Genomic DNA, 45645 nt, shown 5'->3' on the forward strand with positions numbered 1-45645 from the left:
ACTCCCCCGCAGTCCCGCTGCCGCCTCGGCGCCGAGGTACTGGTCCAGGGGCCACCTCGTCACCTCGCCGACGAGGTCGGTGCCCGCGGCCAGGTGCGTCCACAGCTCGTCCAGATTCCGCGAGCCTGCGAACCGCCCGCTCAGCCCCACGATCGCCATCGGCTCCATGTCGTCCGACGCGGAGCCGGACCCGGAGCCCGACGGGGTGGCGGTCGCGACGGCGGCCGGTCGCGTATGGCTGCGGACAGGAGCTGCGGCCGGGGCTTCCACCGCTTCGACCCGCGGCACCGTCACACCCGACGACGCCACGTGGGCGGCGAGTTGGCGCAGCGTGCCGTGCTCGAAGAGCACCGTCGTCGCCAGGTCGGTACCCAGCACCGCATTGACCCGCTGCACGAACTGGATACCGAGGATCGAGTCGAGCCCGTAGTCCCGGAAGGCCATGTCCGCGTCGATGTCTGCCACCGGCATCTTGAGCGCGTCCGCGAGTTCTGCGCGCAGCCGGTCGTGGACGGTGTGCTCCACGTCCCCGGCCTCGTCCGTATCCCTTCGAGTCGGCGGCGCGACGGGACGGCCCCCTTTCTCGGCCGGGGCAGCCGCCCGCGACCCGCCCGCGAAGACGCCGTCGCTTTCGGCCACCACGACCTGGCCGCCGAGGTGGTGGGACTCCTGGACGGGGAAGAACACCGACCGGAAGCCCGCCTTCTCCAGGACGCCCTGCCAGACCTCGGACTCCAGCGCCGGGCTCCCGGCGATCCGCAGCTCCGGATCCTCGTGCAGCCACCAGCCCTCCAGCAGGCCGAACGCGGCATGCGTCAGGAGGTTGATGCCGGCCATCTCGTTGAGCACCAGGAGGGCGTCCGGGCGCATGAGCGTCTTGACGTTGTCGACCGTGACGCCGATCCTGCGGGTCGCATGCAGCACGTTGGCGGCGAGCACCAGGTCGTACGAGCCGAGGTCGAAGTCCTGCTCGCCCGGGCTGCGTTCGATGTCGAGCAGCCGGTAGGACAGGTAGGGGTTGTCGGGGCCGTAGGTGGCCTCGGCGTGCTGCAGGAAGGCGCGGGACAGGTCGGTGTAGCAGTACTCGGCGACGGCGTGCCGGTAGGGCTTGAGCTTGCGGAAGACCTCGGCGCTGGTCGATCCGGTGCCGGCGCCGACCTCCAGGAGGCGCAGCCGTACGTCCGGATCGGCGGCCAGGCGCTCTTCGACGTAGGCGACGACGACGTCGGTCGTCCAGGCATTGAAGAAGTCGGCGAGCGGATTGCCCTGGTAGACGGCGCGGACCTGGTCCATGGACCCGCCGGGGAAGATGAGGTCGGTGGGGAGCTTCTCGCCCCGCAGGACCTCGGGGAGGGAGCGGAGCATGGCCTCGGCGATGACCAGCCGCGGGCGCACGCTGGCGTCTGCGAACCACGTCCCCTTGGTGCGCTCCCACTCCGCCCACAGGGCGTCCGCGTCCTCGACCCGGCCGGTGCACCTGCCGCCGGTGTAGCGGACGACGCCCAGTTCGTCGAGCATCGCCAGGCTGGCCTCCAGCCAGCGCGCCACGTGCCGCGCCGGACGGACGCGGGCGGTCACGGAGGAGAAGTCGCCGACCCCGCCTTCGAACCAGCCGACCGCCACCAACTGACGCCACAACAGCCTGCCGAGAAGCTCGTCCATAACCGGTTCGGTCCCCCATCGAAGCCGCGGAGTGCCGCCGGCCCGGCAGGTGAGCGCAGGGACGTGTGACGACATCCTGGTAAGCGGTCGCTTTCGCGCGCGGATGTCGCTTCGTCGCAGACCCGCACGTTTCCGAATCGCCGCTGGTGCGTCGGATCGACGCTATCGCGGTGTACAGACGGGGGAATCAGGGCGCGTTCAGAAACACGGAGGAACCGAACAGATGCGACACATGGCTGGTCACACCCGCTTCGGTTTGAGAAACGCAAAACAAGCCCCCGTGTTAGGTCCCCCGTCAGGAGCCGGCGGGTTATCAACACCGGCTCCTAGACCTGATGTTCGCATCATAGGCAGACGTGCGCCGGGGATGCGAGCACCATCTGTGAAGATCGTGCGGTGTTCATGGCCTGAGCGGTGCGGTTGACGCGCGGAGAACCCGCACCGCCAGGGGCTTCTTCACCTCTCAAACACCGGCATTTGGCCTGTTTTTCATCAGCTGTCAGCCACGTCCGAATCGCGTGTCGCCTGCAGGGGCCATCGGTTACGCTGACGCAGCACCGACCATCGACAGCGCGGCCGGCCCGACGGATCCACCCGGTCGTCCACCGAACCAGACGGGAGACAGCGGCCATCGCCACCATCGTTCAGGACACCGCGATCGAAGCCAGTGCCGAGGACGTGTGGGACGCGGTCCGGGACGTGGAGGCCGTGCACAAGCGCCTCATCCCCGGCTACGTCCTGGACGCGCGCATGGACGGGGACACCCGGTATCTCACGGTGCCGGGCGACGCGGTCATCCGCGAGCTGATCGTCAGCATCGACGACGACCTGCGCCGGCTGGCGTACTCGGCGGTCGAGGGCTTCAAGATCCCCCTGACCCACCACCACGCCTCCTTCCAGGTCGTCCCCGACGGCCCCACCCGCTGCCACCTGGTGTGGACCACCGACGTCCTCCCCCACGACATGGCGGAACAGGTCCGGCTGCGCGTCGTGCGCGGCTCCCAGGTCATGAAGGAGACCCTGGAGCAGCAGTCCTCCCATTGACCGCGACCGCTGCGATGTCCGCTGCGGCGCCGGCGTCGACGGGCGGTTGCGGGGCGCCGTAGTGGGCCACGTAGTGCCAGACCTTCTTCAGCGCCTGGGGGTCGTGCCGGTTCGTCCGGGCGGCCCGGCCGATCAGCCAGGGGTCCAGGTGGCCGTCGAGCGCGATCTCCGCGCCCAGCTCGACGTATTCGGGGCCGCGGAAGTCGGGGTACCTGCGCATTCCGTCCACGCCGAGCCGGAAGCCCGGGTGCCACTCGACCGGGCAGGGCAGGCGGCGGGCCGCCTGCTCCACGTCGGTGCCGCGGTAGCTGGGGTCCAGGACCAGCGCCTCGACGTCCTGGTCGAAGCGCACGGGGCCTGAGTGGGCATCAACGAGGTCCGGTTCGACTGCCGTCCGCGTCGCGAGGACGACGGCGACGGCGGGGAAGAGGACGGTGTGCTCGTCGTCGTGCCCGTCGTCGACGGGGTGCCGCTGACCGCGCTGGTCGACGGGTTCGAGACCGCGGCCGGCATGCGTCCCGCGGGGGACGCCTACGGGGGCCTGGTCCCGGAGGCCCAAGGGGCCGGGGGGATGGCGGACCACTACCTGGGGCGGACCGCCGGCACGGGCCGGCCGCGGACCGCCGTACTCGGGTGCGTCTGCGGTGACGTGGGATGCTGGCCGCTCATGGCCCGCATCTCGGTGACCACCGGCCTTGTCGTGTGGGACTTCTTCGAGCAGCCCCACCGCCCGGGTCGCGACTACACCGGCTTCGGCCCCTTCCGCTTCGAACGCGGCCGGTACGAGGACGCCCTGCGGACGCTGGCCGCCCAGGGGGCCGCCCAGGTCGACTCCTGTGGCGGCGGCACGCCGGTCTGAGGGCGCTCGGCCACGGCGATCGCGGTGCGGCCGAAAATCGGTGGAGGCGCAGGCCGTCGCGGCGTTAGCTTGCTGGTGACCGTAGGACGCCGCTCAAGGAAGGGCACGCCGTTGCACTGCATGTGAGAAACCCCCGTTCGCTGATTCCGTCGCGCGTCGCCGTCGAGGTGCCGCGCTCCTTTTCGCTGCGGTCCTCTCACTGGAAACGGTGTCTGTCTGTGTCCAAGACCTGGGTCCTTGTGCCCACTTGCCTTCCCGTCCTCCCCCATCGCTGCTGCCGCGCCGTCGGTTCCGGCAACCCGGTCGTACGGCGCCACGCCCCGGTCGTGCGGGGGCGGTTCGAGCGGCCGGCGTGGCAGTCGCCGTACGGGCCGCCGCCGCGGCGGTCGCACCGCGGGCGGTGGGTTCCGGTGCCGGGGCGTACCACGTCGTGGTCGGCGCTGTGGCGTGCCGCGGACCAGGGGCGGGTACGCGCCGAAGGGTGACGGCGGGAGGGCCTACGGCTTGAAGTAGTCCGCCATCAACTCGCTCACCCACTGCGGCTGTTCGACGCCCACGGCCTGGAACTCGACCATCACCGGCTTCACGTCGATGACCGGTGTGCCCGACACGGCGTCGAGGCCCACCACCGTCAGTTCCCGGCCGCGGACGGACTCCACGGCGCAGCACGTCACCCCGATGCGGTTCGGGCGGCGGGGGCCGCGGTCGGCGAAGACGCCGACGGGCGGGAGGTCGGCGCGGCCGCGGTACGGGCGGGGTTCGCGGTAGTCGTCGCGCTCGGGGAGCTGGTCGAAGACGAAGAGGACCTCGACGTGGGAGAAGCCCTCCAGGCCCTGGAGGGCCGCGTCGCCGAACCGCTCGTCGACGGTGATCGTGCTGCGCACCGCACCCCAGTTGTCGGTGTGCTGGACGTCCGTCCTGTCGTTGTGGACCGTGCCGATGGGGGTGACCTCGAAAGTTGCCATGCCCACGGTTCTACCGCCTGGGCCGGTGTCCTGTCCTGCGGTGGTCGATCTCCGGGGCCGCCCGCGGGGGGCGGGGCCTAGGATCGCGGGCAATGACCGCCCGCGCTGTCGTCTTCGACTTCTTCGGGACCCTCACTCCCGGCACGCCCTCGCACGTCTGGGACGAGCACGCCGCCCGCAGTGCGGCGCCGCTCGGCATCCCGGTCCGCACCTGGCGCGCCGCCCTGGACGCCTCGTTCCCCGAGCGGGCGACCGGGGTGCTGGGCGACCTCGCCGCGACCTACCGCACCCTGGCGCTGCGTTGCGGTGTGGAGCCGGACGACGAGGCGCTCGCGGCGGCCTGCGCGGCACGGTCGGCGTCGCAGGGCGAGCTGTTCGTCCTGCGCGACGGCGCAGCCGCGGTGCTGGCCGAACTGCGCGCCCGGGGGCTGCGGTTGGGCGTGCTCAGCGACTGCACCCGGGAACTGGCCGACAGCTGGCCGCGGTTGCCGGTCGCGGGACTGGTCGACGCCCGCGTGCTCTCCTGCGAGGAGGGGCTCCGCAAGCCCGATCCGGAGCTCTTCCTGCGGATCGCCCGGCAGCTCGGCGTCCCGCCGCGGTCCTGCGTCTACGTCGGTGACGGCGGCGGGAGCGAGCTGACCGGCGCGTCCGGATGCGGCATGCGGGCGTACATGCTGAGGGCCGCGGACTGGGACGAGAACGATGCGTGGGCGCGCGAGGACGGCTGGCCAGGGCCTTTCCTGTCCTCGCTGGCCGATGTGCCGGCGCTCTTCGACCCGCCGCTCTCCGGCCCGGCGCCGGAGCGGCCGGCACCTGCGTGACCGCGGGCTACCGGGTGTGGGCGTCGTAGGGGCGGGTCATGATCTCCATGTAGTGGCCGACCGGGTCGGCGAAGTACAGTCCCCGGCCGCCGTGGTGGCGGTTGATCTCGCCCGCCTGGCTCATGTACGGGTCGGCGTAGTACGTGACGCCCGCCGCCTCGATCCGCGCGAAGGCCGCGTCGAACTCCTCGTCGGAGATCAGGAAGGCGTAGTGCTGCCGGGTGATCGACCCCGCCGGGTAGGAGGCGAAGTCGAGGGTGACGCCGTTGGCGGTGGCGACCGGGATGAAGGGACCCCACTGCGGGCCGACGTCCAGACCCAGGATGCCGGCCAGGAATTCGGCGGACTCGCGGTTGTCGCGCGCGTGGACGATGGTGTGGTTCAGCTCGACTGCCATGGTCGGAATGCCTCCGTGAGGTGCACTCGGGGTCAAGGGCGGCCGGCGGGCCGGGCCGGCCAGGCGAGCAGGGCGGCCTCTGCGATGTGGCGCAGGTCGGTGCGGGTGGCGCCGTCGCGGGCCTGGGCGGACATGCCCTGGAGCACGGCGGCGTAGAAGGCGGCGAGTGCCCCGGCGTCGGTGTCGGCGGGCAGGGAGCCGGCCCGTACGGCCGAGCCGATCCGGTCCTCCAGGGCGGTTCTGGCCTGCCGGCGGATGTCCCGCAGCCGCTCTGCGACGTCGGCGGACTGCGGTGAGCAGTTGGTGGCGGCGGTGATCAGCAGGCAGCCGGGCGGGCGGTCGGGGCGGGTGTAGGCCTCGGCGGCGTCGCGGAGCAGCCGTTCGACGGCGGCGCGGGCGTCGCTCTCCTCGGCGAGCGCGCGGACGGTGAAGGCGCCGTAGGTGGCGTTGTAGCGGTCCAGGGCCTCGTAGAAGAGCGTCTTCTTGTCGCCGAAGGCCGCGTAGAGGCTGGGGGCGCCGATGCCGAGGGCGGCGGTCAGCAGCGAGACCGACGTGGCGTCGTAGCCGTGCCGCCAGAACACGGCGACGGCGCTCTCCAGCGCCTCGTCGCGGTCGAAGGAGCGCGGCCTGCCGGTTCTCATGGCTCCCATTCTAGACCGATCGCTAGAGATGTAGAGATGTCTGGTAGCGTATTTATCGAACGATCACTACAGAAATAGAAGTGAGGGATCCCCATGGTCACGCTCGGCATCCTCATCCGCTTCGAGGCCAAGCCCGACAAGGTCGCGGCGGTCGAGAGCATGCTCCGGTCGGCACTGCAGCAGGTGCGGGGCGACGCGTCGACGGTCGCCTGGCACGCGCTGCGCCTCGGCCCCACGTCCTTCGCCGTCTTCGACGCCTTCGAGGACGAGGCCGGCCGCCAGGCCCACTGGGACGCCTACAGCAGGCCCCTGGAGGACGCGGCCCCCGACCTCTTCACCGCCCCGCCCACCGTCGACTTCGTCGACATCCTCGGCGCCAAACTCCCCGGCGCGTGACGTCAGGCCCCGCCAGGGCGCGGACCCAGGCCCGTGCGGGCCAGGACCGCCGCGGCCAGGGCCTCGGCCGGAAGCCGGCCGTCGAGGACGACGGTGTCCGGGGGGAGGGTCGCGCGGGCCGCCAGGCAGGCGGGGAGCCTGGCCTTGCACCAGGCACGGCCGTCGGCGCTCCGCACGGGGTCGCCGGAGAAGAGGGAGCGGGCGTCGATGCGGTCGACCAGGACGTCGTGCGGGACGTCGAGGAAGAAGTGGGCGAACTGGATGCCCGCGGCGTCCAGGGAGCCGAAGATCTCCTGGAGATAGGCCGGCTCGACCAGCGTCATCGGGACCAGCAGCGGGCGCGCGTACTCCTGGACCAGGCCGGTCGCGAGGGCGGCGACCTGGCGGCGCCACTGGCGCAGGTCCTGGAAGTCACCGGTCGGCACGTCCACGATGGACGACAGCAGGGTGCCGACCGCCTCGGGGTCGAAGAGCAGCGCCTCGGGCAGCCGGGAGCGCAGCTCCCCCGCCAGGGTCGTCTTGCCGCTGCCGAAAGCACCGTAGATCCAGATGAGCACGAGAACCCCTCCGCCGCAGGTCGGGTGACCGTACGTCAGGGGGCGGCGCGTCAGGCCGCGGAGGCGGTGACCTTGACCAGGAAGGCGTCCAGGTTGCGGCGGGTGCGGGCGATGTGCTCGTCCAGGGTCAGGGTCTCTTCCATGCGGCGGACCAGCGGGGTGGTCTTCTTGCCGCGGATGTAGAGGGAGCAGGCCAGGTCCGCGCACATGTAGAGCGCGACCGTGTTGCCCTGGCGGCCGGCCTGGCCGGCCAGCGGGGCGGCGAGCAGGTCGACGCCGCCACCGCCGTGACCGGTCAGGCACAGGCCGCACAGGCTGCTGCGCATCAGGTTGCGCCGGGCGCCGGGCGCGACCCGCATGGCCAGGCCGACCGGGTCGCCGCCGGTGACGGGGCTGACCAGGTAGGCGCGGTCCGGCGCACCGGGGTCGCGCCAGCCGACGAAGTCCAGGTCGCCCCAGGGCAGCTCGGACAGGTCGCGGGGCAGGCTGATGCGCTTGGCCTCGCCCTTCGAGCAGTTCACGAAGCTGGCACGGATCTCGGCGTCGGTCAGGGCGTCCATGGCCAGAAGCTACCTCTCCCCCGCCCGCACCCTCGACTGGTTTTCCCCGCCGCCGGCCCGGCAGCGTCCGCACAACCCCACCCGGCAGCCATAGCCGCGCACCTTACGCGGCCGCCTCCGCGGCCGGCCGCAGCACGTCCTGGCACCACTGCCGGAAGGTGGTCGGCGACGCGGACCGGGACGCGTACTCCCCGGTGCCGTAGATACCGGCCTCCACCGCGTCCCCCATCGCGACGAGGCCCTGCGCCCAGGCCGGGCTCACGCCGCGCCCGACGAGGTCGGCGCGCAGCCCTTCCGCGGGGACGCGCCGGTAGGCGACGGGCCGGCCCAGGACCTCGGCCATCACGGCGGCCATGTCGTCGGGGGAAAGGTCCTCGGGGCCGGGCAGCGGGACCTCCTCCTGGCCGGTCCAGGTGTCGTCCAGGAGCAGGCGGGCCGCCGTTGCGGCGATGTCGCGGGTGGCGCAGGCGGGGCCTTTGCGGTCGCCGGCGACCTGGCCGTAGAACACGCCCTGGCGGGTGATGGGTTCGAGCTGCCGGAGCACGTTCTCCATGAAGCCGGGCATGGCCAGCGAGCGGTAGTGCACCCCGGTGCTCTCGATCAGGTGGTCCATCGCGAAGACCGCGGATATCTGCCCGGCGTTCCTGGCGGTGCCGCGGCCGAGGCTGGAGACGCCGACGACGCGCTGCACACCATGGGCGGCGATCGCGTCGCACAGCGGGCGGGTGAAGTCGATGACGTGCCCGTGGAGGCTGGCGGCGCGCGGGTCGGGCGGCAGCACCCACAGCACGGCGTCCGCGCCCACGCAGGCCTCGGACACGGCGCCGGGGTCGTCGGACGACCCCTTGACGACCTCGGCGCGCTCGCGGACCTCCGGGGCCAGCCGGGAGGGGTCGCGGGCGATCACCCGGACCGGGGCGCCGGCATCGATGACGCGCGCGAGGGTCTGGTGGCCGATACTGCCGGTGGGCGTGGTGACGACGATCATGGTCTTCTCCTGACCGGAGCAGGCCGGACCGGACGGACCCGGCGGGCTCCACGAACACGACGTGCGCAACGTGCGCAACGTGCGCAACGTGCGCAACAAGCTCTACAGCCGAACAGAAGTAAACTCTACCGTACCGTTTACTTCGCTGCACAGGGAGGTCGACGAATGGCGAGACGCGGCGAGGAACTGCGCGAGCACATCCTCTTCACCGCCAAGGACGTCTTCCTGGAGACGGGGTTCGAGCGCGCCTCGATGGATACGCTGGCCGCGCGCGCGGCGACCTCGAAGCGGACCCTCTACGCGCACTTCGAGAGCAAGGACAAGCTCTTCCTCGCCGTGGTCGACCTGGTGCGCGAGCTGTATCTCGACCGGCTGCGCACGCCTGCCGAGTACGCGGATGACGCCGGGGACGACGCCGAGGCCGTCGCGCTCTACTGCGGCCGCTTCCTGCAGATGCTGCTGTGGGAGCCGACCGTGCGGATGTGCCGGCTTGGCATCGCCGAGGCGGAGCGGCTGCCGCAGGCCGCCGCCCGCTACCACGAGGCGATCTTCGACTCAGCGCACCGGCGGCTCGCCGACCACCTGGCCTCGCGGTACGGGCTGCCGCCGGCCGACGCGGACACGGTCGCGCACGAGCTGATCGGGCGCACCCTGCACCCGCGCTTCCTGCGGGCGCTGTTCGGCACCGAACAACTGCTCACCGAGCGGCCGGAGAAGGAGACGATCGCGGCCGACGTGGACCTCGCGCCCATCCGTGCGGCGGTCGCCGCCGCGCTTCCCGCGGCGGGCTGAGCGGTCAGCGCAGCGGTGTGCCGGTCTCCTCGGCCAGCACCGCGAGCAGCTCGTCCTGGAACGCGGTGTCGTGAACGGACGGGTGCGGGTCGGCCTGCCTGCGGTGGTACCAGTAGCCGCCTTCGGCCTGCGCCTCGGGGTCGTCGGAGACGGCGAGCCACTCCTGCGTGCGGTGGCCGAGTTCGAGGTCGTCGGTCGCGTACGGGCCGCCCATTTTCGTCGGCACCCAGCCCGGGTCGACCGCGTTGCTCAGCACCCCGGGGCGCAGCCGGCCCATGGCGGCGGCTAGCGCGGTGACGTAGAGCTTGCTGTCGGCGTACGAACCGGCCCCGCGGCCCTGCCAGTCGACCCCGGCCAGCGAGGGCCGCCCGTCGTAGTGCGAGCCGCTGGTGACGTACACCAGGCGGCGCGGGGCCGGCAGCAGCGCGGTGAGCAGGTAGGGCGCGACGATGTTGACGGGCATGACGTCCCGGCCGCGCCACACGCCGGCATTGTGGATGACGGCGTCCAGCGGTTTGGCGGCGTTCAGTTCCGCGGCGACGGCGCGTACGTCGTCGCGCTCGGTGAAGTCGCCCACGACGAGGTCCGCACCGCGGTCGACCAGCGGGCGCAGGCTCGCCGAACGCCGCCGGCTGCGGGCGTGCACCACGACGTCGTGCCCCGCCGACAGCAGCGTCTCGGCCGCCGCGCGGCCCAGCCCGTCGGCGGATCCGGTCACCAGGATCCGGCTCATGCGGTCACCGCCCCGGGAGCGGGCGCGGCGGCGTTGCCGCTGTCGACAGCGTCCACGAGTGCTTGCGGCATGGAGGCGCCCCCCTTTGCTCATGGCCACGACGGCCCGTCCACGGAAAGGCTACCGAGGCCCTTCCCGGTCCATCGGACTTCGGCCCGCCGGTGAGGTGACTGTGTGAAGTCCGCCGATCCGCACCGTGCGTACGGCTGGGCGACGGGCAGTCGTCACGACGTGTGGACGGTGGGCGCGGAGCCGGCGGCCCGCAGCTCTCGCACCAGAGCGCGCACGGCGGCGGAGCCGGCGAGCTCCGGGGTGGTCACATAGCCGATACGGCGCGTCGGGCGCCACGGACCGAGATCGGCGATCTCGACCGAGTCAGGTGCCCCGAGCAGGGAGAGTGCGGGCACGATCGCCATTCCGTGCCCCCGCTCACGAGCGACAGCACTGCTCCGCCGTCCTCGGCCTCGATCGTGGCCCTCGCGATCCAGTCCTGCGCGCCCCACCAGGCGCGGGTGTACGAGCCGCAGTTCTCGCCCCAGTCGACCAGCGGCAGCGAACGCGGAGCCGGATGTCCGGCCGGATGGACCAGGAAGTAGCTCTCCTCGAAGAGTCCGCGCGCCACCAGCCCCGCCGGCAGCCGCGCTCCGTCCAGCGTGGCGATGGCGAGGACGAGCTGTGCGAGTTCGCGGTTCCCCACCTGCAGAGCGGCCGGCTGGCGCTGGACGAGACGGTGGTGGACGGGTTCGAGCACATCGTGGACGCGTTCCTGGGCATGCTGCACGGCGGGAACACCGGAAAGATGATCGTGCGGGACCGTGCGGAGGCCTGGTCCGGCCGTGGTAAGCATTCCCGGGGCTCAGCCCGGGGAGCGGAAGTCAGGGCTTGATCGCGACGCCCACCCACAGACTCACGTCCGCGTCCGACACCCTCGGGAGTTCGGCGCGGGTGGTCTCCTCGGGGTGCCAGCGGTGGCCGACCTCGATGCCGGGCTCGATCAGCTCGTAACCCTCGAAGAAGCGCTCGACCTCAGCGCGGGTGCGGACCTGGGCGGGGGTGCCCGACTTGCGGTAGACGCCGACGACCTCCGCCCACGACTCGGGGTCGAAGTCCGGGGTGCAGTGGCTTATCGCCAGTGCGGAGCCCGACGGCAGGGCCGACATCAGGCGGTCCACGATGCCGTACGGGTCGCGGTCGTCGGGGATGAAGTGCAGCAGCGCGTTGAGGCTCAGCGCGACCGGGCGGGACAGGTCGAGGGTGTCGGCGAGCGTCTGGTTGGCCAGGATCGAGCCCGGGTCGGTCGCGTCGGCCTGTACGTACGCGGTGCGGCCCGTCGGGGTGCTGCGCAGCAGGGCGCGGGCGTAGTTGAGCACGATGGGGTCGTAGTCGACGTAGACCACGCGGGCGTCGGCGGCGACGGACTGGGCCACCTCGTGCAGGTTCGGGGAGGTGGGGATGCCGGTGCCGATGTCCAGCCACTGGCGGATGCCGTGGTTGCGGGCCAGGACGCGGGTGGCGCGGTGCATGAAGTCGCGGTTCTCGAGCGCGGTGTGGAAGACGCTCGGGAAGACCGTGGCGACCTCGTCCGCGGCCTCGCGGTCCGGGCGGTAGTTGGTGCGGCCGCCGAGGTAGTAGTCGTACATCCGCGCGCTGTGCGGGATGTCGGTGCGGATACCGGCCTGCACCTCGGCCGCCGACTCCAGCTCGGCGTCCCAGTCCGACTCCGAGCCCGTCTCCGCGCCGCCGAGCGCTGTCTCGTCTGCCATGTCCACAACCCGTCGCTTCAGACCCGGGGCCGTCCCCCGGCAACCGTCGTTACCTCACGCCACATCATAGGGCCGCGATCGTGAAGCCTTGCACGTCGGGGCGCCCAACACCCGTATTTTCAGGCGCGGTTGACGCCGGAAAATCCAACTGTGCGACGCCCGGTCAGCCGAGCAGGGCCAGCAGCCGCACGGCCTGCCGCTCGGCGGTGCCCGGCGGGTTCCTGCCCGGCCCCGCGGCGTCGAAGGCGAGCAGGAGAGCCAGATCCTGCGCATCGGCGGCGTACACCGCCGCGCGCCGGGAGCGCCGAGCGCGGGGAAGAGGAAGCCGTGGATGGCCGCGCGGATGACGTCGCGGGTCACCGTCCGCTCCCAGCGGTGGCCGTTACGGACCACCAGACGGCGTCAGCTCTGTGTCGGCCGACTTCGCAGCGGGCCGGAGCCGGTGTATCGCGACGCGGGCAGCGGCAGCACCCTGTGCCGCACCGGCGACCGGTGGGTCTGCGACGGCACCCTGCGCGCATCGCTGGCGGGCGCCCTGCGCGGGGCGTGCTCGTGCGGTCGGCGGGGCACGGCCTGCCACCCCCTCGACCGGGACGACGCCGACCCGGACGCACCCCACCTGCACGACACCGGCGGGCCGCGCGGCGACTGGGCGCGGCACATCGCGGAAACCGACGCGAGGTCGGTGCTGACTGCTGCTGTCACCGCACTGCTGGAGCCTGCGGGAGGAGCTGGCGGACCTGGCGGCGGACGAGCCGCCGGCGGCGCTGAAGGCCGCCGCCGTCCTGGGGCGCACCACCGGCGAGGTCGCCCGGCAGGCCGCCCTCACCGTGGCGGAGGACGCCGAGGCCGAGGGTGCTGCCCCGGCCTGCGGTGGCGGCGGCTCTCGGCGTCACCGAGCAGGACGCCAGGCCAGGGTCGCCCGCTAGGGCCTGCACCCGGCGGGCGGCCACCGCCTCTGACGTCACATCACCGAGCCGGCGCGCGAAGGGCGTTGGGTGGCAGCCGCGCCACCCGGGCCTCTCCCCAGTCACCCCCGAGAGGAGCATCACTTAGGTTAGGCTAACCTAAGCCACATGATGACCGGTGACAGAACCGGCAGCCGGTCGCGCCTGCGCGGCCACGGGCTGTCGGCCGCAGGAATGACGGTGGCCTACGAGCGCACCGACGTCGTGCACGACGCGGCGATCGCGATCAGGCCCGCCGAGGTGACCGCCCTGGTGGGTCCGAACGGCAGCGGGAAGTCGACGCTGCTGCGCACCCTCGCCCGCCTGCAGCATGCCCGCAGCGGCACCCTGACGCTGGAGGGGGAACAGGACGGCGGCACCGACGGCTTCGCCCTGGACTCCCGGCAGTTCGCCCGGCGGGTCGCCCTGCTGACGCAGGGGCGGCCCACGCCGAGCGGGCTGAACGTGCGCGACGTGGTCGAGTTCGGCCGCCACCCGCACCGGGGGCGCTGGGGACGGCCCGACCCCGGCGGTGCCGCGGTGGTCGACCGGGCGCTCGGGCTGACCGGTGTGGCGCACCTGGCCGCACGCGGTGTCGAGCAGCTGTCCGGCGGCCAGCTCCAGCGGGTGTGGCTCGCCAGTTGCCTCGCCCAGGAGACCGGTGTGCTGCTGCTCGACGAGCCGACCACGTATCTGGACCTGCGCTACCAGGTCGAACTCCTCGACCTGATCCGCGACCTCGCCGACGACCACGCCATTGCGGTCGGCGTCGTCCTGCACGACCTGGACCAGGCGGCGGCCGTCGCCGACCGGGTCGCGCTGCTCGCGCAGGGCCGGATCGCCGCCGACGGCACGCCCGAGGACGTGCTGGCCCCCGACCTGCTGTCCGAGGTCTACGGCATCCGCATCGACGTCGAGACCGACCCCTCGACCGGCCGGCTGCGCACCCGCGCGGTCGGCCGCCACCACACCCGCAGTGAAAGGCCCCACCCCTCCCGATGAGATCCCTCACCGCCCTGTCCGCCGGCCGCTTCGCCGAAGCCGGAGCCGGAGTCAAATCCGCGGCCGCAGCCCTCACCGCCGCCGCCGCACTCTGCCTGAGCGCGTGCGGGACGACCCACACCGCCGCCGACGACACGCCACCGTCCACAGCGGGCTCCGCCCCGGCGACGGCCGCCGCAGGCCCGATCACCCTCACCGACGCCTCCGGGGCGCAGGTGCACCTGGACTCGCCGGCGACCAGGGTCGTCGGCACCGAGTGGAATGTCGTCGAGGACCTGGTCACGCTCGGCGTCCAGCCGGTGGGCGTCGCCGACGTGAAGGGCTACCAGGCGTGGGACTCCGCGGTCCCGCTGACCAACTCCCCCAAGGACATCGGCACCCGCGGCGAGCCCAGCACCGACACCGTCGCGGCCCTCGACCCCGACCTGATCGTCGCGACCACCGACCTGACGTCGGCCGCCGTGGCGCAGCTGCGGAAGATCGCCCCGGTCCTGGAGGTGCGGTCGGCCGACAGCGCCGACCAGATAGGCCTGGTCACCAGGAACCTCGACCTGATCGCCCAGGCGACCGGGACGACGAAGAAGGCCGCCGCCGCGCAGCAGGCCTTCGACGCGAAGATCGCGGCGAGCCGAGCGGCGCTCAAGGCCGCGGGGCTCGAAGGGGCGCGCTACGCCTTCGCCGACGGCTGGGAGCAGTCCAACCAGGTCTCGGTCCGCCCCTTCACCGGCGGCTCGCTGATCGGCGCGGTCAACGAGCGGCTGGGCCTGAAGAACGCCTGGAGCCTCAAGGGCGACAGGGACTACGGCCTGGCGACCACCGACGTCGAGGGCCTGACGGGCCTGGGGGACGTGCACTTCGCCTACATCGTCAACGCCGTCGACGGCGACCCCTTCGCCGAAGGCCTGGCCGAGAACGCGGTGTGGAAGTCGCTGCCGTTCGTGAAGGCCGGCCACGTCGACCGGCTGCCGGACGGCGTGTGGATGTTCGGCGGCTTCGGGTCGATGGGGGCGTACGCCGACGCCGTCGTCGACGCCCTGGTGAAGTAGCGCCGTGGCCGTCACCGCAACCCCGGGGGCGCCCGCGCAGGCGCCCCCGGCGAAGGCCGCTTTCCCCGCGGGTGCCGCCGCGGTGGCGGCACTGGTCCTGCTGGTCGCAGCGCTCGCCGTCGTCGACATCACCCAGGGCACGGCCGCGGTGGGCGCGGGCGAGGTGTGGCGGGCCGTCACCGGGCGGGCGGACGCCGGGGACGCCTCCGTCGTCGTCGCCTCCCGGCTGCCCAGGGCCGCGGCCGCGGTGCTGGTCGGCGTCGCCCTCGGCGCGGCGGGCGCCGCCCTGCAGGCGGTGAGCCGCAACGTGCTGGCCGCGCCCGACACCCTCGCGGTCAACGCCGGCTCCTACCTGGCGCTCGGCGTGCTCACCGTGACCGGCGCGTCCTTCCCGCTGCTGGCATCCTCCGGTGTCGCCTTCGCGGGCGGCCTGGCGGCGGCAGCGGTGGTGCTCGGGCTGTCCGGGCTGGGCGCGGGGACCGTACGGCTGGTGCTGGCCGGCAGCGCGCTCGCGCTCGGCCTCGGATCGGTCACCGACGCGCTGCTGCTGCTCTTCCCCGAGCAGACCGACGGGCTCTACCAGTGGAGCCAGGGCAGCGTCGGCCAGAACGGCTTCGGCGGGGTCGTCCAGATGGCGCCGGTGGTGCTGTTCGGCCTGGCCGGGCTGCTGCTGGTCGCCCGCAGGGTGGACGTCCTCGCCCTCGGCGACGACGCGGCCCGGGGCCTGGGGGTGCCGGTGCTCGGCACCCGGGTCACCGCCGTGGTGCTCGCCTCGCTGCTGTCGGCCGCCGCGGTCACCCTGGCCGGGCCGATCGGCTTCGTGGGGCTGTGCGCGCCCGCGCTGGTACGGCCGCTGGCCCGCCGCCTGCGCGGGCTGGCCCGTGCGCGGGCGGCCGTGCCGGTCGCGGGACTGGCCGGCGCGGCGCTGGTGCTGGGCTCCGACGTGCTGCTGCGGGCGTCGGTGAGCGCCGAGTCCGCGGTCGCGGTGCCGACGGGGGTGGTCACCAGCGGGGTCGGCGCGGTCTTCCTGGTCGTCATGGCGCTGCGCACCGGCGACGGTGGCGGCGCCGCGGCACCGGACCGGCTGCGTATCCCGAGCCGGGCCGCCTTCGCCGCGACCGTCGCGGGGCTGGTGGCGCTGCTGGCGGCTGTGGTCGTGGCGGCCGTACTGCTGGGCGACACCCCGCTGCTGCTGGGCGACGTGCTCAACTGGGCGCAGGGCCGCGGCGACCGGGTGGTGACCTTCGTGCTGGACACCCGGGTGCCCCGGGTGCTCGCGGCGCTGCTGGCGGGGGCGGCGCTGGCGCTGTCGGGGACGCTGGTGCAGGCCGTCACGCGCAATCCGCTGGCCGACCCCGGTGTGCTCGGGGTGTCCGGCGGGGCGGGGCTCGGCGCCGTCCTGCTGGTCACCACGGTGCCGGCGGCGGGCACATGGAGCGTGGCCGGTGCGGCCTTCGCCGGGGCCGCGGCGACCGCGGCGCTGGTCTTCGGGCTCGCCGCGCGCGGCGGCTTCCGGCAGAACCGGCTGGTGCTCGTCGGGGTGGGCGCCTCTGCGGGGACGACGGCGCTGATCAGCCTGCTGATCGTGCTGACCGACCCCTTCAACGCGACCAAGGCCCTGACGTGGCTGTCGGGTTCGACCTACGGGCGCACGCTGCCCGACGTTCTGCCGGTCGCCGTCGTGCTCGCCTTCGGCGCCGCCGTCGCGGTGCTGCGCCGCCGGCAGCTCGACCTGGTCTCGCTCGACGACGACACCCCGCGGCTGCTGGGGCTGCGGCTGGCACCGGCCCGGCTCGGGCTGCTCGCGACGAGCGTCCTGCTGAGCGCCACCGCGGTCGCCGCGGCGGGCACGATCGGCTTCGTGGGCCTGGTCGCCCCGCACGCGGCCCGGGCGCTGGCCGGGCGGCGGCATGTGCGGGTCGTGCCGACCGCGATGCTGCTCGGGGCACTCCTGGTCTGCTCCGCGGACCTGCTGGGCCGCACCGTCATCGCCCCGGCCCAGCTGGGTGCGGGCCTGATGACGGCGGTCGTCGGGGCGCCGTACTTCCTCTACCTGCTGGTCCGCACCCGCAGGTAGCCGGCCCCGGCGGCGGGTGGCCGCCGCCGGGCGGGCGGTTCATGCGGCTGAGCGCTGCGGGAGGGGGCGGCGCAGGGCGGCGCCCGAAGGGGTCTGCAGCGTGTAGCCCATGTCGAGGGCGCCGATGTCGACGCCGGGGGGCGCGATCTCGTCGATCGCGTCCAGGACGTCGTCGGACAGCGTGGTCCCGGCGCCCGCCAGCAGGTCGTCCAGCTGGTCCATGGTGCGCGGGCCCAGGATCGCGGAGGTGACGCCGGGGTGGGAGATGGCGAAGGCCATGGCCATGTGCGTCAGCGGCATCCCGGCCTCCTTCGCAACGGGGATCAGCTCCTCGACGGCCTCCAGGCGGCGGTCGTCGCTGAGGTAGCGGAAGCCGAAGCCGGCCCGGTGGGTGTCGGGCTCCTGGCCCTTGCGGTAGCGGCCGGTGAGCAGCCCGCCGGCCAGCGGGCTCCAGACCAGGGTGCCCATGCCGTGGCGCTGGGCGACCGGCAGCACCTCGCGTTCGATGCCGCGGTCCAGGATGGAGTAGGGCGGCTGCTCGGTGCGGAAGCGCTGCAGGCCGCGCCGCTCGGCGACCCACTGGGCCTCGACGATGTCGGAGGCCAGGAAGGTCGAGGAGCCGAAGGACCTGATCTTGCCCGCCCTGACCAGGTCGGTGAGGGCGGCGAGGGTCTCCTCGATGTCGGTGTCGGGGTCGGGGCGGTGGACCTGGAAGAGGTCGACGTGGTCGGTCTGCAGCCGGCGCAGCGAGTCCTCCAGCGCGCGCACCAGCCAGCGCCGGGAGTTGCCGCGGTGGTTGGGGTCGTCGCCCATCGGCAGGTGGGCCTTGGTGGCCAGGACGACGTCGTCGCGGCGGCCCTTGAGCGCCTTGCCGACGATCTCCTCGGAGCCGCCGTGGCTGTAGGCGTCGGCGGTGTCGACGAAGTTGATGCCGGCGTCCAGCGCCCGGTGGACCATGCGGACGCATTCGTCCTCGTCGGGGTTGCCCATGGCGCCGAACATCATCGCGCCCAGGCAGTAGGGGGTGACCTTGATTCCGGTGCGGCCCAGCGTGCGGTACTTCACGGTGCTCCTCGTGGTCCCTCGTGGTCGGGATGTCGCCGCCGCGCGATACCCTCGGGTAAAGCGGAACAGCGTTCCGCCACGCACGATACGGAACATTGTTCCGCTTAGCAAGGAGGGGTGTCCGTGGACGACGGACCGAGCACGGCGGGCCAGCAGCGCCCGCCGCTGCGCGCCGACGCGCAGCGCAGTGTGGACGCGCTGCTGGCCGCTGCCGCCGAGGTCTTCGCCGAGTCGGGGGTGGACGCCCCGGTACGCAAGATCACCGCGAAGGCGGGCGTCGGCGCGGGCACCTTCTACCGGCACTTCCCGCAGCGCTCCGACCTCATCTCCGCGGTCTTCCGCCGCGAGGTCGACGCCTGCGCCGCCGCGGCCCCCGCGCTGACCGCGCAGTACCCGCCGCTCGACGCGCTCACCCGGTGGCTGGAGCGCTTCGCGGGCTTCATCGCCACCAAGCGCGGGCTCAGCGCCGCCCTGCACTCGGGCGACCCGGTCTACGACAGCCTGCCCTGCTACTTCCAGCAGAACTTCGAACCGGTCCTGGCCGACCTGCTGGAGCGCGCGGCACAGGCCGGCGCCATCCGCTCCGACGCCGACCCGTGGGACCTGCTGCGCGCGATAGGCAATCTCGCCGTGCCCCTGGAGGACGGTGACGACCACACGCAGCGCATGATCTCGCTGCTGGTGGACGGGCTGCGCTACGGCGCGGGTGCCGGGGCGCAGCCGTCCTGACCGAGGCGCCGGCGGGGACGTGAACGCCCCCCGCCGGCGGCCCGTCATCCGCTCACTTCAGGGCGTACGCCCGCAGCACCGTCTGGCTGACGGTGTTGCCCGCGTCGTCCTTCGCCGTCGCGCGCAGCGACGCATACCCCGCCGAGCGGGGCGCCGTGACCGCCGCGGTCCAGGTCGCGCCGTGCCGGGCCAGGTGCAGCGCACTCCAGGTGGCGCCGTCGTCGTAGGACACCTGGAGGGTGGCTCCGTCGATCGTGCCGGCGCCGGTGACGCCGGGCAGGTGGGAGGCGGTCAGCGACAGGGCGCAACGGCGCTCGGCGCGGCCCGACAGGTCGGTGGGGACGCCGTAGTCCAGCTGGATCAGCGGCAGGTCCACGTAGCCGCTGCCGGAGGTGAAGCCCCATTCGGTGCGGGTGCGGGGCGAACTGGGCAGGACGCCGTCCTGGCTGGTCTCGGCGACCAGCCGGTAGGGCAGCGGATCACTGCTGGGGGCTTCGGCGCCGAGCTGCTGGTAGAGCGTGGAACCGAGGTCGGTGTCGCCCTGGTAGAGGGTGACGGTCTCGTGCAGGGTGTCCTCCTCACCCCACAGGTTGACGTCGAAGCCGTCGTGTCCCTGGCCGGAGTCGCCCCAGCCGGGGACGTTCAGGACGAAGTAGTCGCCCTGCCGGTTGGGCATCGACTGGCTGTCGTTGAGCCGCGGGTGGTAGACCGGCAGGAACCAGTCGCCGGCGGTGGCCGAGCCCCTGGCCGGGTGGGTGATCAGCGAGCGCTCCTCCACCACGGGGTTCGAGGACTCCTCGTACCAGCCGAACTTCGTCCCGCCGGGGGTGACCCAGTCGGTGCGGGTGGTGCCCAGCGTCTGGACGGTCTGGTAGCCGACGCCGAAGCGGTCGAAGTCCTGCATGTCGTACCGCCCGTTGTCCCCCGCCTCTGCGGCCTTGCCCGCGAAGCGGGAGTCGATCCTGGCCAGGTCGCGCGCCGTGGGCGCGTAGGTCAGGTCGGCGGCGGGCACGGCGCCGTCGTGCCGTTCGACCAGGTCGTAGACGAAGGGCGAGGCCGGTGTCGAGGTCACGTCCAGGGTCAGGCCGGGGCGTGCGGCGGCGGCGATCAGCGCGGCGCCCTGCGCCGACTGCAGCGAGGCCACCTCGATGGGCGAGGACGACTCGTAGTCGGCCGAGCCGTACCAGGCCGACAGCCGGCCGGGCGTGTCGCCCGCGACGAGCAGAAGCCTGGCCCCGGCGGCGACGGCGGCCGCAGCCTGCGCGGTGTCGGTCGCCGCCTGCGTGACGGGGTCGGCCTGCCGGTCGTAGCGGACCACGACGGCCTTGCCCCTGGCGTCCAGCCCCCGGTAGTCGGCCGCGGTGCCCGCGCCGGCGTACACGACGGGGAGCTTGCTGCGCCCGGCCGGCAGCATGGTGGAGCCGGCCTGCACCAGCAGGCCCGACACCTGGGGTGCCTTGCCGTGCGACGCCTTGGCGGTGGCGGTCAGCAGCGGGGCCGTCTTGCGCCAGCGGGTGTCGAAGGCGAAGCTGCCGCCGGTCACCTCGGCCGTGGACTGCGCCCACACACTGGTGTAGGCGACGGGCAGCAGGAAGTTCTCGTTGAAGGCGGCATCGCCCGCGACCCGGTTCCACTCCACCCGGGTCAGCTGGTCCTCGCTGCGCTGCGGGGTGAGCGCCGCGACGCGGTGCGCCTTGCGGGCGTCGAGGGCCACCGTGCGGTCGCCGTCCAGCTGCAGCTGGGGCACCGACAGCACGCCGAGCCCGAGGTCGTCGGGGCCTGCCGCGCCGGGCAGGTCGGCGTACATCAGCACCGAGTACTCGCCCTTGGGCAGCCGCATCGTCAGCCGGCCGCTGTCGGGGATCTCCACCTGGTAGGGCGCCTCGTCGCCGGTGCGGTAGACCACCGCGAGGCCGGGGACGGCCGCGCCGGTGCGGTCGGCGGTGGTGATGGTCAGGTTGTAGCGCTCCTCCTCGCGGTCCAGGCCGATCAGGGTGTGCGCGACGAGTGTGCCGTCGGCCGCGGTCGCCGTCAGCTGCCCGTCGCTCACGCCGTAGGGCGCCTTGTCCGGGTCGGCGGTCACGGTGACCTGTGCGGTGCCGCCCGCGGGCACGGTGACCTGCGGTGCGGACAGGGTGAAGGCGGCGGACGCGTCGGCCCCGGCGGCGTCGGTGGCCGCGGCCGCCAGGTCCAAGGTGGCGTCCTTCGCACCGTCGTTGGTGTAGGTGACGGTCCTGGTCGCGGGTGCGTCGGCGGTGTGCGGCCACGGGTAGAAGCCGGCCCACGCGGTCGCCGAGGCGTGCACCGTGCCCAGCACCGCGGCCTGCACGTCGAGCCGGCCGCTGCCGCCCTGCGTGACGGGAATGCCGGGGGTTGCGTGCGCGGTGCTGACCAGGGCGTCCTTGATCTGCTGCCCGGTCCACCCCGGGTGCGCCTGTGCCACCAGGGCGGCGGCGCCGGCGACATGCGGGGTCGCCATCGACGTACCGCTCATCGTGATGTACGGGCCCTCGCCCTCGGCGGAGTCCTTCGAGCGGGCGGCCAGGATGTCCACGCCGGGCGCGGTGATCTCGGGCTTGAGCCCGCCGTCGCCCGAACGCGGCCCCCAGCTGGAGAAGTACGCGAGCTGGTCGGCGGAGTCGACGGCGCCGACGGTCAGGGCGGAGGTGGCCGCGCCGGGTGAACCGATGCCGCCCGGCCCGGTGTTGCCGGCGGCGATGACGAACAGGGCGCCGGTGGAGGCGCTGAGGTCGTCGACGGCCTGGCTCATCGGGTCGGTGCCGTCGCTGACCTCGGTGGAGCCCAGGCTCATGCTGACGACCCTGGCGTGCTGGGTCTGGGCCGCCCACTGCATGCCGGCGATGATCCACGACTCGTCGCCGAAGCCGTCGTCGCCCAGCACCTTGCCGACCAGCAGCCGCGAACCGGGCGCGACGCCCTTCTCCTTGCCGTCCGAGGCGGCGCCGGTGCCGGCGATGGTGGAGGCGGTGTGGGTGCCGTGCCCGAGGCGGTCGGTGGTGTCCTCGCCGGGCACGAAGCTCTGCGAGGAGGCGATCTGCCCTGCCAGGTCCGGGTGTTGCGCGTCGATGCCGCTGTCGAGGATCGCGACGTCCACGCCCTTGCCGTCGGTGCCCGACTGCCACACCGCGGGGGCGCCGATCTGGGCGGTGCTGTCGGCGAGGGTCGCCTTGACCTTGCCGTCGAGCCAGATGTGGCTGATGCCCGCGCCGAAGACGGCGCTGCCGGCCGCGGTACGCGGCTGCGCCTTGCTCCCGGGCACGCCCTGCTGCCCGGCCGCCGCGGCCTTGGCGCGCGTCAGCGCGGCCGGCGGGGTGACCTGCTGCCAGAACCCTGCCGCCCCCGCACGCTGCTCGGTGACCGCCTTGCCGTGCACGGCGGGCAGGTCGAGCCGGGGGGACAGGCCGCGCGGGACGGCGGGTGCGCTGCGGGCGCCGGTGTCGGCGTACTGCACGATCAGCGGCAGCGCTGCGCTGTGCGCGTCGTCGTAGCCGTCGGCGATCAGCGCGGTGACGTCGAAGAGCCGCTGGTCCAGGACGCCTGCGGCCACGTAGGGCAGCGCCTCTGACGGGTAGACGTACAGGTCCTTGCCGACGGTCCTGGTCTGCACCCCGCCGGTGAGGTTCGCGGGGCGTTCGACGGTGGCCGCGGCCCGCCCGTCGGCGAGCGCGGTGACGGTGACCCGGTCGCCGGTCACCAGCGTGACCGTCCCGGCGACGGCGCCCGCCGGCGCTCCTTGCGTCCTCGGGGCGGGGGTGGCCGGGGTGCCGGCCGGCGGTGTCGTGGCCTGCGCGATCGACGGGGTCGCCGCTATCGCCGCAAGGACGGTGCCCATGGCGGTCAGCAGCCGCCGGCGCCGGGTCGGAGATCTCACGTGATGCCCTCCATACGGTGCGTGGAACGCGGAACGCAGCACATTCTTCGGGCACGAGCATGCCAACTGAACGCTTCCGGCTGACGGTTCACCGCCATGACGGAAGCCTGCCGGGGCCGGGCGGCAGGCGGTCGGGGGCGGCAGGGTCTCGATCCCGCTGCGCCGGGAGGCGGAGGCGGATTACCGTCGGGGCATGAGCGCGCGGGGGGACATGCCGATCCACTTGAGGGTGTTCCTGTCCTCGCCCGGTGACGTTGCCGGGGAGCGGGCGGTCGTCCGGTCGGTGGTCGAGCAGGTGCAGTACGACCCGTTCGTGCGCGGGCGGGTGACCTTCGAGGTGGTGGCGTGGGACCAGCCGGGCGGCGGGGCGCCGATGATGGCCACCGAGACGCCGCAGGCGTCGGTCAACCGGGGGCTGCCGCGGCCGTCGGAGTGCGACATCGTGGTGGTGGTGCTGTGGTCGCGGATGGGGACCCCGCTGCCCTTCCCCGAGTACACCAGGCCGGACGGCGGACCCTACCGGTCGGGGACGGAGTGGGAGTACGAGGACGCCGTGCGCGGCGCCCGGGCCGGCGGCCGGCCGAAGGTGCTGGTCTACCGCCGCACCTCCAAGGTGCTGCTCGACTCCGACGCCGGTGACGTGGACCAACTGCTGGCCCAGAAGCGGCTGGTGGACGACTTCTTCGCGCGGATGCGCGACAAGCGGACCGGTGCGGCCCTGGGCGGCCACAAGAAGTACGCCTCGCCCGAGGGACTGCGGGTCGAGTTCGAGCACGACCTCAAGTCGCTCGTGCACGACCTCGTCACCGCGGCGCCGCCCGCCACCGCCCTGCTGCCGCGCGCGGACATGGCCCCGGCCTGGGAGGGCTCGCCCTTCCCCGGGCTACGCGCCTTCACGCCGGTGGACGCGCCGATCTTCTTCGGCCGGGGCAGGGAGACCGACGAACTCGTCGCGCGGGTGGCCGCCAGCGGCTTTGTCGCGGTGGTCGGCGCGAGCGGGTCTGGGAAGTCCTCGCTGGTCGGTGCCGGGCTGATCGCCCGGCTGCGGGAGAGCGGATCGGGGTGGGCGCTGCCGGCGTACGACGGGGACGGCAGGCGCTGGTCGGGCCTGCGGTTCACCCCCGGCGAGGTCGGCGACGACCCCTTCCTCGCCGTCGCGGCCCGCCTCGCGCCGCTGACGGGAGCCAACGCGGCGGCGGTGGCACAGCGCCTTGCCGCCGAGCCCGGCGCGGTCGTGGAGTACCTGCCGGCCGGCACCTCGCTGATGTTCGTGGACCAGTTCGAGGAGCTGTTCACCACGGTCGAACCCGCGAGGGTGCGGCTGTGGGTGCAGCTGGTCGAGGCGGCGGCGCTGTCCGGCCGCTGCCATGTCGTGGTCACCTTGCGGGCGGACTTCTACCACCGCTGCCTCGAAGTGCCGCAGCTGGCCAGGCTGCTGGAGGCCGGCCAACTGCCGCTCGGCGCACCGACCGACACCCTGTACGACATGATCGCGCGGCCCGCCGAGCGGGCCGACCTGCGCTTCGAGGAGGGCCTGGCCGGCCGGATCGTCCGCGACACCGGCGCCGACCCGGACGCGCTGCCACTGCTGGCGTACACCCTCGACGAGCTCTACCGGGCCGGCGTCCACCGGGACGGGCGGCGCGACGGTCTGCTGGACCTGACGGCGTACGAGCGGCTGGGCGGTGTGCAGGGCGCGATCGGCACCCGCGCCGAGAACGTCTTCACCGGCCTGCTGGACGACCGGGCACGCGCGGCCTTCTCCCGGGTCTTCCGCGAACTGGTCCGGGTCGACGAGAACGGCCGCTCCACCCGCAGGAGGCCCCGGCTCGCACAGATCACCGGCGGCCGGCCCGCGCGCCGGCTCATCGAGGTCTTCACCCAGGCCCGGCTGCTCGTGCAGAGCAAGGACGAGGCCGACCAGCCCGTCGTCTACGTCGCCCACGAGGCGCTTTTCGGCAGCTGGCGGCGGCTGGCCGACTGGGTCCAGGCGGTCAGGGACGACCTGCTGCTCGAACACAAGGTCACCGCCGCGGCGGCGGAGTGGGCCGAGCACGGCAGGGACGAGGCCTTCCGCTGGCCGCACGAGCGGCTGGAGCCGGTGTACGCGATGGTGCAGCGCCTCGGTGCGGAACTCGACGCCGCCACCGCGGCGTTCGTCGAGCCCGAGCACGAACGGCTCTTCCCCGTGCTGCGCGACGCGGCCGTCGAGGGATACCGGCGGCAGAACGCGATGGACCGGCTGGTCACCATCGGCCCGGCGACCGTGCCGGGCCTGCTGGAGATGGTGGAGGACCCCTCGCCCGTGGTGCGGGACGCCGCCGCCACCGTACTGGGCAGGCTCGGCGAACCGGCGGTCGACGGCCTCGTCGCGGTGCTGGGCCGGGGCGGTCCTGACGCCCGGCTCGCGGCGGTCGGCGCGCTGCGCCGGATCAACGTGCCCAGGGCCGTGCGGGAGTTGGCCCCGGCCCTGCGCGACGAGGACGCCAGGGTGCGGTCGGCGGCCGTCGGCGCGCTGGGCGCACTCGGCGGTGCGGACGCGCGGGACCTGCTCGGCTCCGCGGTGACCGACGAGGCGGCCGACGTCCGCTGGCTGGCGGCCGGCGCCCTCGGCGCCTTCGGACCGGACGCGGTGCCGCACCTGCTGGCGGCGAGCCGCACCGACAGCGAGGCCACGGAGTCGGCCAGGCGCGCCCTGCTGGCCATCGGCGAGCGCGCCGTCGAGCCGCTGCTCGACGGCCTGACCGGCCCGGACACCGACAAGCGCGTCAACGCGGCCGCCGCACTCGCGGCACTCGGCACCACCGCCGTACCCCGGCTGGTCCCACTGCTCGCCGACGACGACGCCGATGTGCGCTGGCGCGTGTGCGACATCCTCGCCGCGATCGGCGACGGCAGCGCTGCGGGGCCGCTGCTCGCCGCGCTGGAGGACACCGAGCCCGCGGTGCGCGCGGGAGCCGCGTACGCCCTCGCGAAGGTGGGCGCCGTGCCGGCCGTACCGGCGATGCTCGGCGCACTGGCCGACCCCGACCACGACGTGCGGTGGGCGGTCGCCGACGCGATCGCCGAACTCAGCGCCTCCTCGACGCAGCCGCTGCTCGACGCCCTTTCGGCGCGGGCACCGGGTACGCCGATGGTGTCCGCCGCGCTGGGCAGGTGCACCGACCCCGCGCTGGTGTCCTGGCTGCGCTCGGACCACGAGGCGGTGCGCGACCGCGTGCGGGACGTACTGGTCACCTGGGGCGAGCCCGCGGTGCCCGGGCTGCTGGAGCTGCTGCCCGACCCCGACCGGCCGGCGCGGGAGGCCGCCGCCCGCACGCTGGCGGGGATCGGCTCGGCGGCGGTGCCAGGCCTGATCGAACGGCTCGACAGCCCCGCCCCGCTCGCCCGCTCCGCGGCGGCCCGGACGCTGGGCTGGATCGGAGCCGAGGAGCGGCAGACCTCCTGGCCGCTCGGCGCACCCCACCCGCACCGGGCGCTGCCCGCACTCGAACGCCTGCTGGGCGACCCGGAACCGGCCTGCCGGGACGCCGCCGCCGACGCGCTGGCCCGCTTCGGCGAGCACGCGCTGCCCGTGGTGTGGCGGGCTCTGGCGGCTCCCGCGACGCCGACCCGCCAGGCGGCGGTACGGGCCGCCGTCCGGATCGGCGCCGCCGCGGCGCCCGGCCTGCTGAGCATCGCCGCCGACGCCGCAACTCCGGCGCAGGCCCCGGCCGTCGAGGCCCTGCGGGCGATCGCGACACCGGCGGCACTCTTCGGCCTCACCGAACTGGGCGTCACACCGGCCCGGACCTGACGGCTTCCCGGTCCGCGCAGCCGGCGTGCTCTGCCGCTAGGCCGTGTTTTGGAAGTAGCGCCGTCCGCCCACAGGGCGGGCCCCGCGGCGCCTGGTGCGTGCGATCGCAAGGCGGAGGGTCGTCCTCGTAGTGGGCCTATTCGGACGACTCCGACAACGCAGCGAGCGTGCGTGCCAGGCGTCGCGGGGCAGGCGGGACTTCCAAAACACGGCCTAGTCCAGCACCGCGCGGAAGGCCCGCTCGCCGATGCCGCGCATCAGCGGGTTGTCCGCCGAGTGCGTGAGGAACACCAGCGACAGGACAAGTGCCCACCCGCGGGCCCGCCCCCAGGTCGCGTCGTCGGCACTGGCGTACGCCCGCCGAAAGGCCGCACGCTGCCCGGTCGTGAACAGCATCCAGGCGACGGACAGATCCGCCGCGGGATCGCCGGACGTGATGTCACCGAAGTCGATCACGGCGCTGATCCGCCCCCGGTCGACGAGGATGTTGGCCGGGTGCAGGTCCCCGTGCAGCCACACCGGCGGCCCTTCCCAGGCCGGCGCAGCGGCAGCCGCCCGCCACACCCGCGCAGCGGTGGCGCGGTCGGCCGCATCGACCTGCGCCAGCCCGCTCAGGACGCCTTCGGTGCGTCCGGCCAGCGGGATCCCGCGGAATGCGTTGACGGGCGCCTGCGGGGGTGCCGGGACATGCAGCGCGTGCAGGAAACCGCCGAGCGCCGCCGCGGCCGACCAGTGGTCGTAGGGCTCCGCGCGCGCCGCGATCCGGCCCGGGAGGAAGGGCACGACGCTCCAGGACCACGGGTACTGTGCCGTCGGCCGCCCGATACGCACCGGCGCCGGCACAGGCAGCGGCAGGCGTCCCGCCAGCTCCGGCAGCCACCGCTGCTCGTGCGCGAGCAGTTCGGCGGCCACGGCACGCCGCGGCAACCGGACGAGGAGTTCCCCGCCGAGCCGGCACACAAGGTTGTCCCAGCCGTTGGCCAGCACCTCGATCGGCAGGTCCGCGAGGTCGGGGTGCTGCTCGCCGAGCAGATTCCGCACCAACTCCGCGGAGACCGGGAACTCCGCTGCCGGCATTCGCTGACCTGTCACGCCGAAACCCTACGGCCGCGCCGTGCAGGCGCGTCGCGCACACCTGCTCAGCTGTCGCAGAAGTAGGCCAGCCGGAAGTCGAGGGGGAGGTCGCGTTCCACGGTGACGTTGCAGTTGAAATACAGCAGACCTGCGTCGGTGTACTCCGGGTTGTCGTCGAAGGCCACCCAGAAGGCCTCCTCCGGCGTCTCTCCCCTGAGCGCGCCGGCCCGCCACAGCACGTACAGGAAGTTCCTGATGTGGTGGGCGATGCGTCGCGGCAGAGCCGGGTCGTCCTTGCGCTCGAAGATCGCCCACTGCGTCCCCACGCGGATGTTGCGCAGCACGAAGGTGACCAGGCGCCGCCGGTAGATGTACCGCCACGCCGGGTCGCTGCTCAGGGTGCGGCTCCCCCACAGCACGACCCCGCGGGCGGCCGACGGGATGATCGAGTTGATCCCGATCGGGTTCAGGATGTCCTGCTCTCCCGAGGTGAGCACCGTCTCGACGTCGACGGCGCCCAGAACGGTCTGGTTGGCCGGTGTGTGGTGGAAGCCGCGCATCAGGTCCACCTGGGCGTACACCCCCGCGATGTGCCCGCTGGGAGGCAGGTGGCGGAAGCGTCCCGTGCTGGGCTCGTAGACCCTGATCCACGGGTAGTACAGCACCGCGTAGGAGCTGTCGTAGCCGGTTTCGTCCGTCCGCCAGGTCCTTACCCCCTGCGCGTCGAGCCCGGGTGGGCAGTCCACGATCGCGATCCGGTCGCCGCGCATCTCGCAGTGCGCGATCAGCGCGAGCTGGATGTTCCTGGCCTGGTCCATGTCCAGCAGCCCCTGCTGGTAGGCGAGCATCACATCCGGTGCGCAGACGAGCGACACGTCGTCGAGCGTGTCGAGCCCCGCGATCCCGGTACGGCTCGCGTAGTCCCCGACGAAGGCCTCCACCACGCGCTCCGCATCGGACGGCACCCGCACCACGACGCAGGACTGCCCGCCGTTGGAGAAGAATCCGTACACGGACAGGGCCAGCGCCCCCTCGCCGAAGGAGTCGAAGGTCGCCCGGAACTGGGACCAGCTGTGGATCCAGGTCGGCGTGTCGAACGGTCCGGAAGGCGTGAAACCCACGAAGGCGGTATGCGTGTGCTCCGGCACCCACCGCGCCGCCGGCTGCCCGCCCGCGTCCTCGTCGAGCGAGGGCGCCCGCTGCCGCACCGCGGGCGCAGGCCCCGCCGTGGAGGCGTCCTCCTCCAGGTACACCCCGGGGCGCAGATAGGTGGGCACATGCTCTCCCGGAAGAAGTCGTCGGCCGGACGGCCCCACCCTGGTTTTCCCCGCGTGCCGCTGTCAACCGGGCCTGCGCCAGGCCCTGCTGGGCCGCGGCCGCGACCGGTGGGCAGGCGGCAGGTGACGCCGGGGGCGGCGGCGGGGGAGAATCCGCCGCATGCGCACGATCGACTACACCGCCCACCTGGAGCGGGAGGGCGGACTGCTCGCGGACGCCGCCGCGAAGGCGGGCGAGCAGTCCCCCGTCCCGACCTGCCCCGGCTGGACGACCGGCGAACTGGTCCGGCACACCGCTACCGTCCACCGCTGGGCCGCCCGCATCGTGGGTGAGCGGCTGCCCGGTCCCGTACCGGAGGATCCGGTGCCCGAGCGGCCGACCGGTCCGGCGCTGCTGCCCTGGTTCCTGGACGGGCACGGCGACCTCGTCCGTACGCTGCGGGCGGCCGGCCCCGACACGGACTGCTGGGCCTTCCTGCCCGCGGCGTCCCCGGTGGCGTTCTGGACGCGGCGCCAGGCGCACGAGACCGCGGTCCACCGGGTGGACGCCGAGTCGGCGCGGGGCGGCGACCTCTCCCCCATCGACCCGGACTTCGCGGCCGACGGCATCGACGAGCTGCTGACCGGCTTCCACGCCCGCTCCCGCAGCAGGGTGCGCGCCGAGCAGCCGCGCACCCTGCGCGTCCGGCCGAGCGACGCGGACGCCGCCTGGACGGTACGGATCTGCGCCGACGCGCCCCCGTCCACCGAGCGCTCCGCGGACGGCCCGGCCGACTGCGAACTGACCGGCCCGGCCCAGACCCTCTACCTCGTCCTGTGGAACCGCCTCCCCCTCGACGCGGCGACACTCACCGGCGACACCGCCCTCGCCACGCTGTGGCGGGAGACCTCGGCCGTCATCTGACGCCCGGACGCCATGCCCGAACGAGGGGATGACATGTCAGCGGTCAGCCGGAGCAGCCTGCGTATTGCCCGCGCCCACGAGGGCGCGGCCGGGCCGGTGCTCGTGGCCTGCGATCCACGGGGCGAGATCCTGCTGCTCTCGACCGGCGACGGCCCGCACGGCGTGTGCCGCTGGGACACCGACACCGGCGCGCTGCTGTGGCGTGCGCAGGGCGGCGGCACCGCACTGGCCGCGGTGCGACTGGCTGCGGGGCGGTGGGTGGCCGCGCTGTCGGCGCTCACCCGCGCCTTCATCGGCAAGCGGGCCGGCTCGACGACGTGCTCGACGTGCCCTTGCGGGAACGCAACACCCTGCTGCTCAAGGCCGGGTTCGCGCCCGAATACCCGGCATCCGAGCTGGACGCGCCGTCGCTCGCCGCCGTCCGCGGCGCGCTCGAGACCATCCTGCGGCAGCAGGAGCCCTTCCCGGCCCTGGTGATGGACCGGAGCTGGGACATCCTGCACACCAACGCCGCCGCTCGCGGCTTCTTCGCTCTCCTCCAGGACGGGCAGGCCAGGACGGTTCCCGGGCCGGCGAACGTCCTGCGCCGGATGTTCCACCCCGACGGCGTGCGCCGGCACGTCGCGAACTGGCCGGAGGTCGCCGAAGCGCTCGTCCGGCGCGTGCGCCGGGAGGCGGTCGGCGGCCTCACCGACGAGCGCGCCCACCGGATCCTCGACGAGGTGCTGGACTATCCCGGGGTCCCGGCCGCCTTGCGGTCGCTCGACGCTGCCAGGCCGACGCTGCCGATCGTGCCGATCCGGTACGTGCACGGTGACCGCCGGTTCGGCTTCTTCTCCACGGTGACGACGCTCGGGACACCGCAGGACGTCACGCTGCAGGAGCTGCGCATCGAGTGCTTCTTCCCGATGGACGACGAGACCCGGCAGCAGGCACGTTTGCTGCGCGCACGCCGATGAGCCGTCCGTGCCGGTCTGGAACCCGTGCGGGTCAGGCGGCGCTCAGGCGGGCGATCTGGTCGCCGGTCAGGGTGAGTTCGGCCGCTTTCGCTGAGTCCTCGATGCTCTGCGGGCGGCTGGCGCCGGGGATCGGGACGACGACCGGGGACAGCGCGAGCATCCAGGCCAGGCACACCTGGTGCGGGCTGACACCGTGCTCGGCTGCCACCTCGACGAAGGGCGCGAACCGCGAGCCGAGGTCCCCGGCCCTGGTGATGCCGCCGAAGGGGCTCCAGGGCAGGAACGCGATGCCGAGTTCGTCGCACAGCGCGAGCTCGGGGTCGCTGCTGCGGAAGGCGGGCGAGAACTGGTTCTGCACCGACACCAGCCGGCCGCCGAGGATCTCGCCGGCCTGGCGGATCTGGGCGGGGTCGGCGTTGGAGATGCCCGCCATGCGGATCTTGCCCTCGTCGAGGAGTTCCGCCAGGGCGCCGACCGACTCGGCAAAGGGGACCCGCGGGTCGGGACGGTGGAACTGGTAGAGCCCGATGGCCTCCACCCCCAGCCGCTTCAGCGACGCCTCGCACGCCTGCTTGACGTACTCGGGCCGGCCGTCCTGGGTCCAGCTCCCGTCGCCGGGTCGCAGATGCCCGCCCTTGGTGGCGACCAGCACGTCGCCGCCGGCCGGGTGGGAGGCGAGGGCCTTGGCGATCAGGGTCTCGTTGTGGCCCACCTCGTCGGCGTGCAGGTGGTACGCGTCGGCGGTGTCGATGAACGTGACACCCGCGTCGAGAGCTGCGTGGATGGTGGCGACGGAGCGCGCTTCGTCGGGTCGGCCCTCGATCGACATGGGCATACCGCCCAGGCCGATGGCACTGACGTGGGCGGTTCCGATACGGCGGGTCTGCATGGGGTTCACGGCTCTTCTCGTCTCCTGTGCTGCTGTCCGGCAGCCCGGTGCACTGCCGGCTGCCGTGGACCAGCATCCCGCCGGGCTCCGCGAGCCGTCCAACAGAAGAAACCGAACGGATTCAGAAGCTGCACCGCATAGTCGCCCCCCGGTGGTCGGCGTGCAGGCGGGCGAGGCCGCACCTAGCATGAGCGGGAGGGCGTGAACGGACCAGCCGGGTGCTCAAGGACGGCACGAGGCAGGCGACCGCCCAGGGGGCCGATGGGTTCGCCGGCCCGGACCCCGCCCGTGAGGAAGGTGGCGTGGTGGCCACACTGACAGCGGTGAACGTCGGGATGCCCAAGGACGTCCCCTGGCACGGCAGGACCGTGCACACCGGGGTGTACAAGCAGACCGTGACCGGGCCGCGGATGGTGCGGAGGCTGAACATCGACGGCGACGGCCAGGGCGACCTGGGCGGGCACGGCGGTGAGCAGCGGGCGGTGCTGGTCTACCAGCTCGGCTCCTACCGCCACTGGGCGCAGGAACTGGGCCGCGACGATCTCGCACCGGGCCACTTCGGGGAGAACTTCACCGTCGACGGCCTGCCCGACGACGAGGTCTGCATCGGTGACCGCTACCGCATCGGCGGCGCGCTCTTCGAGGTCACGCAGCCGCGGGTGACCTGCTACCGGGTGGGCCTGCGGATGGGCGAGCCGCAGATGGCGGCGCTGCTGGTCGCGCACCACCGCCCAGGCTTCTACCTGCGGGTGATCGAGGAAGGGGAGGTCGAGGCGGGCCAGGAGATCGTCAAGACGGCCGGCGGGCCCGAGGCGATGACGGTCGAGGAGATCGACCGGGTGCTCTACCTGCCCGGGCACACCCGCGAGCAGGTCGAGCGCGCCCTGCGGATCCCCGCGCTCAGCCCCGGCTGGCAGGTCTCCATGCGCACCCTGCTGGACCAGGGCGACGGCGAGGCCGCCGGGGCCTCGGGCAGCGCCGGGCTCAACACGGCGGCCACCGCCCCGCCGCCCGGCTGGCGGGGCTTCCGCCCGCTGACCGTCACCGGTATCCAGGCCGAGAGCCGCAGCGTTTTCTCGCTGCACCTGGCGGCCGATGACGGCGCCGACCTGCCGCCCGCGCTGCCGGGCCAGTTCCTCACCGTGAAGGTCCAGCCGGCGGGGGACGCTCCCCCGCTGATCCGCAGCTACTCGCTGTCCGGCGAGCCGGGCGCCGGCACGTACCGCATCAGCGTGAAGGTCGAACCCCACGGCGCCGCCAGCAACGAACTGCACGCGCACATCCGTGTCGGCGACCGTCTGGAGGCCGCCGCGCCGCGCGGCACCTTCTGCCTGGCCGACGGCGACAACCCGGTGGTCCTGCTGTCGGCCGGCATCGGGGTCACCCCTGTCCTGGCCATGCTGCACGCCCTCACCCGCGACCGCTCCACCCGTCAGGTGTGGTGGCTGCACGGCGCCCGCAACAGCACCGAGCACCCCTTCGCGCGGGAAAGCCGCGATCTGGTCGCGGCACTCCCCCACGGGCGCTCGACCGTCTTCTACAGCAGCCCGGCGCCCACCGACCGTCTCGGCGTCGACTACGAGCAGGCAAGCCGCCTGTCGGCCGACCGTATCGCCGCCCTCGGGCTGCCGACCGACGCCGACGCCTACCTGTGCGGACCCACGGGATTCATGGACAGCGTCACCGCCGCGCTCGTCGACTCGGGCCTGGACGCGGCACGCGTCCACACCGAGATGTTCGGCGCGGGAGCCTCCCTCACCCCCGGGATCAAGGGCGACAAGGCCGCGCCCGCGCCCCACCAGCCCGCGGGCCCGGCCGGCACCGGCCCGATGGTGTCCTTCGCCCGCAGCGGCCTCGACGTCCCCTGGAACGACGCCCAGGACTCCCTGCTCGAACTCGCCGAGGCCTGCGACGTCCCCGTCCAGTGGTCCTGCCGCACCGGTGTCTGCCACACCTGCGAACTCGCCCTCATGTCCGGTTCGGTGGACTACTCGCCCGACCCGGTCGAGCCCCCCGCCGACGGCAACATCCTCATCTGCTGCTCGAAACCCGCCGACGGGATCGTCCTGGACCTGTAGCAGGCCCAGGACGAGGCGACCGGCGGCACCTGCCTCGGGCGCACCGGCGCCGCCGCTACTACTGCGCCGGGGTCACCGACAGCGATGTCAGGGAGGCCTGTCCGCGGTCCCAGCCCGAGACGGCCAGCGCGACGTATCGCGCGGTGGCGGTGGTGTCGAGGCTGCCGCTGAGGCCGCGCGCCCGCAGGGACCCGGCCGGTGTGTAGGTCAGGCCGTCGGTGCTGAACTCGACCGTCGCCGCGGGGACCCGGCCGCCGGTCCACTCGGCGCGGACCTCCCGCAAGGCGGTGGCGGCACCGAGGTCCACCACCATGCGGGCGTGGTCCGCACCCGGCCGCCACGCGGTCGACGGATCGCCGTCGACGGCCGCCGCCGGATCGGACATCCCGTCGGGCAGGGGGCCGGTGGGGAAGGTCGCACAGCCCAGTGCCGCGTCCGCCAGCGGATACGGCGTCGCACCGCGCACCGTCACCTCGGTGGTCCGGCCGGGGCGGACGGGGACGACCGCGCGCCCGCCGTCCGGCGCGGTCACGAGCAGCTGCGAGCGCGGGCCGCGCACCCTCAGCGTCGCCGCGTCGACCACTTCGGCGGTGGTGCCCACCGGCACCCCGCCGGAGCCTTTCGCCCGCAGGGTGAAGCGGGCGGGTGCGACCCGCGCGGTGGCAGCCGGCAACTGGGCCGCGTAGTCGGTGCCGGCCGCGGTGACCGTCTGCTTCCCGGCGTAGAGCGTCACGGCCGCGCGGTCCTGCGGCACCGACACGGTGGCGGAGACGGCGGCGCCCGAGAGGTTGAACAGGCTCAGGTGGCCGCCCGCCGTGCTGGCGCGGACCACCGCGGACCCGGTCGTCGGGGCGGGCAGCGCCGCCGCGGCCCTGACCGCGGCGGGTGCGCCCGTGGGCAGCCCCTCCACCAGGAGCGGTGCGGCCGGGCCGTCGGAGAGGATCACCAGGTCGCCGTAGACGGACAGGGGGTGGGCGCCGCCGCGCACCACAAGACCGGCGCGGCCGTCGACCGACAGCCACCCTCCGCTGCTGGTCAGGTCCGCCTCGGGGAAGCGCGCCAGGTCGGTCCAGGCCAGGCCGTCGGCTGATCCTTGCACCCGGTAGGCCTGACCGGCCGCGACCTCCCAGCTCAGGACGACCCGGTCGAAGGACACGGCTTGGCCGAGGTCGACCGCTATCCAGCTGTCCTTGCGGCCGCGGTCGCCCTTCGCGACCGCCCAGCGGGTCGTGGCGTCGCCGTCCACGGCCAGCGCGGCGCCCTTGCCGGTGTCGGCGGACGAGGCGGTGGCGGTCGCGCCCAGGGCCAGGTCGGGGCCGTCGGCGCCGTCGTGGACCTCGAAGGCGTAGAGCGAGTAGCCGTAGGTCGGATGACCGCTGATCCCGAGCATCCGGACGTACCGGTAGGAGGCGCCGGGAACGTCGACCCGGTCGACGCGCGGGCCTGGCCCCGCGGTGGTCCCGGCCTTCCCGCTGTCCTGCGAGGCGACCGTGGCCGTCGCGTCGGCGGCGGTGTACGTACGGCTGCCGTCGAGCCCGCTCAGCCCGGGCATCGTCAGGTTCTGCACCTGCAGCTGTCCTTCGCCGTCGGCGGTGCCGCTGGTCGCGTAGACCACGGCGCCGGACGGCAGGGTGGTGAAGCCGGCGAAGCCGGAGCCGAGCGTCAGCAGCGTCGCGCTCGCGTCGATCCCGTCCCGCACCTGGTGGTAGGTGGTGACCGCCCGGCCCGTCACCTTGGCCGCGGTGGACGGCAGGAACATCGCCGTGCCGCCGCTGAGCGCGAACAGCCAGTCGTCGTGGGCCGGTTGCCAGGCGAACTTCACGAAGCCGGGCTTGCTGACCGCCGCAGCCCACGCGGCCGGTGTCTGGTGGGCGACCAGTCCGGGTCCGGTGCCGAAGTCCTTGACGCCGCTGGCCCGGTCGAACAGTTCCGTGGCGGACAGGGGCGTGACCACGCCGCCGTGGGCGGCACGCCACTCGTGCAGCAGGTAGCTGATCGCCACTTCCGCACGGGCCTCGGGTTCGTACTTGGGCTCGCCGGAGAACTTCGCCAGCCGGTAGAGGGGCGGGTAGGCCTGGTACGGCGCGAGCCGGGCGGCCATCGCGGCCTCCGCCCACGCGGCGGCGCGGTCACCGGTGACCTGGGCGAGGAAGGCCAGCGGGATGACGTCGCGGCCGTAGAGGTGCTCGCGGTCGTTGACCATCGGCATGAGCGGCTCGCCCGCGTCGCTCATCACCATCAGCAGGGTGCGCCACAGCGGTCCGGCGTTGGGCTGCGCGGTGAGCACCTGCGGCAGCGGGCGGCCCGCGGTGATGAAGTGGATGGCGTTGCGGCCGGAGGTACGCCACAACTCCTCCTGGTAGTGCGGCCCGAAGGAGAGGTGGTTCTCCACGATGAAGGTGTCGTACAGGTTCTGGGCGGTGTTGGCGCTGACCGGTACCCCGTCGACGAGCGTCGGGTTGGCAAGGTCGGCGGCGGGCAGCCCGGTCTCGTTGCGGCTCCACATCCCGAAGTCGGCGTTCCAGTCGGCGTGGCGCGGATCGTCGGCGGCCCAGGCCAGCGCGGGGGCCAGCGACTGCGCGTAGACGCCCATCTCCTCCAGCTTGGTGTCGCCGACGAAGCCGCCCTTGAGCCCGTTGGTGGTCCAGCTGCCGGAGGCGGGGTCGGCCGCGGTGCCCAAGGCGTGCGTGTAGGCGGCCTGTTCGCGCACGAGCGTGTCGACGTTCTGCCGGGTGGCAGCGTCCAGGTGGTCCCACAGCAGCCGTGCGGCGAGCACGAAGTACAGCTGGAAGGTGGTGTCGAAGAACAGGGTCCTCCCCCACTCCGTCCCGCCGGTGAGGCGGTTGGAGGCGGCGAAGTGCGTGATGCTGTCGAGGGTGTGGGACAGCAGCGTGTCCCGGTCCACCCCGGCCAGGTCCGCGTCGTAGGTGCCGCGGGTCAGCAGCACGGCGTTGCCGAGGACCACCGCGAAGCCGAAGTCCGAGGCGGTGTAGTGCCCCTTCGCGCTGTCCCACTGGGTCTCCGCCCAGCGGGTGTGCGTCAGCAGGGCCTGGTAGTAGGCGTCGGCCACCGGGTCCGGGGCTGCCGCACCGCCGCCTGCCGGGTGGTGCGCCGGGTCGGCGTGGGCCTTCGCGGCGCCGAGCGCGATGGGTGCGCCCGCCAGCAGGACCGTCACACCGGCGAGTTGGGTGAAACGGCGCCTGCTGAGATCGGCGGAGTCGTACGACACGGGTGTTCCTCCAGGACTCTGCATCCGACAACGTTGTCAAACCGCGGAGCCGATTCTTCGCCCTGCATCCGCCCACGTCAATGGCCGGACCGCATCCGGCGCGACGGGGAGCCGCCGCGGGCCGCGGGCGGCACTGGGTCCTGGGGCGGACCGGCAGGCTCTCCGTGCTCGCCCATGGAGGGTGGCCGCTCAGTCCGCTCCCGGGAGCGTCCGGGGCAGGCCGAAGCGCGGCAGCACACTCGCGCCGAAACCGGTGACCGAGGCGATGCGGTCGTCCGCGACGGTGACGACGAGCAGTCCGTAGGCGCGGAAGGCACCTGTATGGGGATCGGCCACGTAGGTGGCGAGGGCCGGGTGGCCGTTGGCGCGGGTCGGGACCACCCGGTAGGACCGACCGGGGCGGAGGGTGACGGCTGCGAAGAACTGCTGGGCCGCGTCGATGCCCCGGTACTCCAGCATCGCGGGCGGCATGGAGAGCCGTACGTCCTCGGAGAGCAGCCCCACCAGGGCCGGGAGGTCGGCGCGTTCGAGGGCGTCGGTCAGCTGGGACACCAGGTGGCGTTCGGCCGTGGTGTCCGGCCGGCGCACGGGCCTTTCGCTGCCGGAGTCCGCCAGGTGGCTGTCGATCGTGGCCCGTGCCCGCTTGAGGGCGCTGTGAACCGACTCCCGGGTGGCGTCCAGCATCGCGGCCACCTCGCCCGCGCGGTAGCCGAGCACGTCGCGCAGTACGAGGACGGCGCGCTGCCGCGGCGGCAGCAGCTGCAGGGCGGTGACGAACGCGAGCGAGATCGCCTCGGTCGTCTCGTAGCGGGTCTCAGGACCGGGCGCCTGGTCGACGAGGTGGTCCAGCAGCACGTCGGGATAGGGGTCGAGCCACGGCGGTGCGTCGCTGACGCCGGTCGGCTCGGGCAGGGTCAGGTCGGGGAGCGGGGTCGCGCTGCGCGGCCGCCGGCGGTCCGCGCGGAGCATGCTCAGGCAGCGGTTGGTCGCGATCTGGTACAACCAGGTGCGCAACGAGGAGCGTTGGCCGAACGTGCCCAGGTTGCGCCAGGCGGACACCAGGGCCTCCTGGAGCGCGTCCTCGGCGTCCTGCAGCGATCCGAGGATGCGGTAGCAGTGCACCTGCAGTTCGTGGGAGTGCACTTCGACCAGTTCACGGAACGCGTGGTGGTCGCCGGCACTGGCTCTGGCGATCAGGTCCGATGTCTCCATGCATCCTCGCTCTGCTGGTCTCCGCCGGGAGCTGTCAGCTCGCCGCCTGCCCGGACGTCTCGTCCCGAAAGCCCTGTCCGCACGTACTGACGCCGCCGCACCGGCGAATTGGGCGGTTCCCGCACGCCCAATGCGCCGGTCCCCCGCCGTCTACCCGAACGGAGGCGGTCCCGGCCCGGGGCGCGCCCCGGACACGGAACAGGACCACAGATCATGGCCAACTACGTCTTCTCCTTCCGCGTGCCCTCCGACTACCGGCCCGACGCCGGGACGCCGGCCCAGTGGCGGGCATGGTTCGGCGAGCTGGGCTCGGCCCTGGTGGACGTCGGCAACGCGGTGACCGGCTACGCCTCGCTCGGCGAGGTCGGCGGCAGCGGCTCGCGAATGGTCGGCTACTCCGTGGTGTCGGCGGACGACATGGACTCCGCACTGGCGCTGGCCAAGGACTGCCCGGCGCTGCGGGTCGGCGGCGGGGTCGAGGTCGGTCCCGCCATGGAAGTCGCCGGATCGTGAACGGCGCCATGACCGTTTTGAGCGGCGGCGAGGCGCTTCCCGGCACCGATACTGCGCCACCCGGTGCGGACGGCCATCTCCGAGAACGATAACGTCCGGCTCTTGGCCGGGGCCGGGTCCAGGTGCTCGCGCCACCACTCCCGGCCCCCGGTCGCCGGAGCCCCGTACGCGAAGCCCACGGCCTTCAGCCCACCTGAACGGGTGTCTCTGAACTCCCAACCCGGCACGGCCGCGTAGTTCACGCATGCGGACGGGGCCACGCGACCGGCCACCCCGAGGACATCGACTGCGACCGACGGCACATGCACAGCAACCCAGATGTCCGACTTCGGCGGTCGGCCGACGGGGCACCGCACCCGTAGCCGGTCCGCGCCGCCGAACGGCCGGGGTACGACATGGGATCTCCACCGGGGCGAAACGACTACGCGACAGCCTCGACTGATTCCACGCCATATGAGAACTAGCCCTTGATGTGCCGCACACCACTGTGGCACCTTCACCCTCGCGGGAAGGATGGTGCGCTATACATCCCATCACTTGACCACACGACAGCCGCGCAATCCTTCCTGTTAGCGCTCACACAGATTGTCCTCGCCATCTTCTTCGGGAGGTTCAGCATGCGGATGTCAAGGTCGGCGCGCAGAGAGACCGACGCCGGCAGCGGGGCTGCGGGGCCGCGGTCCTGGAGGCTTCGGGCGGCCGTGGCCGCGGTGACGGCGGTCGCGGCGGCGGTCGCAGCGTTGTCCGTAGGGTCGCCTGCCTCAGCCAGGCCGGCGCCGGAAGCAGCCGCGCCGCAGGCCGCACAGGGCAACCCCTACCAGCGGGGCCCTGATCCCACCGTGGCCGCCATCGAGGCGTCACGCGGCCCGTTCGCCACTGCGCAGATGAGCGTGGCGCCGGGCAACGGGTTCAACGGTGGGGTCGTCTACTACCCGACGGACACCAGCCTGGGTACGTGGGGGGCGTTGGCGATCGTGCCGGGCTACACGGCACTGTGCGCCGACGAGGAGGCCTGGATGGGCCCGTGGCTCTCCTCCTTCGGCTTCGCGGTGATCTGCGTCGAGACCAACACCCGCACCGACGACGCCGGCACCCGGGCGTCCGAACTGCTGGCGGGGCTGGACTGGTTGACCACGCAGAGCCCGGTCAGGGCGGAGATCGACCCGAACCGACTGTCCGTGCTGGGGCACTCCGCGGGCGGGGCCGGCGCGATCATCGCGGCGGAACGCCGGCCGGCGCTGAAGGCGATGATCGGCCTCGCCCCGGGTTTTCCCGGCAACGGACTGAGCATGGCCACCGACACGGTGCCGACCCTGGTCGTCGGCGGCCAGAACGACACGGTCGTCACCCCGTCGTATCTCAGCGGCCTGTACGCCACGCTGCCGGCCGGCACGCAGAGCGGTTTCGCGCAGATCGCCGGAGCCGACCACGTGTACTACACCCGTCCCAACAACGTGGAGATGAAGCTGCTCATCCCGTGGCTGAAGGTGTTCGTGGACAGCGACACCCGCTACACACAGTTCCTCTGCCCGGCTCTGCCGGATCCCTCCGGCATCTCTGCCTACCAGCCGAAGTGCCCCTACGTGCCCACCGGCGGGACGACACCGCCACCCGGAGGCCAGTCGGTCCACGCCGTGGGCGCGGGCAAGTGCCTGACCGTGCCGGGCGCCGACCCGGCAGCAGGCACGCAGACGGACATCTCCACCTGCGACGGCGGCACGGGCCAGGTGTGGACGCGTACCTCCTCCGGCCAGCTGACGGTGTCCACCGGTGGTACGACCATGTGCCTGGACGCCGCCGGAGCGGGCGTCAGCCCGGGTACGCGGGTGCAGGTCTGGCCGTGCAACGGCGGGTCGAACCAGCAGTGGAGGGTGAACGCGAACGGCACGATCACCGGGGCGCAGTCCGGGCTGTGCCTGGACGTGACCGGCGCGTCCACCGCGAACGGAGCCCTGGTCGAACTGTGGACCTGCAACGGCGGGTCCAACCAGCAATGGGCTCTGCAGTAGCGACGACATAAGCGCCGCCGAACGCGTCGGAGGACCCCGGCCCCGGACCGGCCGGGGCTCCTCCCGCCGTTGGCGCGGTGGCGTCCGCGCTCCGTGAACGACCTGCCCAACGAACACTCAGCTCCCCGCACCCTGCGCCGCCGCACTCCCGGGCCGGGACGCAAAGGCTCCGAACCCGCACCGCAGTGACCCTCACACCCGGAAATGCCGAGTGGACGGCGCCGCCCGGCGCGATCGCCACCGCGCACTTTCGCACATACGTTCCGCTCAAGGAACTGGGCAGGTTCCGCGCCGCCGAGACGATGCTGCTGTACTGCCAGGAGGTGTACGAGGCCGCGGAGAACACCGCCGGCCAGGCTCGGACGGCGTGCGCGGCACCGGCCCCGCAGCAGGCTTGGGCCTTACCGCCCGGCTCGCCCGCGAAACGGTGGTCGAACGTGCGGTCAACCGGCAGGTGCCCCACGTATACGGATCGGGGACCGGCACCGTCGAGGCCGCCTGGGCACTGCGCGCCACGGAGCAGCACGAACTGGCCGGCGACGTCCTCGGCCTGGAGGCGATCGTGCAGCACCCGGCCGGCACCCGGCTGACCGGCCGCTTCACGATCGCCACCGAGATAGCCGTCCGCACCGGCCCGGACCGCTGGCTCACCCGCTTCTTACGTGCCCGGCGCCTGGACGGGTCCCTGAACCAGGATTGCCCCTTGTTCGTCTAGACCGTGTTTTGGAAGTAGCGCCGTCCGCCCACAGGGCGGGCCCGCAACGCAGCGAGCGTGCGTGCCAGGCGTCGCGGGGCAGGCGGGACTTCCAAAACACGGCCTAGCCGCGCCGGCTCGGATCACGTCCCGAACCCGGGTCACTGATGATGCGCCGGCCGAGGTCCAGAACCTCGTCGTCCGCGTGCGTGCCGAACTCGGCGACGCGCACCTCGGCTGTCTGCTCATACCGGCTGATCCGGTCGGTCCACTCCGCGTCGACGCCGAACGCCACCCGTGCGAAGCCCACCCGGCTGATGGCCTCGGCCAAGCCCGGATCGCCGGGGGCCAGCAGCCGCACCGGCGCGTCGAGCGCCACGGTGTGCGGCGGCACGAAGTACTCGTCCGGCAGGACGGTGCTCGCGTGGACGAGCGCGCCGACGGCGACAACCGAGCCGGCCCCCAGCCGTGCGCGCTGCAGAACCGTCGCCGCGGTCGCCACATAGACGCACCTGCCGACCTCGCAGCCCAGCAGCGTGGCGTGCGGCCCCACGAAGACGTGGTCGCCGACGAGCACCGGCTGGTCGCCGGCGACCGCGGACCCGCGCAGCACCGCGTTCTCGCAGATCACCGCCTTCTCCCCCACCTCGATCCGCGACCCCTCGGCGTCGAGCACCGCACCGTACATCACCCGCGCCCCCGGCCCCACGCGGACATCACTGACCAGCGTGGCAGTCGGGGCGACATAGGCGGTGGGGTGGACCTGCGGTTCATGCCCGCGATGCCGGATGCGGATTCCCTGTGTCTCAGCGGTCATGAGCGCATCCTCGCCCGACCGGCCACGAAGGTGCTGGCGGTTTTCCGACGTCGCGTCCGCCGGGACCTGTGCCGGACCGCGCCCTCACACATCCAGCACCTCCGCCAGGCGCGTGATCTCCGCTTCGCTCGCCCCCAGCGGCGGGGACACCCGGAGCACGGGGGTGGACATGTCGTCGGGCGCGCGACGTGTGGGAATGGCGCCGAGCGTAAGGCCCCACGACTTCGCGGTGCGCACCGCCTGTTCGACGGCGTCGGCAGGGTCCTGGCCGGGCGGGGGGCGGAGGGTGACGATCGCGGTGGGCTCGTCCGCGGGCTCCACGCATGTCCATCCGCCGAGGCCGTGCAGGGTGTGCCGGATCCTCCGGCCCATCGCGGCCAGGCGCCGGCTCGCCAGGGCCGGTTGCGCGCCGAGGTGTTCCAGGACCGCGCAGGCCAGGCCGACCCGGGAGGCGACGGACGCCTCGGAGGTCTCGAAGCGGGCGGCCCCCGCCACTGGGGAGCCCGCCGGGCGACCCCAGGTGTGCGACTGGATCGAAGGTGCCGCCACGTCCGTTCCCTCGCCGGCGGCCAGGCCCGGCGAGATGACGAACCCCACGCCTCTCGGACCGGCCAGCCATTTGCGTGATGTCCCCACGTACACGGACGCGCCCACGCCTGTGACGTCCACGTGCCCCAGCGACTGGCACACGTCGAGCACGAGGGGAACTCCGGCGTCGCGGCACAGCAGGCCCGCGCCCATGCCGGAGAGCCGTGCTGCGTCCATGGCTACGCCTGCCTGAAGCTGGACGTCCAGCTCGCCGTCGTGGAAGCCCACCGGGGTGCTACGCGCCGGGTCTGTCATCGTTTTTCCTTCCACGGGCGGTCGGGGGTGTCGCCGACCGGCGGGCGAGGGGGCCGCCAGCCTGGCCCCGGTCGGGGGGTGGGGCCAGGCCGGCGGGGCGGGTGCGGGTCAGACCGCGGAGCGCGGCGTGACCACGGGCCAGTCGTTGTCGACCTTGGCGAGGATGTAGAAGTGGTTCGTCAGTTTCAGGGCCAGGCGACGGCCTCGCCGATCTCGGCGTCCGAGGCGCCCGCGTCGCGCGCGGCCTTCAGGGCGCGGTCGTCGACACGGACGCGTCCGCACGCGCTCAGCCCGCCCGTTCGGCGCGGAAGAGGGGGACGGCGAGGCCGGCGGCGAGCAATGCGGTGGCGCCGAAGGCAGTGAGCGCGACGGTGAACCCGGCCGTGAGCAGGGACTGGAAGGCGAGGCTTCCCAGGCCAAAGCCGGTGAAGAGGGCGAAGACGTTCAGGCCCATGGCCTGGCCGCGGGGGCCGGGCAGGTCGGTGACAATGCCGCCCAGGGGCGGCTGGGTCATGTCGTAGCCGAGCGACAGCGCGGTGATGATCACCACGACGGCGGGGAGGGGCGAGTCGGTGGCCAGCAGCAGCGCGCATGCGGCGGCCAGGGCCACGCCGGCGGGGATGATGCGGGCGCGGCCGTAGCGGTCGGCCAGGTGGCCGATGACTGGGCCGAGCAGAAGGCCGGGGATGCCGTAACCGAGCAGCGCGAGCCCGACGCCGACCGGGCCGAGCGCGAACCGCTGGATCAGATACAGCCCGAGCCAGGTGTAGATGCCGGAGTGCAGCATCGCGTTGAGAAGCACGTAGGGGTAGGTGCGCCGGCCGCGAGCGGTGTGCAGCAGGCGCCGGTAGCCGACGGCGACCGCGGCCAGCGGCGGGAACGTGGCGGGTCGAGGCGTGCTGGGCAGGACGCGGGCGGCCAAGGCCACGGCCAGCAGGAGGGCGCCGCCGGCGGCGGCCAGGAACAGGCCGGGCCAGCCGATGGCGGGCTCGGCCAGGGCGCCGGCGCTGGAGCCGACCGCGGTGCCGCCGGCCATGCCGCCGAACAGCCAGCCCAGCGCCTTCCCGCGCCGGGCGTAGGGAAAGACGTCCCCGATCAGGGCCAGGGAGATGGGCACCACGCCGCTGGCGCCGAGCGCGGTGGCCAGCCGCAGGCCGAGGAACGCTGCGGTGCTGTCGGCGAGGGCGGTGGCTGCGGTCAGGACGGTGAAGGCGGCCAATGAGGTGAGGATGATCGCGCGGCGGCCGATGCGGTCGGACAGCGGCCCCCATACCAGGGTCATCGCCCCGTAGGGCACCAGGTACGCGGGGACGGCCAGGCCGACGGTCTCGGGTGTGGTGTGGAAGGCCCGGGCGAGCTGCGGCAGGATCGGCGCGATCATGAACGCCTGCGCGAAAATCAGAAACGCGGCGGCGGTCAGAAGGGCCAGCAGGCCGCGGTGCTGACTCGAACCGACGGACGCTTCGGGCTCGGACGCGTGGGCGGGAGTCATGCAGGACACGCGGGTTCCTTCGTATCGATCGGCCCAGCCCGGCCGGGGCGGACGGACGCGCCCGGACCTGGTGGCGCTGGAGATTTCAGTGGCAGGCGAGACCCGGCGCGCTGGCCGGCTCACTGTTCAGTGGCTCGCCGGCCAACGCTGCTGATGGCGGCGAACAGCAGGGTGTGGGCCGGGCGCCGATGGAGTTGGCGAAGACGGTGGTGACCGACAGGCCACGGCGGTCATTGCCCAGGCCGGGTGGAACCGGCCGGCGGCGGCCGGGACGACCAGGCCGTTGAAGGTGAGGCCTGCGGCGGGTGCGGGCGGGCCGAACACGATGCCGCCACCGCTGCGGTGTCTCCGGGCCTGCCGGGGTGCCGCTCATCAGGCCGGGACATCGGTCTGCGTGCAAGCGGCCCGCAGCAGCATGCGCGGCAAAAAAGGGAGGCGGAAGTCGATGGCGCTCACCGCGCCGTCGCCGTTCGAGCCCCACGGCGAGTACTGAGCCCGCGCCGGCCCCCGAAGCGCCCCGCGGGGCAGGCTAGTCGCAGCTGCGCGGCAGATGCTCCCGGCGCTGCACGCAGACAGCAGCTCGCGCTGTTTGAGGGCCGGCTTCTGGGGCCCCGAAGCTTGATCGTGAGTTCGGTTCCCGTGGCCTGCTCGTGCAGCCCTGCAACAACGCGCTCAGTGGCCGCGCGGTTCAGGCGCTTCGACCGACCGGCACGCTCGGGCTGTCGTGCCTCGACGGCCCGCTGTTGGCCGAGGCCACAGGCTCCGCCGCGAGAGCCAGGGCTGGCATGAAGGGACGGGGACGGTCTCGCCCCACTCCCTCAGGCCTGTCCTCTGTCGGGCGCACGCACCACGTCGCGTCCGCCCCTCCGATCGACGGCCACCCGGCTGGCTCTCAACCGGGTGGCTGGCCTAGGACCTGTATG

Annotated in this window: 39 protein-coding genes and 1 pseudogene; 17 read left to right on the plus strand and 23 right to left on the minus strand. The window is 73.3% G+C overall.

Annotation, left to right across the window (positions count from 1 at the left end; genetic code table 11):
* A partial coding sequence (locus JT723_RS32680; RefSeq protein ID WP_205048502.1) for a phosphopantetheine-binding protein occupies positions 1-1662 on the minus strand: 1662 nt, incomplete at its 3' end.
* A 414-nt stretch (positions 1663-2076) separates the two neighbouring features.
* Here JT723_RS32680 and JT723_RS35610 point away from each other — a divergent pair.
* Positions 2077-2706: an SRPBCC family protein gene (locus JT723_RS35610; RefSeq protein ID WP_265934431.1), complete on the plus strand. Its 630-nt coding sequence runs from the start codon at positions 2077-2079 to the stop codon at positions 2704-2706.
* On the opposite strand, the gene JT723_RS35615 is transcribed toward JT723_RS35610, so the two are convergent.
* On the minus strand, positions 2669-3058 hold the full coding sequence (locus tag JT723_RS35615) for a DUF3626 domain-containing protein (RefSeq protein WP_372441405.1): 390 nt from the start codon (positions 3056-3058) through the stop codon (positions 2669-2671). The two genes, JT723_RS35610 and JT723_RS35615, sit on opposite strands and share 38 nt — an antisense overlap.
* Before the next feature lie 9 nt (positions 3059-3067).
* On the opposite strand from JT723_RS35615, the gene JT723_RS35620 reads away from it, so the two are divergent.
* Positions 3068-3565 (plus strand): hypothetical protein, encoded by a 498-nt coding sequence (locus JT723_RS35620; RefSeq protein ID WP_240166569.1) that lies wholly within the window; start codon positions 3068-3070, stop codon positions 3563-3565.
* 497 nt (positions 3566-4062) lie between these two features.
* Here the strand turns inward: JT723_RS35620 and JT723_RS32700 are convergent, their stop codons facing one another.
* Entirely contained in the window at positions 4063-4530 is a 468-nt protein-coding gene (locus tag JT723_RS32700) for an SAM-dependent methyltransferase (RefSeq protein ID WP_205048506.1), read from the minus strand.
* 92 nt (positions 4531-4622) lie between these two features.
* On the opposite strand from JT723_RS32700, the gene JT723_RS32705 reads away from it, so the two are divergent.
* On the plus strand, positions 4623-5351 hold the full coding sequence (locus JT723_RS32705) for an HAD family hydrolase (protein WP_205048507.1): 729 nt from the start codon (positions 4623-4625) through the stop codon (positions 5349-5351).
* Between the two features lie 7 nt (positions 5352-5358).
* On the opposite strand, the gene JT723_RS32710 is transcribed toward JT723_RS32705, so the two are convergent.
* Together JT723_RS32710 and JT723_RS32715 are read right to left on the minus strand one after the other, a co-directional pair.
* Positions 5359-5748, minus strand: coding sequence for a VOC family protein (locus JT723_RS32710; RefSeq protein WP_205048508.1), 390 nt, complete (start codon positions 5746-5748; stop codon positions 5359-5361).
* Between the two features lie 32 nt (positions 5749-5780).
* Positions 5781-6398 (minus strand): TetR/AcrR family transcriptional regulator, encoded by a 618-nt coding sequence (locus JT723_RS32715; protein WP_205048509.1) that lies wholly within the window; start codon positions 6396-6398, stop codon positions 5781-5783.
* A gap of 84 nt (positions 6399-6482) precedes the next feature.
* On the opposite strand from JT723_RS32715, the gene JT723_RS32720 reads away from it, so the two are divergent.
* A complete protein-coding gene (locus JT723_RS32720) occupies positions 6483-6785 on the plus strand; it encodes a putative quinol monooxygenase (protein WP_205048510.1) in 303 nt (100 codons plus the stop codon).
* Between the two features lie 2 nt (positions 6786-6787).
* On the opposite strand, the gene JT723_RS32725 is transcribed toward JT723_RS32720, so the two are convergent.
* The 3 genes from JT723_RS32725 to JT723_RS32735 form a co-directional block, all read right to left on the minus strand.
* Entirely contained in the window at positions 6788-7342 is a 555-nt protein-coding gene (locus JT723_RS32725; protein ID WP_205048511.1) for a P-loop nucleotide/nucleoside kinase family protein, read from the minus strand.
* Positions 7343-7392: 50 nt separating this feature from the next.
* Positions 7393-7902 (minus strand): FBP domain-containing protein, encoded by a 510-nt coding sequence (locus JT723_RS32730; protein ID WP_205048512.1) that lies wholly within the window; start codon positions 7900-7902, stop codon positions 7393-7395.
* Positions 7903-8005: 103 nt separating this feature from the next.
* Positions 8006-8890: an NAD(P)H-binding protein gene (locus JT723_RS32735; RefSeq protein WP_205048513.1), complete on the minus strand. Its 885-nt coding sequence runs from the start codon at positions 8888-8890 to the stop codon at positions 8006-8008.
* A 165-nt stretch (positions 8891-9055) separates the two neighbouring features.
* Between JT723_RS32735 and JT723_RS32740 the strand changes: the two genes are divergently transcribed.
* Entirely contained in the window at positions 9056-9682 is a 627-nt protein-coding gene (locus JT723_RS32740; RefSeq protein WP_205048514.1) for a TetR/AcrR family transcriptional regulator, read from the plus strand.
* Between the two features lie 4 nt (positions 9683-9686).
* Here JT723_RS32740 and JT723_RS32745 read toward each other — a convergent pair whose 3' ends face one another.
* Positions 9687-10415, minus strand: coding sequence for an SDR family NAD(P)-dependent oxidoreductase (locus tag JT723_RS32745; RefSeq protein WP_205048515.1), 729 nt, complete (start codon positions 10413-10415; stop codon positions 9687-9689).
* A 224-nt stretch (positions 10416-10639) separates the two neighbouring features.
* Positions 10640-11082 (minus strand): annotated as a pseudogene (locus JT723_RS32750) (substrate-binding domain-containing protein); the annotation flags it as partial.
* Between JT723_RS32750 and JT723_RS32755 the strand changes: the two are divergent.
* Positions 10996-11301: a hypothetical protein gene (locus tag JT723_RS32755; RefSeq protein ID WP_504819154.1), complete on the plus strand. Its 306-nt coding sequence runs from the start codon at positions 10996-10998 to the stop codon at positions 11299-11301. The pseudogene JT723_RS32750 and the gene JT723_RS32755 sit on opposite strands and share 87 nt — an antisense overlap.
* Here the strand turns inward: JT723_RS32755 and JT723_RS32760 are convergent.
* The 3 genes from JT723_RS32760 to JT723_RS32765 all read right to left on the minus strand — a co-directional run bounded on the left by JT723_RS32760 (position 11291) and on the right by JT723_RS32765 (position 13146).
* A complete protein-coding gene (locus JT723_RS32760) occupies positions 11291-12055 on the minus strand; it encodes an SAM-dependent methyltransferase (RefSeq protein ID WP_240166560.1) in 765 nt (254 codons plus the stop codon). The genes JT723_RS32755 and JT723_RS32760 overlap by 11 nt on opposite strands.
* Positions 12056-12341: 286 nt before the next feature.
* A complete protein-coding gene (locus JT723_RS36000; RefSeq protein WP_265749853.1) occupies positions 12342-12464 on the minus strand; it encodes a hypothetical protein in 123 nt (40 codons plus the stop codon).
* Between the two features lie 415 nt (positions 12465-12879).
* Positions 12880-13146, minus strand: coding sequence for a hypothetical protein (locus tag JT723_RS32765; protein WP_205048517.1), 267 nt, complete (start codon positions 13144-13146; stop codon positions 12880-12882).
* Between the two features lie 108 nt (positions 13147-13254).
* Between JT723_RS32765 and JT723_RS32770 the strand changes: the two genes are divergently transcribed.
* Genes JT723_RS32770 through JT723_RS32780 form a run of 3 tightly spaced genes read left to right on the plus strand, consistent with a single transcriptional unit; the run spans position 13255 to position 17250 of the window.
* On the plus strand, positions 13255-14127 hold the full coding sequence (locus JT723_RS32770; RefSeq protein ID WP_205048518.1) for an ABC transporter ATP-binding protein: 873 nt from the start codon (positions 13255-13257) through the stop codon (positions 14125-14127).
* Positions 14124-15173, plus strand: a complete 1050-nt coding sequence (locus JT723_RS32775; protein WP_205048519.1) for an iron-siderophore ABC transporter substrate-binding protein — start codon at positions 14124-14126, stop codon at positions 15171-15173. The genes JT723_RS32770 and JT723_RS32775 overlap by 4 nt, the downstream gene beginning before the upstream one ends.
* A 4-nt stretch (positions 15174-15177) precedes the next feature.
* Complete coding sequence (locus tag JT723_RS32780) at positions 15178-17250, plus strand: iron ABC transporter permease (protein WP_205048520.1); 2073 nt, start codon at positions 15178-15180, stop codon at positions 17248-17250.
* Positions 17251-17289: 39 nt separating this feature from the next.
* Here the strand turns inward: JT723_RS32780 and JT723_RS32785 are convergent, their stop codons facing one another.
* Positions 17290-18315 (minus strand): aldo/keto reductase, encoded by a 1026-nt coding sequence (locus JT723_RS32785; RefSeq protein ID WP_205048521.1) that lies wholly within the window; start codon positions 18313-18315, stop codon positions 17290-17292.
* A gap of 117 nt (positions 18316-18432) precedes the next feature.
* On the opposite strand from JT723_RS32785, the gene JT723_RS32790 reads away from it, so the two are divergent.
* A complete protein-coding gene (locus JT723_RS32790) occupies positions 18433-19044 on the plus strand; it encodes a TetR/AcrR family transcriptional regulator (RefSeq protein WP_372441406.1) in 612 nt (203 codons plus the stop codon).
* Between the two features lie 52 nt (positions 19045-19096).
* Here the strand turns inward: JT723_RS32790 and JT723_RS32795 are convergent, their stop codons facing one another.
* Positions 19097-22936: a S8 family serine peptidase gene (locus JT723_RS32795; RefSeq protein ID WP_251513115.1), complete on the minus strand. Its 3840-nt coding sequence runs from the start codon at positions 22934-22936 to the stop codon at positions 19097-19099.
* 193 nt (positions 22937-23129) lie between these two features.
* Here JT723_RS32795 and JT723_RS32800 point away from each other — a divergent pair, with 193 nt between their 5' ends.
* Positions 23130-26732, plus strand: coding sequence for a HEAT repeat domain-containing protein (locus JT723_RS32800; RefSeq protein WP_205048522.1), 3603 nt, complete (start codon positions 23130-23132; stop codon positions 26730-26732).
* A gap of 213 nt (positions 26733-26945) precedes the next feature.
* On the opposite strand, the gene JT723_RS32805 is transcribed toward JT723_RS32800, so the two are convergent.
* On the minus strand, positions 26946-27824 hold the full coding sequence (locus JT723_RS32805) for an aminoglycoside phosphotransferase family protein (protein WP_251513117.1): 879 nt from the start codon (positions 27822-27824) through the stop codon (positions 26946-26948).
* Between the two features lie 47 nt (positions 27825-27871).
* A complete protein-coding gene (locus JT723_RS35625; protein ID WP_205048523.1) occupies positions 27872-29083 on the minus strand; it encodes a phage tail sheath family protein in 1212 nt (403 codons plus the stop codon).
* Positions 29084-29243: 160 nt separating this feature from the next.
* On the opposite strand from JT723_RS35625, the gene JT723_RS32815 reads away from it, so the two are divergent.
* A complete protein-coding gene (locus JT723_RS32815) occupies positions 29244-29987 on the plus strand; it encodes a maleylpyruvate isomerase family mycothiol-dependent enzyme (protein WP_205048524.1) in 744 nt (247 codons plus the stop codon).
* A 317-nt stretch (positions 29988-30304) separates the two neighbouring features.
* Positions 30305-30946 (plus strand): MmyB family transcriptional regulator, encoded by a 642-nt coding sequence (locus JT723_RS32820; protein ID WP_205048525.1) that lies wholly within the window; start codon positions 30305-30307, stop codon positions 30944-30946.
* Between the two features lie 31 nt (positions 30947-30977).
* Here the strand turns inward: JT723_RS32820 and JT723_RS32825 are convergent, their stop codons facing one another.
* Positions 30978-31835 carry an aldo/keto reductase gene (locus JT723_RS32825; RefSeq protein WP_205048538.1) on the minus strand — a complete coding sequence of 286 codons (858 nt, stop codon included), beginning with the start codon at positions 31833-31835 and terminating at the stop codon, positions 30978-30980.
* Between the two features lie 305 nt (positions 31836-32140).
* Between JT723_RS32825 and JT723_RS32830 the strand changes: the two genes are divergently transcribed.
* Entirely contained in the window at positions 32141-33913 is a 1773-nt protein-coding gene (locus JT723_RS32830) for an MOSC and FAD-binding oxidoreductase domain-containing protein (RefSeq protein WP_205048526.1), read from the plus strand.
* 58 nt (positions 33914-33971) lie between these two features.
* On the opposite strand, the gene JT723_RS32835 is transcribed toward JT723_RS32830, so the two are convergent.
* Together JT723_RS32835 and JT723_RS32840 are read right to left on the minus strand one after the other, a co-directional pair.
* On the minus strand, positions 33972-37166 hold the full coding sequence (locus JT723_RS32835) for a discoidin domain-containing protein (protein WP_205048527.1): 3195 nt from the start codon (positions 37164-37166) through the stop codon (positions 33972-33974).
* Positions 37167-37331: 165 nt separating this feature from the next.
* Complete coding sequence (locus tag JT723_RS32840) at positions 37332-38354, minus strand: RNA polymerase subunit sigma-70 (protein WP_205048528.1); 1023 nt, start codon at positions 38352-38354, stop codon at positions 37332-37334.
* Positions 38355-38567: 213 nt separating this feature from the next.
* Between JT723_RS32840 and JT723_RS32845 the strand changes: the two genes are divergently transcribed.
* The 3 genes from JT723_RS32845 (at position 38568) to JT723_RS32855 (ending at position 41591) form a co-directional block, all read left to right on the plus strand.
* Positions 38568-38867 (plus strand): YciI family protein, encoded by a 300-nt coding sequence (locus JT723_RS32845; RefSeq protein WP_205048529.1) that lies wholly within the window; start codon positions 38568-38570, stop codon positions 38865-38867.
* A gap of 623 nt (positions 38868-39490) precedes the next feature.
* Entirely contained in the window at positions 39491-40876 is a 1386-nt protein-coding gene (locus JT723_RS32850; RefSeq protein ID WP_443608278.1) for a poly(ethylene terephthalate) hydrolase family protein, read from the plus strand.
* Positions 40877-41330: 454 nt separating this feature from the next.
* Positions 41331-41591 carry a hypothetical protein gene (locus JT723_RS32855; protein ID WP_205048531.1) on the plus strand — a complete coding sequence of 87 codons (261 nt, stop codon included), beginning with the start codon at positions 41331-41333 and terminating at the stop codon, positions 41589-41591.
* Between the two features lie 103 nt (positions 41592-41694).
* Here the strand turns inward: JT723_RS32855 and JT723_RS32860 are convergent, their stop codons facing one another.
* The 3 genes from JT723_RS32860 to JT723_RS32870 form a co-directional block, all read right to left on the minus strand.
* Positions 41695-42387: a gamma carbonic anhydrase family protein gene (locus JT723_RS32860; protein ID WP_205048532.1), complete on the minus strand. Its 693-nt coding sequence runs from the start codon at positions 42385-42387 to the stop codon at positions 41695-41697.
* Positions 42388-42471: 84 nt separating this feature from the next.
* Complete coding sequence (locus JT723_RS32865) at positions 42472-43230, minus strand: PLP-dependent aminotransferase family protein (protein ID WP_205048533.1); 759 nt, start codon at positions 43228-43230, stop codon at positions 42472-42474.
* Positions 43231-43516: 286 nt separating this feature from the next.
* Positions 43517-44722 carry an MFS transporter gene (locus JT723_RS32870; RefSeq protein WP_240166568.1) on the minus strand — a complete coding sequence of 402 codons (1206 nt, stop codon included), beginning with the start codon at positions 44720-44722 and terminating at the stop codon, positions 43517-43519.
* Positions 44723-45645: the final 923 nt, after the last annotated feature.

Origin of the sequence: Actinacidiphila bryophytorum (assembly GCF_016916835.1) — a bacterium.
Taxonomy (GTDB): domain Bacteria; phylum Actinomycetota; class Actinomycetes; order Streptomycetales; family Streptomycetaceae; genus Actinacidiphila; species Actinacidiphila bryophytorum.

Excerpts from the sequence above, each read along its gene's own strand:
- JT723_RS32700 (WP_205048506.1), bottom strand. The coding sequence starts at position 4,530 with ATGGCAACTTTCGAGGTCACCCCCATCGGCACGGTCCACAACGACAGG.
- JT723_RS32705 (WP_205048507.1), top strand. The coding sequence starts at position 4,623 with ATGACCGCCCGCGCTGTCGTCTTCGACTTCTTCGGGACCCTCACTCCC.
- JT723_RS32710 (WP_205048508.1), bottom strand. The coding sequence starts at position 5,748 with ATGGCAGTCGAGCTGAACCACACCATCGTCCACGCGCGCGACAACCGC.
- JT723_RS32715 (WP_205048509.1), bottom strand. The coding sequence starts at position 6,398 with ATGGGAGCCATGAGAACCGGCAGGCCGCGCTCCTTCGACCGCGACGAG.
- JT723_RS32720 (WP_205048510.1), top strand. The coding sequence starts at position 6,483 with ATGGTCACGCTCGGCATCCTCATCCGCTTCGAGGCCAAGCCCGACAAG.
- JT723_RS32730 (WP_205048512.1), bottom strand. The coding sequence starts at position 7,902 with ATGGACGCCCTGACCGACGCCGAGATCCGTGCCAGCTTCGTGAACTGC.
- JT723_RS32735 (WP_205048513.1), bottom strand. The coding sequence starts at position 8,890 with ATGATCGTCGTCACCACGCCCACCGGCAGTATCGGCCACCAGACCCTC.
- JT723_RS32740 (WP_205048514.1), top strand. The coding sequence starts at position 9,056 with ATGGCGAGACGCGGCGAGGAACTGCGCGAGCACATCCTCTTCACCGCC.
- JT723_RS32745 (WP_205048515.1), bottom strand. The coding sequence starts at position 10,415 with ATGAGCCGGATCCTGGTGACCGGATCCGCCGACGGGCTGGGCCGCGCG.
- JT723_RS32755 (WP_504819154.1), top strand. The coding sequence starts at position 10,996 with ATGGACCAGGAAGTAGCTCTCCTCGAAGAGTCCGCGCGCCACCAGCCC.
- JT723_RS32760 (WP_240166560.1), bottom strand. The coding sequence starts at position 12,055 with ATGTACGACTACTACCTCGGCGGCCGCACCAACTACCGCCCGGACCGC.
- JT723_RS32770 (WP_205048518.1), top strand. The coding sequence starts at position 13,255 with ATGATGACCGGTGACAGAACCGGCAGCCGGTCGCGCCTGCGCGGCCAC.
- JT723_RS32775 (WP_205048519.1), top strand. The coding sequence starts at position 14,124 with ATGAGATCCCTCACCGCCCTGTCCGCCGGCCGCTTCGCCGAAGCCGGA.
- JT723_RS32800 (WP_205048522.1), top strand. The coding sequence starts at position 23,130 with ATGAGCGCGCGGGGGGACATGCCGATCCACTTGAGGGTGTTCCTGTCC.
- JT723_RS32815 (WP_205048524.1), top strand. The coding sequence starts at position 29,244 with ATGCGCACGATCGACTACACCGCCCACCTGGAGCGGGAGGGCGGACTG.
- JT723_RS32825 (WP_205048538.1), bottom strand. The coding sequence starts at position 31,835 with ATGCAGACCCGCCGTATCGGAACCGCCCACGTCAGTGCCATCGGCCTG.
- JT723_RS32835 (WP_205048527.1), bottom strand. The coding sequence starts at position 37,166 with ATGCAGAGTCCTGGAGGAACACCCGTGTCGTACGACTCCGCCGATCTC.
- JT723_RS32840 (WP_205048528.1), bottom strand. The coding sequence starts at position 38,354 with ATGGAGACATCGGACCTGATCGCCAGAGCCAGTGCCGGCGACCACCAC.
- JT723_RS32845 (WP_205048529.1), top strand. The coding sequence starts at position 38,568 with ATGGCCAACTACGTCTTCTCCTTCCGCGTGCCCTCCGACTACCGGCCC.
- JT723_RS32850 (WP_443608278.1), top strand. The coding sequence starts at position 39,491 with ATGTCAAGGTCGGCGCGCAGAGAGACCGACGCCGGCAGCGGGGCTGCG.
- JT723_RS32860 (WP_205048532.1), bottom strand. The coding sequence starts at position 42,387 with ATGACCGCTGAGACACAGGGAATCCGCATCCGGCATCGCGGGCATGAA.
- JT723_RS32865 (WP_205048533.1), bottom strand. The coding sequence starts at position 43,230 with ATGACAGACCCGGCGCGTAGCACCCCGGTGGGCTTCCACGACGGCGAG.
- JT723_RS32870 (WP_240166568.1), bottom strand. The coding sequence starts at position 44,722 with ATGACTCCCGCCCACGCGTCCGAGCCCGAAGCGTCCGTCGGTTCGAGT.